This window comes from Caulobacter sp. 602-2, assembly GCF_011043625.1.
Classification (GTDB): domain Bacteria; phylum Pseudomonadota; class Alphaproteobacteria; order Caulobacterales; family Caulobacteraceae; genus Caulobacter.
Genome location: NZ_JAAKGT010000019.1, coordinates 1 through 57671 on the forward strand (window position 1 = coordinate 1; position 57671 = coordinate 57671).

Genomic DNA, 57671 nt, shown 5'->3' on the forward strand with positions numbered 1-57671 from the left:
CGCTTCTTAGCTTCGGCTGACAAAGCGAAGGCCCCGGAGGGAAACCTCCGGGGCCTTTTCTTTTGATCCTCCCCCTCTGGGGGAGGTGGCCCGAAGGGCCGGAGGGGGGGGGGCGACGGGGATAGAGCAGCGTGGATCCCCGGCGCATCGCCAACGGAATTCAACGATCTCAACCCCTTGCAACTTTCTCGCGCCCCTGGATCAGACGCGATCAAACCCGCCGTACACTCAAAGCTGTCCCGTCGCAGGGAGAGGGCGCAAGGATCCGGCCCGAAGCGGCGACGTGGATGCGATCGAGCGGGGCCGCCGGAGCTGCGTGAGCAGGGCCGGGCCAGGCTTAAATGAGGATGGGGGACGTAAACCCATCCATCGGGAGCTTGCCTGACTAGGCTCCCGCCCGTCCAAGGGTCCGCGCCGCCATGCACGCCTGGCCGCCAAGAAACGGGGCGCACTGCATGGGGAAGGGGCAAAAGGCGGAAGAGGCCTGCGCGCCCCGGCCTAAGGAAAAACGATCGCGCGGGGCGTTCCAGCTTCGTCGAAACGGTACTTAGAACTCACACATCCGGGCGAGGCCCGGACGCCCCGCGCCCTCTCCATCAGCTCTGCGCAATCGCGCGAGAGGCCGAGAAGCCGTGCGTCCAAGATCCTCCCCCTGAAGGGGGGAGGTGGCCCGAAGGGCCGGAGGGGGTCAGCCGCAGGCGGCTCAGGCCGTCGCCGGTTCCAGTTCCGCAGGCTTCGCCCGCCAGCCGCGTTCCAGGCTCCAGGCGGCGATGCCCAGCCACAGGAGGCCCAGGAACGCATGTCCGCGCTGCCAGAAGCCGACGTCATTGCCCGTGCGCACGTTCCACACGCCCGTCAGCAGGGCCAGCACCAGCAGGAGGCCGAAGAACCAGCCCAGCGAGAAGTGCGCCAGGCGGCGATAGCCCGGCTTGCCCCACAGGGCCCAGGCGGTGAACAGCGGCGCGAACTGGATGGCCAGGCCCACGCCGCAGGCCCGGTGCATCGGGTCGGGCCAGTGGAAGATCCCGGCGAAGAAGGCGCCCAGGCCGGTCATCGCCACCCACAGGCCGGCGAAGGCCGAGACCTGCCGGCGGCCGCCGGCCTTTTCCAGGGCATGGGCGAAGCCCGCCCCGGCGAACAGGCCCGCTGCGCCGGCCAGCATCATGCCCAGGTTGAAGACTTCCGGGGTCGGGGCCGCCGGGCCGCCCAGCTCGCTGATGAACTGGGCGCCGGGGTCGAAGCCGGGGAACAGCTTCTGGGCCAGCCACACGTCGGCGACCATCGCCACCGGCGTGATCACGCCGAGCTTCAGGAGCGCGCCCACGCTGGCCACAAGATTCCCTCTCGATAAGGACATGAGCGTGGCAGCCGAAAGTGTAAGCGGTTTCGGCGCTCGCCACGCTCAAGTGTATGAAACTGAGCCTGTTTTATCCGCTTCTGATGGAATCCATCAGAAGCGGACAGGCTCAGGAGCAAAATCAGCCTCTCCGTCCTTCCGGTCAATGGGTCGTTCAGCGCGCGGCCGAGGACGGGTGCCCCTTGGGCGCGAAGGTCGAGCCGAAGAAGTCGCCGGCCTTCCAGGTCGGGCGCTCGGGGGCGTCGGCCAGGTCGTGGGCGATCTCGTAGTTGACGAGCGCGAACTTGGCGGCGGCCTGATAGTCGATCGGCTGCTTCAGGTCGTCATTGGGCTTGTGATAGTGCGTGGCCAGGAAGTCCTTGAAGGCTTTCTCGCCGCCGTTCTTGAAGCCGGTCATCAGGAACACCGACGGCACGCCCTGCTCGACGAAGCGATAGTGGTCGCTGCGGGTGAACAGGCCTTCCTCGGGCATCGGGTCGGGCGACAGGGCGATGTCGACGCGGCCGGCCGCCTTGGCGACGATCGGGCCGATGGTCGAGCGGTCGGCGCCGAACGCGACCACGTCGGTGAACGGGTACAGCAGCACCGGCATGTCGAGATTGACGTCGGCGGCCAGGTCGGCCTTCGGCACGGTCGGGTTGTGGGCGAAGTAGTCCGAGCCGATCAGGCCCTTTTCCTCGGCGGTGACGGCCAGCAGCAGGATCGAGCGCTTGGGCCGGGCCTTGCCTTGGGTGAAGCCGCGGCCGACCTCGAGCAGGGTGGCGATGCCGCTCGCGTTGTCGAGGGCTCCGTTATAGACGGCGTCCTCGCCGGGCTTGGGGTTTTCCTTGATCCCCTCGTGGTCGAGGTGGGCGCTGAGGACGATGGTCTGGGCCTTCAGGCTCGGGTCCGAGCCCTCGATCAGGCCGGCGACGTTGCTGCTGCGGCGCTGCTCGATCTCGCTCTTCAGGGCGATGGCGGCGGTCGTCGGCAGGGCGAAGCCCTCGACCTTGCCGTCGGGCGTCTCGGCGGCGGCGTAGGCGGCCTCCAGGCGCGTGGCGGCCGTCCCGAACAGCTTCTGCCCGCCCTTGACGCTGATCGAGGCCAGGCTGGGCGCTGCGCCGCCGCGGACGAAGGGCGCGCCTTCCGGCGTCTTCCAGGTCATGCGCCATTCGCGGTTGCCGGCGACGCCGCGCGCGAACGGGCGGCGCTTCTCGCCGGCGGGCGTGCCCAGGGTCAGCACGCCGATCGCGCCGCGACGGGCGGCCTCGGCCCGCTTGACGCCGACCGAGCCGTAGTGGGCTCGTTCTTCGGTCTGGAAGCCCTTGGGGGCGCCCGACAGCACCACGACGATCTTGCCGGCGACGTCGAGGCCGGCGAAGTCGTCGCGACCGCGCTCGGGGGCGCTGACGCCGAAGCCGACGAACACGAGCGGCGCATTGAGGGCCAGCTCGGCCTTGTCGGCCTGCGGGCTGGGCAGGAAGTCCTCGCCGAACACCAGCGAGGCGGGGGCGGCGGCGCCTTCGGCGACCTTGACCTCGCCGTCGCCGGCCGGGCGGTAGGCGACCAGCGGCACGGTCTGCAGGTACGAACCGGCGTCGCCGGCGGGCTTCAGGCCCAGCAGGGCGAACTGGGCGGCCACGTAGTTGGCGGCCAGGTCGTAGCCGCGCGTGCCGGCCTCACGGCCTTCCATCAGGTCGTCGGCCAGGAAGGCCATGTGGGCGCGGATGGCGTCGGCCGAGGGGACGAAGGCGTCCTTGGGAGCGGCGAGGGCAGGGTGGGCGACCAGCAGAAGGGCGGCGCTCAGGCAGGCGGCGCGGCGCGAGAAGGGCATTCGGTCAGGTTCCAGGCGCGGCGGATCCGCGGAGCCGGCGACCTTGCAGAGGGGCGGGCGGCTTGTCGAGCAAGCTGTGCCTGAACGTTTTGTAATGTCGGCGATGGGAACGTTCGCGCCGGTAACCTTAACGAGAAAAATTCTCTACATAATTGGGTAAGGTCGATGGAAATTCACCCTATTTATGAAGATCCGCTTAACCGAACCCCGTCAGCTTCGCGATAAGACAGGGGAAACGGTTCATGCAGGCCTTCTCGATCTCCGCCGCGGGCATGGGCGCCGCCGCCGGCCGGCTGGCCGCCAGCGCCCAGCGCGTGGGGAGCGATGCGGGACTTTCCGCCAAGACGGATCTCGCCGCCGAGCGCGTCGAGCAGGTCTCGGCGCGAACCGACTTCTCCGCCAACGCCGCGGTGCTTCGCACCGCCGACGCCATGACCGGCGTCCTGCTCGACCTTCTGGCCTAGCAGTCCTCCGGTCATTGTCCGCGCCCGCCTCGCGTCCCCCCCTGCGAAGGGCGCGGATACGCCGCCTCCTGGATTTTCCCCTAGTCTTTCCAGGAGGCGGCGACCCTATCCGCCTTCCGATCTAGCTTATCGCCAGTTGCTCTTGAGGGCCTGGGCCTCGCCGGCCGCGTCCAGCGGCGCGCCGGTGATCATGCCGTCGACCACGGCCATCACCGCCGCCGGCGTCTCCGAGCCGGCCTGGCGGTACTCGCCGGCGGCCGGCGCCGCCACGGGCGAAGAGGCCAGCACGCGCCAGGCGCCGTCGGCACGGCAGGCCACGCCCGCTTGGTCCTGGCCCTGGAAGGTGCGGCACCAGCGTCCGGACTGGCTCTTGAAGGTCACGCCGATCCGCACCGGACCCTGGCCCTGCGCGGCCGCGCCGTCCTCCAGGGCCCGGGCCAGCGGCCCGACGGCCATCGGCAGTTCCGCGGCGCGGCCGTCGGCGGTCGGCGGCGAGGGCAGGGCCAGGCGGCCGATCGCCAGGCCCGCCACCAGGCAGGCGGCCATCGCGGCCCAGGCCGGCGGCTTGCGGAAGGCCGGCCGGCCGGCGACCGGCGTCGCGGGCTTCTGGACCTTGGCCTTGTCCTTGATCTTTTCCTTGGGCTTGGGCTGGGGGAAGGCGATCACCTCGGCCGGCTTGCCGCTGGCGCTCGCCGCCGCCTTCAGGCCGGGAGGAACCGGTTCGCGCAGCACGCCGGCGTGGGCGCCCGACAGCAGGCGGCGCAGGTCGCGCTGGGCCTGGATCCGTGCGGCCAGCGCCGGATCCTTGGTCATGGCCGCAGTGATCCTGGCCATGGCCTCGGGCGGCAGCTCGCCGTCCACATAGGCGAAGACCTCTTCGTCGCTCACGGTCATGGCCTGGCTCCTTGGTCGATCAGCGCGGCCTGCAGGGCCGTGCGGCCGCGTGCGAGGCGGCTGGTGAGGGTTCCCATCGGGATGTCGAGACTGTCGGCGGCTTCCTGGTAGGACAGGCCTTCGATCAGCACCAGGGCCACGGCGATCCGCTGGTCCTCGGGCAGGGCGTCCAGCGCCGCCTCGACGGCGGTCAGGGCCAGGCGTCCGTCCAGCGAGGGCGCGGCCGGGTCGGCGGCGTGCACGCCGGCCTCGGGCGGGGCCAGGACACGGCCGTGCCGGGCCCTGCTTCTGCTTTCGTCGATCCAGGCGTTGCGCATGATCCGAAACATCCAGCTGTCTTGTCGCGTGCCTTCCCGCCACTGATCGCGGCGCGCCAGCGCGCGCTCGATGGTCAGCTGCGTCAGGTCGTCGGCGTCTGCGGGATCCCTGGCCAGCACCCGCGCCATGCGGCGAAGCCGCGGCAGCAGGTCCAGCATGTCCTTTTGAAAAGAATCCAAGGTCCGCCTACGTCGCCTAAGGGAAGAAACGCGCCGCTTCCGGCGTTTAATCCATGAACCGGATAATTATTCCACTCCGCGCGGGTTCCGGCCATCGTTCTCGCGCAGCAAGCCTCGGAGATCGCGTTGCGGAAGAAAGTCCATGTCCTGGTCGTCGCAGTCTGCGCCCTGGCGCTGGCGCCGGCGGCGGACGCCCAGCTGCTGCCGGGCGGGCTGCCGTCGCTGCCTGGCCGCCTGCCGGTGGTGTCCGACGTGGTCGACGGGGCCGAGGACCTGACGACGCGGACGGCGCGGGGCGTGCGCGACCTGGCGGGCCTGGATCGGCTCCAGGCCCTGCTGCGGGCCAATCCGCGCGTTCTGGAGCCCGACGATCAGGGCCGGCCCGTCGTGCGCGGCGAGGTGCTGGCCGTCTCGCCGAGCGCCGAGGCCCTGCGGCGCGCCCTGGACGCCGGCTTCGTCGAGACCCGGCGCGAGCGCTCGGGCGATCTCGGCATCGAGCTCGTGACCCTGACCCCGCCGCGCGGCATGGACGCCCGCCAGGCCGTCCGCCGCCTGCGTGCGCTGGATCCGGCCGGCGACTACGACTTCAACCACATCTACGCCGGCGCCGGCGTGGTCGAGGCCGCCGGTCTGGCGGCGACGGCTTCGACGGCGAGCGGCGCGGGCGCGGCCCGGGTCGGACTGGTCGACGGCGGCGTGGAGACGGGGCATCCCGACTTTCGCGGCGTCGCCATCGAGCAGCGGGGCTTCGCCAAGGGCGCGCCCAGGGCCGGGGCGCACGGCACCGCCGCGGCCTCGCTGATCGCGGCCCGCGACTACGGCTCGGCCGGTCCGGGCGCGCGGCTGCTGGCGGCCGACGTCTATGGCTCGACCCCGACGGGCGGCTCGGCCTCGTCGATCGTCGGGGCGCTGTCCTGGATGAGCGCGGCCAAGGTTCCGGTGGTCAACATCAGCCTCGTCGGGCCCGACAACGGCGCGCTGCGGGCGGCGGTCAGGGCGCTGGTCGGCCAGGGCGTGCTGGTGGTGGCGGCCGTCGGCAACGACGGCCCGGCCGCGCCGCCGCTCTATCCGGCTTCCTATCCGGGCGTGGTGGCGGTCACCGGCGTCGACCGGAGGGGCAGGGCGCTGCCCGAAGCCAGCGCCAACGGCCAGGTGGCGTTCTCGGCGCTGGGGGCCGAGGTGCGGGCCGCCGCGCCCGGCGGCCGCAAGGCGACCCTGCGCGGCACCTCGTTCGCCGCGCCAGTTGTGGCCGGGCGCCTGGCCCGGCTGACGGCCAGCCCGGACCCGGCCAAGGCGCGGGCGGCCGTGGCCGCCCTGGGCCGCCAGGCCAAGGACCTGGGCGCGCCGGGGCCCGACAAGGTGTTCGGCGCGGGCCAGGTCGACGCCGGCCGCTAAAAAATCAGCGGCGATGGAAGAAAGCCGCACGCGGCGTCGTTGGACGGGTCAGGAGGCGGAAAGACGCCCCACGGAAATGACCCTTCAAGGAGACGTCCCATGCGTAAGATCTCGTTCCTCGTCACCGCCGCCTCGGCCGCCGTCCTGCTGACCGCGCCGCTGGCCAACGCTCAGATCCTGGGCGGTTCGGGCGGCGGCGGACTGACCGGCGGCCTCACCGGCGGCATGGGCGGGCTGGGCGGCCAGCTGGGCGGCTCCGGCGGTCTCGGCGGCGGCCTGACCTCGCCGGACGCCAGCGGCCTGGGTTCTAGCGTCCGCGGGACCACCGGCCGCATCCGCGACCGGGCCGGCGAGACCACCTCGACCGTCCGCGGCAAGGCCCGCGACGCCGCCGGTCGTACGCGCGGCGCCGCTGAAGGCGCGGCCTCGACCGCCCGCACCGCCGCTTCGAGCGCCAAGGCCGGCGGTTCGGCCGAAGGTTCGGGCTCGGGCTCGGCTTCGGCGGGCGCCGGCCAGCTGACCGGCGCCCTGGCCGGTTCTGGCTCGGGCGGCGGTTCGCTCGCCGCGCCCGACGCCAGCGGCCTGACCTCGACCGCCTCGGGCGCCGCCTCGAACGCGGCTTCTCGCGCCCAGGGCGCGGCCGGTTCGGCGCGTGACCGGGCCACGGGCGCGGCCAGTCGCGCCACGGGCGTCGCCCGCAACGCCGCCGGCTCGGCCCGCGACGCGGCCGCCTCGACCAACGCGACCGGCGACGGCGCCCTGACCGGCGGCGGCTCGATCAGCCGTGACGGCGCCTCGGGCTCGGCCGGCGGTTCGGGCTCGTCCAGCGCCTCGACCAGCAAGGGCGGCGCCGGCCAGTCCGGCTCGCTGGGCCTGTCGGGCTCGGCCTCGCGCAGCGGCGTCTCCGGTTCGGCCAATGGCGCCGGCTCGGCCGACGTCAAGACCGGCAACAACTGAGCCGGCGTTCTCCGTCGAACTTCGAGGGGCGGCTTCGGTCGCCCCTTTCGGCGGGCCCAAAGAAAAAGGCGGCGTCCTTGCGGGCGCCGCCTTCGTCTTGTCTGGTCTTGCAGCCGATCAGCTGTCGAGGAAGCTGCGCAGCTTGCGCGAGCGGCTCGGGTGCTTGAGCTTGCGCAGGGCCTTGGCCTCGATCTGACGGATGCGTTCGCGGGTGACCGAGAACTGCTGGCCGACTTCTTCCAGCGTGTGGTCGGTGTTCATGCCGATGCCGAAGCGCATGCGCAGGACGCGCTCTTCACGCGGGGTCAGCGAGGCGAGCACGCGGGTGGTGGTTTCCCGCAGGTTCGACTGGATGGCCGCGTCGATCGGCAGGACGGCGTTCTTGTCCTCGATGAAGTCGCCCAGGTGGCTGTCTTCCTCGTCGCCGATCGGCGTTTCGAGCGAGATCGGCTCCTTGGCGATCTTCAGGACCTTGCGCACCTTTTCCAGCGGCATGGCCAGCTTTTCGGCCAGCTCTTCCGGGGTCGGTTCGCGGCCGATCTCGTGCAGCATCTGGCGGCTGGTGCGGACGATCTTGTTGATCGTCTCGATCATGTGGACCGGGATGCGGATGGTCCGCGCCTGGTCGGCGATCGAGCGGGTGATGGCCTGACGGATCCACCAGGTGGCGTAGGTCGAGAACTTGTAGCCGCGGCGGTACTCGAACTTGTCGACGGCCTTCATCAGGCCGATGTTGCCTTCCTGGATCAGGTCCAGGAACTGCAGGCCGCGGTTGGTGTACTTCTTGGCGATCGAGATCACGAGGCGCAGGTTGGCCTCGACCATTTCCTTCTTGGCCTGACGGGCCTCGCGCTCGCCCTTCTGCACGGTCTGGACGATGCGGCGATAGTCGTCGATCGGCACGCCGGTCTCGGTGGCCAGGGCGGCGATTTCCTGACGGATGTCGCTGACCGAGCTGGTGTCGTTCTCGACGAACTTGGTCCAGCGCACGCCCATGCCCTTGACCTGTTCGGTCCAGGTCGGGTTCAGCTCGGAGCCGAAATAGGCCTTGAGGAACTCGGCGCGGCTGATGCCGTAGCTGTCGGCCAGGCGCAGCAGACGGCCTTCCAGGCCGATCAGGCGCTTGTTGATCGCATAGAGCTGCTCGACCAGCGCCTCGATGCGGTTGTTGTTCAGCTTCAGCGTCTTGAGGTGCTGGATGATCGTCGCCGACAGGCCTTCATAGGCCTTGCGGTCGGCGTCGCTCAGGTCCTGGCCCTTCAGGCGGCTGCCGACCAGCTTGTCCTGCAGCTTGCGGAAGGTTTCGAACTCGCTGGCGATGGCGTCGAGGATGGCCATCACGCCTTCGCGCAGTTCGCCTTCCATGGCGCTGACGGTCGGGCCGGCGCCGTCGTCGAAGTCGTCTTCGTCGTCGCCTTCGCCCTCGGGCTTGGCTTCGCCGGCTTCCTGGTCGACCGGCTCGGCCGGTTCGCCGTCGTCGTCTTCGGCCGCGGGCTGGGCCGCGCCGCCGTTGATCGCCGCGTAGGTGCCTTCCAGGTCGATGACTTCACGCAGCAGGATGCGGCCGGTCGAGAGCTCCTCGCGCCACACCATGATGGCTTCGAAGGTCAGGGCGCTTTCGCACAGGCCGCGGATCATCGTGTCGCGGCCGGCCTCGATGCGCTTGGCGATGGCGATTTCGCCCTCGCGGCTCAGCAGTTCGACCGAGCCCATCTCGCGCAGGTACATGCGCACCGGGTCGTCGGTGCGGTCGTAGGCGGCCGGCTTGTCGCTGGTGATGACCGCGGTGCTCTCGTCGCGCGTGGCGACTTCGCCGCCCTCGGCGTTCTCGGCGTCTTCCTCGGCCTCGACGACGTTGACGCCCATCTCGCTGAGCATGGCCAGCGTGTCTTCGATGGCGTCGGGGCTGACTTCTTCCGACGGCAGCACCTTGTTCAGCTCGTCCATCGTGACGTAGCCGCGGGCCTTCGCCTGTTTGATGAACTTCTTTACGCCGGCGTCGGTCAGGTCGAGGAGCGGACCATCACCACCGGTGGCTTCGGGCGCTTCGGTCTCGGCCGTGGAATTGTTGCTCATCAAGCTCTCCGAATTCGGCGCCGTCCCCTTTGCGGCGGGGGACGGGCCGAGAATGCCTCAACATGTCGCCGGCCTTCCGCGGATCCTCGCGAGTTCGGGTCGGCGACTGCTTCCTCAAGGGTTAGGACCCCGCTGCGCAGGCGCTTCAGGCTTCCAGCAGGATCGGCGAAAATTTTTTCGACGTTCTGTGAACTAACGCACGAAACGCCACGGGGTAACGCTCCGCACGAACTGGGCGGAGGGCGGCGGCTTCGAGCGCGGCGTTCATGAACGTCGATCTTTCGACCGACGACCGCTGGGACCTGGCGCTGCGAGGATGACATCCTGTTTCAAAGAGGGCGCGCGCTGTGCGTTGGCGGCCCGATCGATGTCAAATCAGCTGCGTGGCAAATCCTTGAGTCGGCAAATGGCCGTGGGTGACGCCGGTGTCAAGATGGCGAGCAGCGGGAAGGGCGGTTTCTTTGGCTTTTCAGGGCGCCGCTGGCCCCCTCCGGCCCTTCGTCCAAGACGCTCCCCCTGGAGGGGGAGCTGTCGGCGAAGCCGGCTGAGGGGGAAGCGGTTGCTGCTGTTCGGGCGCGTGTCGACCTCATCAGGAACTTCCCCCTCCGGCCCTCCGGGCCACCTCCCCCTTCAGGGGGAGGATTTTGAGCGGCGAACCTCCCCCCGGGGGGAGGATCTGATGCGGGCCCTCGGCCTCCCCCACAGAAGGCGTCCCTAGTGCGCGGGCTGCCAGAATTCGAGGTTGCTGATCTGGCGTTCGAGGATGGCGATGCGGTCGCGCAGGTCGCGGGTGGCGGTCAGGCTGGCGGCGGTGACCGGCTCTTCGCGCATGGCCCGCAGGGCGCGCTGGGCGTCGCCGACCTCGACGATGGCCTCGTAGCAGGCCGCCCACAGCAGGCGGGCGCGCTCGCGCTCCATCTTGGGATCGAGGAACGGCGGCTTGAGCGTCAGCGCCAGGCGGTCGAGTTCGGCCAGCTCCTCGCCGCGGCCCTTGCGGACCAGGATGTCGCGGAAGGGCGTGTCCTCGCCGATGTCGTCGATCAGGGCCTCGAAGATCTCGTGCGCCAGGCCCTTCAGGCGAGGTTCGCCAAAGCCGATCCGCTCCAGCGCCTCGTCATAGGGACGCGCCCAGGCCGGATGGTCGACGGCGGCGATGGCCACGGCCGCGTGGAAGGGGTTCAGCCGGCGGCCGATCTGCTCGCGGGCGACGCCGCGGATGCCGGGGTCGGGCGGGCCGCGTTCGCGGCCTTTCCAGCCGCCGCCACCGCCGCCTCGCGGGGTGAAGGGGCGATCGCCGCCCTGGCCGCCGCCTTGCCCGCCTCCATAGGCTGGCTTGGGGAACAGGGCGTCGAGCTTGCCGTAGAGGTCGTCCTTGTAGGCGGCCGCCAGGTCCTTGTCGGCGATGGTTCCGGCCGCCGCGCGCAGGCGCTGCTTGAGGCCGGCCTTGCGCTCGGGCGTGTCCAGCGGCTCCAGGTCGCGCTCGCGCACGAACAGCGCCTCGACGAAGGGCGTGGTCTGGGTGACCTGGGCCTTCAGCGCCGCCGGGCCCTGCTCGCGCAGCACGTCGTCGGGATCCTTGCCGCCGCTGACGATCGAGAAGCGGAACGAGCGGCCGGGCTTGAGCAGGGGCAGGGCGCGATCGATGGCGCGGCTGGCGGCGCGCTGGCCGGCCTTGTCGCCGTCGAAGCAGAGCGTGGGCTCGGGATGCAGGCGCCACAGCGCCTCCATCTGCTCCTCGGTCAGGGCCGTGCCCATGGCCGCCACCGCCGGGAGGCCCGCGCGCTGGCAGGCCACGACGTCCATGTAGCCTTCGACCACCAGCATCGGGGTCTGCTCGGTCGGCGCGGCGGCCTGGGCCGCGTGCAGCAGCTTGCGCGCGTCATAGAGGCCGTAGAGCACCCGGCTCTTGTGGAAGAGGCTGGTCTCGGGGCCGTTCAGGTATTTGGCGCGGGCGTTGGGATCCATGGCCCGGCCGCCGAACGAGACGACCTTGCCGCGGGTGTCGGTGATCGGAAAGATGATCCGGTCGCGGAAGCGGTCGTAGGGCGCGCCGCCGTCCTCGGGCGCGATCAGGAGGCCCGCCTCGACGAGGTCGCCGGGCTTGGCGCCCTTGGCGACCAGATAGTCCTTCAGCGCCGTGCGGCCATTGGGGGCGAAGCCGATGCGGAAGCGGCTCCACTGGTCTTCGGGCAGGGCGCGGCGGTCGAGATAGGCGCGGGCGTCCTTGCCCACCGGGCGGCGCAGTTCGGCCTCGAACCAGGCCGCCGCCAGCTCCATCCAGTCGCCCAGCCCCGCGCGCTTGCGGTCGTCCTGGGCGGCGCGGGCGTCGGGCTCGGGCAGGGACATGCCGGCCTCGGCGGCCAGCCGCTCGACCGCCTCGGAGAAAGTGAGGCGCTCGGTCTCCTGCAGGAAGCTGATGATGTCGCCGTGCTTGCCGCTGGAGAAGCAGTGGTAGAAGCCCTTGTCGTCGTTGACGAAGAACGAGGGGCTCTTTTCCTTGGTGAACGGCGAAAGCCCCGCGTACTCGCGACCCTGCCGCCGCAGCTTCACCGTCTTTCCGACCACGTCGGAGGGGCGAAGTCGGGACTTCAGTTCTTCAAGGAAGCGGTCGTCGAAGCGCATGGCGGAATGGCCCCAACATAAGCCTCCCCGCGCGCGAAGGCACGCCCGTGCTTGCGACAATCTACAGGCGGCGAGCGACCTATCCCGTGGTCATCCACAACTGGCTGCCGGCTCGCCCAAAGAAGCGTCGCATTAGGAACAGGGCTTTCGGCCGCTCCGTTCTGACGCCGTGGGACGCCTCGACGCGCCCCGACGCCACATGAGCCACGGAGAACACCCATGCCCGAGTCCCGCTGGAACGACCGTGAAGGCCGCTTCGAGATCGATCGTGATCGAGATTTCGACGACGAGCGCGGCTACGGCTACGACGCCTCGCGCGCCGATGGGCGCCGCCAGGACCGCTACGCCCAGGATCCCGACTGGCGCGACCGCTACGCCGCCCGCGAGCAGCGCAGCTACGGCGAGCCGCGCCATCATTCGTCCGGCCGGGCCGAACTGCGCCGGGCGGTCAGCCAGGGCGGCGACATCGGCTATGGGACGATCCGCTCGGGCTCGGACTACGCCTCGGGCCGGGGCTATCGCGCGCCGGGGGACTACGGCCAGGTGGGCGGCTTCGACTTCGGCGGTTCGGCGGCCGACTACGGCGGGGGCGGCTATCGCGGCCAGGCGCCGGACTATGGCGATCGGGCCTATTTCGACCGTCGCCACGAGCGCGAGCGCAACTACTACACCGACGGACCGGGACGCGGCCGCTACGACCAGGACCACTGGGCCTACGCCCGCCATCCGCGCGATCGCCATGACGAGGATCGCGGCTGGTTCGAGCGGGCCCGCGACGAGGTCTCGGCCTGGATGGGCGACCACGACGCCCAGCGCCGCCGCGAGCACGACGCGGCCCTGCGCGCCGACCATCGCGGGCGCGGCCCCAAGGGCTATCGCCGCTCGGACGAGCGCATCCGCGAGGACGTCAGCGACCGGCTGACCGACGACGGCTGGCTGGACGCCTCGGCCATCGAGGTGGCGGTCAAGGACGGCGAGGTGACCCTGAGCGGCACGGTCCACGCCCGCGACGACAAGCGCCGGGCCGAACTGCTGGCCGAGAGCGTCAGCGGCGTCGACAACGTGCAGAACAACCTGCGCCTGGATCGCGGGCCCGAAGCCAGGGCCGGTGACTGGAGCCTGCAGGGCAGCGCGCCCCAGCAGGGCGTGACGGGCAAGGCTTGAGGCTCCTGCGCCAAATACCTCGTCATCCCGGACGGCCGCAGGCCGATCCGGGACCCAGGGGACCGGGCGCAGCGCCCAGGGTCGCCTCCTGACGACAGCCGACGCACTGCGGCGACCCCTGGGTCCCGGCTCTACGCGCTGCGCGCTACGGCCGGGATGACGGCTTGGAGGACTCTGAAGTCATAAGTGATGATCCCTAGCTTGGCTGCCGCCTCGCTTGGGACCATCTAGGGGCCATGTCCGAGCCCGCCCTCAAAGAACCGACCTTCACCGACGCCGAGATCGACGCCCTGGTCGAGGCCTTCTACGCCAAGGTCCGCCGCCATCCGCGCATCGGGCCGGTGTTCAACGGCCAGATCGCCGAGGAGGCCTGGCCCCACCACATGGCCACGCTGAAGGACTTCTGGGCCACGGTGCTGCAGGGCTCGGGGCGCTACAAGGGCTCGCCGATGGCGGTGCACCAGCGCATCGAGGGCTTCCAGGAGTGGATGTTCACGCCGTGGCTGAACCTGTTCCACGCCACCTGCGTGGAACTGTTCGACGCCCCGCGCGCGGCGATCATCGGCGAGAAGGCCGAGCGTATCGCCCGCTCGCTGCGGCTGGGCCTGTTCTTCCGGCCGGGAGCCCCGGCATGATCGCCGAGAAGATCGCGGCGGACGGCTTCGCCATCGTTCCGGCCGGGGAGACGCGCGCCCTGCTGGGCGGCCTGACGGACTGGGACCTGTTCGCCGACAGCTGGAACGACCTGGGCGTCGACGGCTTCATGGCCGACGGCGGGCGCTATCGCCGCCGGCGGTTCGCGGCTTTCGCCGTGGGGGCCGACGGCGCGATCGCGCGCAAGCCGCACCAGCCGCACTACCAGAGCCGCGACTACAACGCCCTGAACGGCGGCGTGCAGCGCTGGTTCGAGCCGGTGACGCAGGCGATCGCCGAGCATCCGGTGACGCAGGGCCTGCTGAAGGCGGGCCTGGAGACCTTCCAGCCGCTGACCGCCCAGCCGCCGAAGGCCTGGCACGTGGAGCTGCACCAGTTCCGCATCGAGGCCCATGACGGGCAGGCCGGCCTGCCCACGCCGGAAGGCGCGCACCGCGACGGCGTCGACTGGGTGATTGTCATGCTGGTCGAGCGGCGCAACGTGGCCAGCGGCGTCACCGACATCTTCGCCCCCGACGGCGCCTCGCTGGGCTCGTTCACCCTGGTCGAGCCGGGGGACGCGGTGCTCATCGACGACCATCGGGTGCTGCACGGGGTGACCGCGATCCGTCCCCTCCGAGCGGGCGAGGAGGCGCGGCGCGACGTGCTGGTCGTGACCTTCCGGCGAGAAGACTGACGGGCAGGGCCGCGACCGTTTGTCTCACTCCACCTTGGGAGGTGGGCATGCAAGCCTGCCGCTCCTTCGCGAAACGAGCGCCGTAATCCATGACCGACGACGCCCCTTCGCCCTCCCACGCCGGCCGACGGGACACCTTCTCGGCGACCATGGCCGACGCTGTGCCGATCCTGATCGGCTATGTCGACGCCGACCGCCGCTACCGCTTCGTCAATCGCGCCTACGAGACCTGGTTCGGCGTCCGCCGCGAGGATATCGAGGGCCGCTCGCTGCTCGAGGTGATGGGCGCGGACGCCTATGAGCGGGTGCGCGACCATGTCGACGGAGCGCTGGAAGGCCAGAGCCTGACCTTCGAGGGCGAGGTGCCCTACCAGGCCGCGGGCCTGCGCCATGTGGAGGCCAAGTACGTGCCCGACGTGGCGCCGGGCGGCGAGGTGCTGGGCTACTACGTGCTGGTCACCGACATCTCGGCGCGCAAGCGGGCCGAGGCCGAACTGGCGCGCCTTCTGGTGCGCGAGCGGCGACGGGCCCTGATGCTCGACCTGGGCCGCCAGCTGCGCGAGGAAAGCGAGGTCGCCGCCATCGCCGACAAGGCCTGCGCCGTGCTGGCCGCGCAGCTGGGCGCCCAGCGGGCGGGCTATGCCGAGGTCGATCTGGCCGGCGTCTCGACCCAGATCATCGGCGAGTGGGGCGGGGAGGGCGTACAGCCCCTGGTCGGCCCGCTGTTCGTGCTCGACGACTTCGGCCCGGCGATGAGCGACGACCTGCGCGCCGGCGTGCAGGTGGTGATCGACGACGTCCGCGAGGACGCGCGCACCCGCCACAGCCTGGAGGCCTATGTCGCGCTCGACATCCGCGCCTTCGTGGCCGTGCCGCTGGTCAAGGCCGGGCGGCTGGTCTCCTACCTGTTCGTCTGCCAGGAGCGGCCGCGCACCTGGGGCGTCGACGAGGCGGCCTTCGTCGGCGACGTGGCCGAACTGATCTGGGCCGCCAGCGGCCGGGCCCGCGCGGACGCGGCCCTGCGCCAGGCCGAGGAGACCGAGCGCCTGCTGATCCGCGAGGTCGATCACCGGGCCAAGAACGTGCTGGCGGTCGTGCAGTCGCTGGTCCAGCTGACGCCCTTCGTCGACAAGCGCCAGTACGTCACCGCCCTCAGCGGCCGCATCGGCTCTCTGGCCCGCTCGCACAGCCTCCTGTCGACCACCCGCTGGACCGGAGCGGTGCTGCGGGCGCTGCTGGAGCAGGAGCTCGAGGCTTACAGCGTCGAGCATGAGAGCCGCGTCGTCCTGGACGGCCCGCCGGTGCTGATCCGCGCCGAGGCGGCCCAGTCGCTGGGCCTGGTGGTGCACGAGCTGGCCACCAACGCCAGCAAGTACGGCGCCCTGTCGACGCCCGGCGGCGTGCTGGAGGTGGCCTGGAGCTGGGACGCCGGTCGGCTCGTCGTCGACTGGCGCGAGAGCGGCGGGCCGCCGGCGATCGCCCCGGCCCGGCGGGGCTTCGGCTCGACCCTGATCCAGAACGCCGGCAAGCAGCTGGGCGCGCAGGTCTCGCACGACTGGCGCGCCGAAGGCCTGCATTGCCGTATCGAGCTTTCGAGGGGCGCGCTGCCCCATGCCGGCGGCGGCGAGCGCTCGGCGGCGACGACCAGCCCCTTGCCTGACGGCGGCCTGCAGGACCAGCGGGTGCTGGTGGTCGAGGACGAGGCCCTGGTGGCCATGGAGCTGGCCCGCGTGCTGGCCCTGGCCGGCGCCCAGGTGGTCGGCCCGGCCGGCGACGTCGAGGAGGCCCTGGAGCTGATCGAGAGCAGCCTGATCGACCGGGCGGTGCTCGACGTGAACCTTGGCGGCCGCATGGTCACGCCGGTGGCCAGAGCCCTGGCCGAGCGGGCCATCCCCTTCGTCTACCTGACCGGCTACCAGGAGCCCGGCCTCGACGACGGCCCGGTGCTGCACAAGCCCGCCGCGCCCGAGGCGCTGGTCAGCGCCCTGGCGGGACGGCGGGTGGAGCGGGTCTAGGGCGGTTCTCCACCATTTAAGCTCCCGTCATTCTCGCCCTCGTGGCGGGAACCTCTGGGTCCGCCCGCACGTGAAGCGCAAGCGGATCGCCGGGGATCCGCCCCATCCGCCCTTGCGGCTGAGAGAGGGTTTCCCGCCACGAGGGCGGGAATGACGGGGTGACAAGGAGACTTCCAGCGACGCCCCGCCGCATTCGGCGACCTTGACTCCCGCGCCCATCAGGATCAGAACAAAATGGGAACGGAGGTCGCCATGCCCGGCTCGCGCGAGGCGCGTATCGAGGCCCTGAGAGGTCGGATCGCCGCCATCGAGGCGGGGACTCGGACTCCGACTCCGGTCCTGCCGTTCGGCGATCCGCGCGTCGACAGCCACCTGCCCGGCGGGGGGCTGCCGAGGGCCGGCTGGCACGAGGTGGTCGGCGAGGGGCTGGAGGGCGAGAGCGGGGCGGCGACGGCGGCCTTCGCGGCGCTGCTGGCCCGGCCGAGAGCCGAAAAGGGCGCCGTGGTCTGGGTGCTGCGGCGCTCGGATCTCTATGCGCCGGGCCTGGTGAACCTGGGCTTTCCGGTCGAGCGGTTGGTGATGGTGCGGGTGCGCGACGAGGCCGAGGGCCTGTCGGTGCTGGAGGACGCGCTGGCCACGCCCGGCGTTTCCGTCGCCATCGGCGAGGTCGAGGCCCCCGACCTGGTGGCCGGCCGCCGGCTGCAGCTGGCCTGCGAGCGGGCGGGGGGCTTCGGGGTCGTGCTGCACCGCCGGCCCTATGGCGGACCGGCCAAGGGCGCGACCGGCTCGGCCGCCTTCAGCCGCTGGCGGGTGGGGCCGGCGCGGGGGCGCGCCCCGCCGGATGGGCTGGGGCTGGGCCCGCCCGCCTGGCGCGTGGCGCTGGAACGCTGCCGGGGCGGACGCCCCGGAGCGTGGATCCTGGAACATTCGGAGGCCGACCATGGCCCGCATCCTTTCCGTGTGGTGTCCGAACTGGCCGATCACGACCTGGCGCCGGCGCCACCCGAACGCCTTCGCAGAGCGGGGTGAGGAAAAGACCCTCCCCCAGAAGGGGGAGGTGGCCGCGAAGCGGTCGGAGGGGGAAGGGTCTTCGGCGGGAACTCCCCCCTCAGTCGCTTCGCGACAGCTCCCCCAGAGGGGGAGCATTTACGCCGCGCCAACCGGATCCTCCCCCCCTGGGGGAGGTGGCCCGGAGGGCCGGAGGGGGCTCGCTCCACCGCCGCAAGACCCCCCCTTCGCCCTGCTGGTCTCCGAGCGCGGCACGCGTCGCCTCGCCGCCGTCGACGCCGCGGCCATGGCGCTTGGCCTTTCCGCCGGCCAGAAGGCCGCCGACGCCCTGGCGCTGGTTCCCCAGCTGGTCACCGCCGACCATGACCCCGACGCCGACCGGCGGGCGCTGGGGAGCCTCTGCGACTGGTGCGTGCGGTTCTCGCCGGCCGTGGCGGTCGACGGCGAGGACGGCCTGCTGCTCGACATCACCGGGACCGACCACCTGTGGGGCGGCGAGGACGCCATGCTGGCCGACCTTCTGGAGCGCCTTGCGCGCTGGGGCGTGCCGGCGCGGGGGGCGATCGCCGACACCGCCGGGGCGGCCTGGGCCCTGGCCCGCTATGGAGAGCCCCGTTTCGGATCCGGGCGAGCGGTGGTTCCGCCCGGCGGCCAGCGCGAGGCCCTGGCCCGCCTGCCGGTGGCGGCCCTGCGGCTGGACGAGGCCGCCCAGGCCCAGCTGCCGCGCCTGGGGCTGCATCGGGTGGGCCAGCTCTACGCCCTGCCGCGCGCCCAGATGGCCAAGCGCTTCGGCCTTGCCTTCACCCAGCGGCTGGACCAGGCCCTGGGGGCGGCGGGCGAGGCCCTGGCCTTCCGGCGGCCGGCCAGCCCGTGGTTCGCGCGCCTGGCCTTCTTCGAGCCGGTCAGCGCGCCCGAGGACCTGGCCCGCGTCGCCGCCGACGTGCTGGCCCTGATCTGCAAGCGGCTGGAGGGCGAGGGGCGCGGCGCCAAGCGGTTCGAGGTCGTCTATCATCGCCTGGATGGCAAGGCCTTCGCCGTGCCCGTCGGCCTGGCGCGTCCCGGCCGCGACGCCGTGCGCCTGGCCAAGCTGGTCGCGCCCAAGCTGGACGTCGTCGATCCGGGCTTCGGCATCGACGTGATCACCGTGCACGCCTTCGCGGTGGAGGCCCTGGCGCAGGGGCAGGCGCGGATCGACGCCGAACTCGACGCGGCCGAGGCCCTGGCGCCGCTGGTCGACCGGCTGGTCAACCGCCTGGGCGAGGGGCGGGTCTGGCGGCCGGACCCCGTGGAGAGCCACGTGCCCGAGCGGGCGGTGGGACGGTCCGCGCCCCTGGCCGCGCCGGCGGCCGCTCGGCCGTGGAGCCCCGACCTGCCGCGCCCGACGCGCCTGCTCAAACGCCCCGAGCCGATCGAGGTGATGGCCAAGCTGCCCGACGACCCGCCGCTGCGCTTCACCTGGCGGGGGCGACATCATCGCGTCCAGGCGGCCGAAGGCCCCGAGCGCATCGGCCAGGAATGGTGGCGCGGCGATTTCGACGCCGCGGGTCCGGGCAGGATCCGCGACTATTACCGGGTGGAGGACGAGGCCGGCGGCCGGTTCTGGATCTACCGCCAGGGGCTCTATGGGGACGGCGATCCGCCGAAATGGTGGCTGCATGGCCTGTTTGGTTGAGGGGCCAAAGATCCTCCCCCTGAAGGGGGAGGTGTCGGCGAAGCCGACGGAGGGGGAAGTCATTCCTCGGGGTCTTGCGCGCGCCGATTTCAGCAGTCTCTTCCCCCTCCGGCCCTCCGGGCCACCTCCCCCTTCAGGGGGAGGGTCTGTAGACGTGGGCGCTAGAAAGATCCTCCCCCTCTGGGGGAGGTGGCCCAGAGGGCCGGAGGGGGGGCGTTTTCAGCTTCCGCGGCGGCCGACGCTCATCAACTGCTCCCCCCTCCGTCCGCTTCGCGGACACCTCCCCCACAGGGGGAGGATCCCATGACCCCTGCCTATGCCGAGCTCCAAACCACCACCAACTTCTCGTTCCTGCACGGGGCCTCGCGCGCCGAGGAGTTGATGCTGACCGCCGAGGCCCTGGGTCTTTCCGCCGTGGGCGTGGTCGACCGCAACAGCCTGGCGGGGGTGGTGCGCGCCTGGACGGCGGCCAAGACGCTCAAGGTGCGGGCCCTGGCCGGCTGTCGCCTCGACTTCGCCGACGGCACGCCCAGCCTGCTATGCTATCCCTCCGACCGCGAGGCCTTCGCGCGGCTGACCCGGCTTTTGACGCTGGGCCAGCGGCGGGCGGGCAAGGGCGAGTGCATCCTGTCGTGGGATGACTTCGCGGCGCACGCCGAGGGGCAGCTGGTCCTGGTCGTGCCGCCCGAGACGCTGGACGCGGCCTTCGAGGCCGACCTTCACCGTATCGCCGGGGCGCTGAAGGGTCGGGTGTGGCTGGCCGCCAGCCGCGCCTACGCCGCCCGCGACCTCAAGCGCCTGGCCCGCCTGGACGCCCTGGGCCAGGGCGCGGGCGCGCCGATGGCAGCCACCAACGACGTGCTCTATCACGGCCCCGAGCGGCGGCCGCTACAGGACGTGATCACCTGCGTGCGCGAGCATTGCACGATCCAGGAAGCCGGCTTCCGGCTGGAGGCCAACGCCGAGCGCCACATCAAGGCCCCGGCCGAGATGGCGCGTCTCTTCGAGCGCTGGCCGAGGGCCATCGCGCGCACCGTCGAGATCGTCGCTCGCATCGGCTTCGATCTTTCCGACCTGCACGAGGAGTATCCCGACGAGCCCGTGCCGCCGGGCAAGACCTCGATGCAGCACCTGACCGACCTGACCTGGCAGGGGGCGGCCTGGCGCTATCCGGACGGCGTGCCCGAGAAGGTGGCCGCGCAGCTGAAGGAAGAGCTGCGGCTGATCGCCAAGATGGACTACCCCAACTACTTCATCACCGTGCACGACATCGTCGGCTGGGCGCGGGGGCAGGGCATCCTGTGCCAGGGGCGGGGATCGGCGGCCAATTCCTCGGTCTGCTACTGCCTGGGCGTCACCGCCATCGATCCCACCAGGCACCGCCTGCTGTTCACCCGCTTCATCTCCGAAAACCGCGGCGAGCCGCCCGACATCGACGTCGACTTCGAGCACGAGCGGCGCGAGGAGGTGATGCAGTACGTCTATGAGCGCTATGGCCGGGAATATGCGGCCATCTGCGGCACGGTGATCCATTACCGCCCGCGCAGCGCCATCCGCGACGTCGGCAAGGCCCTGGGCCTGACCGAGGACGTCACCAGTCTGCTGGCCGGCACGGTCTGGGGCAGCTGGGGCGACGGCCTGCCCGAGGAGCACCTGCGCAATGCGGGCCTGGACCCCAAGGCCCCCGAGATCGCCCGCGCCGTGGCCCTGGCCACCGAGCTGATGGGCTTTCCCCGCCACCTGTCGCAGCACGTCGGCGGCTTCGTGCTGACCAAGCGGCGGCTAGACGAGACCGTGCCGATCGGCAACGCCGCCATGAAGGACCGCACCTTCATCGAATGGGACAAGGACGACATCGACAGCCTGGGCTTGATGAAGGTCGACGTGCTGGCGCTGGGCATGCTGACCGCGATCCAGCGGGCCTTCGGCATGCTGCGCGCCGATCACGGCGAGGCCATCGTCGACCTGGCCGACGTGCCGGCCGAGGTGGCGGGCGTCTACGACATGCTGTGCGTGGCCGACAGCATCGGGGTGTTCCAGGTGGAGAGCCGGGCGCAGATGTCGATGCTGCCGCGCCTTAGGCCCCGGCGCTTCTACGACCTGGTCATCGAGGTGGCGATCGTGCGGCCCGGCCCCATCCAGGGCGACATGGTGCATCCCTACCTGAAGCGCCGGAACGGGATCGAGCCTGTGGACTGGCCCAAACCCGCTCCCGAGCACGGGCCGGAGAACGAACTGCAGGAGATCCTCGGCAACACCTACGGCGTGCCGCTGTTCCAGGAGCAGGCCATGAGCCTGGCCATCGAGGCGGCCAAGTTCACGCCCGACGAGGCCGACGGCCTGCGCAAGGCCATGGCCACTTTCCGCAACCTGGGCACGCCGGCCGAGTATCGGGTGAAGTTCGTCGAGGGCATGGTCCGGCGCGGCTACCAGCGCGACTTCGCCGAGCGCTGCTTCAAGCAGATCGAGGGCTTTGGCCACTACGGCTTTCCTGAAAGCCACGCGGCCAGCTTCGCCAAGCTGGTCTATGTCTCGGCCTGGATCAAATGGGCCTGGCCGGACGTGTTCTGCGCGGCCCTGATCAACTCCCAGCCGATGGGTTTCTACCAGCCGTCCCAGCTGGTGCGCGACGCGCGCGAGCACGGGGTGGAGGTGCGGCCGCCCGACGTGATGGCCAGCGACTGGGACTGCACGCTGGAGGTCAGGTCGCCCCTCGCGTCAGGCGGGGAGAGGCGCCGGGATCCCCGCAAGATCTCCTGCGAGGAGACCCGCCCGCGCTGGAAGGCGCTGCGTCTTGGCCTGCGCCAGATCAAGGGCTTGAAGGAGGCCGACGTCAAAGCCCTGGTGAAGGCGCGCGACGAAGGCGCGCGCGCGCCGGCCGAGTTCGCCCAGGGCGGGGTGCCCCAGCGGGCGCTGGAACTGCTGGCCGAGGCCGACGCCTTCGCCTCGACCGGTCTTGCGCGGCGCGACGCCCTGTGGGCGGTGAAGGGACTGAAGGGCGAGCACAGGGCGCCGGTGCAGGCGCCGCTGCTGGCCGGCCTGCCGCTGTTCGAGGACAGGGTCGCCCTGCCGGCGATGGCCGCGCCCCAGGAGGTGGCCGAGGACTATCGCACCACCAGCCTCTCCCTGAAGGCCCACCCGTGCGGCTTCTACCGGCCGATGCTGGAGAAGATGGGCGCGGTCACCGCCGACCAGCTCCCGAGGTTCAGGAACGGCCAGAAGGTGTCGGTCGGCGGGCTCGTGCTGATCCGCCAGCGGCCGGGCACGGCCAAGGGCGTGGTGTTCGTCACCCTGGAGGACGAGACGGGGGTGGCCAACGCGGTGGTCTGGAAGGACCGCTTCGAGGCCGACCGCAACGTGGTGATGACCGCCTCGTTCCTGGTGGTGCACGGCCGGGTGCAGGCGGCCGAGGGCGTGATCCACATCGTCGCCGAGGGCTTCACCGACCTGTCGGCCCAGCTGTCGAGCCTGCGGGACGAGCCCGACGCGCCCGCGCCGCGCGTGCGCCAGAAGGTGTCGGGGCGGCTGCTGAGGAGCCGGGATTTCCACTAGTTCTTCCCTCTCCCCTTGCGGGAGAGGGGGGCCTCGCGAAGCGGGGTCGGGTGAGGGGTCTCTCAGAATGTCGCGAAAGGGCCTTTCGACCCCTCATCCGTCGGCTACGCCGCCACCTTCTCCCGCAAGGGGGGGGAGGATTTACGCCCGCGTCGTCTCGGCCGTCGTCGAGCGCAGGCGCTCGACCAGCGCGAACAGCTGGGTGCGGACGCCGAACTCGTCGCCGGCCAGGGCGGCGGTTTCGAGGGCGGCCAGGGTCGCCTCGTCGATGCGCGGGGCGGGGGCGACGGCGGTGGCCTCGATCACGCCGGCCGACTTGGGCGCGGCGGTCTCGTTGACGTCGACCAGTTCCTCGGTGAGCTTCTCGCCGGGACGCAGGCCGGTGATGCGGATCTCGATGTCCTTGCCGGGAACCAGGCCCTGCAGCTCGATCATCCGGCGGGCCAGATCGATGATCTTCACCGGCTCGCCCATCTCCAGGGTCAGCACGCCGGCCGGCGGGGCGGCGTCGGCGGCCGACTGGGCCACGGCGCGCAGCACCAGCGACACCGCCTCGGGGATGGTCATGAAGTAGCGCTCGACATTGGCGTCGGTCAGGGTGACCGGGCCGCCGCGGGCGATCTGGTGGCGGAACACCGGCACGACCGAGCCGGCCGAGCCCAGCACGTTGCCGAAGCGCACCACGCCGACCCGCATCTTGCCGCCGCCGCCGAACTGGCGGGCGATGGCTTCGGCCACGCGCTTGGTGGCGCCCATGACGCTGGAGGGGGCCACGGCCTTGTCGGTCGAGATCAGGGCGAAGTGCGAGGCGCCGGCCGCCTTGGCGGCGAGGGCGACGTTGCGGGTGCCCAGAACGTTGGTGCGCACGCCCTCGCAGGGGTGGCTCTCGACCATCGGCACGTGCTTGAGGGCGGCGGCGTGGAAGACGATGTCGGGCTGCTCGGCGGCCAGCAGGCGCGAGACGCGGCCCTCGTCGCGCACGTCGCACAGGGCCTCGCGGCGCGGCAGGGCCGGCCAGGCCTCGGCGATCTCGCGGTCGATCAGGAAGAGGTTGGCCTCCGAGGCGTCGACCATCGTCAGGTGGGCCGCGCCGCTGGCGGCGATCTGGCGGCACAGCTCCGAGCCGATGCTGCCGCCGGCTCCGGTGACCAGCACGCGGCGGCCGCTGACCAGGGCCCGGACCGGGGCGGGGTCGAGGCGCACGGGGGCGCGGCTGAGCAGTTCCTCGAGGCTGATCTCGCGCAGGGCCGCGGCGGTGGGGCCCTCGCCCATCTCGACCAGGCCGGGGCGACGCAGCAGGCGCACGCCCTCGCTCTTCAGGCGGCCCAGGCGCTCGGCTCCGAAGGCGCCCAGCGGGGCCTCGGCCAGGAACAGCACGGCGGCCGGCGACAGGCCGCCGTCGCTGAGCTGGCGCATGACGGCGTCGAAGCGGTCGATGGCGCCCAGCACGCAGACGCCGCGGATCTCGTCGCCGGTCTCGCGGGGCTCGGGGGTCAGAAGGCCGACCACGGCGTAGCGCTCGGCCAGGCCGGGGGCGCGCAGGAAGGTCTCGGCCTCGGCCGCCGTGCCGATGATCAGCAGGCGCGGCAGGGCCGGGTGGGCGGGGGCGGGGCGCAGACGCAGCAGGGCCTCGGCCAGCACGCCCTCGTGCAGGGCGCGGCGGCCGACGCGCAGGGCGGCCAGCAGGCCGATCTGCACGACCAGGGCCGCCAGGATGGTGCGCAGGCCGCCGTCGAGGTCGGGCAGGATCAGGAAGGCCAGCAGCGAGAAGGTCAGGGCCGTCAGCGCCGCCGAGCGGGCGATGCGCAGGTGATCGGCGGCCGCCACGAACCGCCAGGGCGCGCGCTCCAGCCGGAACAGCAGCTCCACCAGGAAGGCCGACAGGGCGTAGAGGCCGGCGTGGGCCAGCAGGCCGGGCCGGTCGGCGTCGAGGCCCACGGCCAGGACCTGCCCGATCAGCAGAGCCAGGAAGGCCAGGAAAACATGCGCTGCGATCTTGCCGGCGCGACCCATGGACGCTCGAACTCCGTTCAACTTTCGCGGATTAGCACGCTCCTCGCCCGTCGTCGCCGATTCAGGTGCGCGCCAGCGGCAAGGTCACGACCAGGTCGCCGGCCTGGGCGGGCGGCGCGCCGGCGGGGCGCATGACCAGGGCGTCGGCCCGGGAAAAGACGCCGATCAGCGAGGAATCCTGGTCGGGGAAGGGCGTGACCAGCAGCCGGCCCTCGGCGTCGACGGCGCGGGCCGCGCGCATCCAGTGCTCGCGCGGGCCGTTGGCGGGCAGGGGGGACGACAGGCGCGCCGCCCCGAACGGCAGGGCCGGATCGGCGCCCGACAGGGCCGCCAGCAGCGGACGCAGGAAAAGCTCGGCGCAGACCAGGGCCGAGGCCGGATTGCCCGGCAGGCCCAGCACGCGGCGGCCGTCTTCGAGATGGCCGAACCAGGTGGGCTTGCCCGGGCGCACGGCGATGGTCTGGACGCGAAGGTCAAGGCCCAGCCGGCTCATGGCCGGCTTGACCAGGTCGTAGTCGCCCACCGAGGCGCCGCCGATGGTCACCACCAGGTCGACGGCCGCATCGGCCACGGCGGCGGCGATGGCCTCGACGGAGTCGGCGGCGGGGGCCAGCTTGATCGCCTGTCCGCCCCAGGCCTGGATCAGGGCCGCCAGGCTGAACGAGCCGGACTCGAAGATCTGGTCGGGCAGGGGCGAGCCGCCGGGCGGGACCAGTTCATCGCCGGTGGCCAGGATCGCCACCTTGGGCCGGCGGACGACGGGCAGGTCGGCCAGTCCGGCGGCGGCGGCCAGCGACAGTCGCCAGGGATCGATGCGCACGCCCGCTTCCAGCAGGCGGTCGCCAGACCGGAAGTCGCCGCCGGCGGGCCGGATGTTGGCCTTGGGCGCATCGCCCGCCGTGAAGGTCACGTGGTCGCCGTCGCGGGTCGCCTCTTCCTGGATGACCACGAGGTCGGCGCCGGCGGGAACCGGGGCGCCGGTGAAGATCCGCACGGCCTGTCCCGCCTGCACGGCCTCGGGGTAGGCGCGGCCCGCGGCGCTTTCGCCGGCGATCTTGAAGGCTTCGAGCACCCCGTAGTCGGCTCGCCGGATCGCCCAGCCGTCCATGGCCGAGGCGTCGAAGGGCGGCTGATGGCGGCCAGCGACGAGATCCTCGGCCAGCACGCGGCCGACGGCTTCCGGCAGGGCGACGGCCTCGACGCCCAGGCGCGCGGCGCCGTCCAGCATCCGGCCGCGGGCGTCCTCGACGGTCAGGTTCTTCAGGGCTTGGCTCACGGACCGGAGGTCTCCGTCAGGGGGCGGCGCGGGTCAATCGAAACCTGCGCCGGCTCCGCCCGGCTTGTACCGGTTTGGCGGAATGCCCAGCAGGCGCTTGAACATGGTCGAGAAGGCCGCCGGGCTGTCGTAGCCGAGGTCGAGGGCGATGGTCGTCACCGGCTCGCCGGCCGCCAGGCGGGGCAGGGCGGCCAGCAGGCAGGCCTGTTGTCGCCAGGCGCCGAAGCTCATGCCGGTCTCGCGGCGGAAGGCGCGGGTGAAGGCTCGTCGGCCAAGGCCCAGCTCGCCGCACCAGTCGTCGATGGTCTCGTGCGGGGTCGGGCGCTCGAGAAAGGCGTGGCAGCGGCGGGCCAGGGCCGGCGCGGCGGGGAAGGGCACGGCCAGCGGGATCACCGGCGCGCGGGCCAGTTCGGCCAGCAGCAGGTCCATGACCAGGCCGTCGCGGCCGGTCTCGTCATAGTCGACGGGGATGTCGCAGGCGGCGATCAGCAGATGGCGCACCAGCGGCGAGACGCCGATCACCCGCCCGGCGTCGCCCAGCGCGGCCGAGGCCCGCTCGTCGAGCAGCACGCTGCGGGTGCTGACCGCGCCGACCATGCGCACCGAGTGCGGCACGCCCGCCGGGGTCCAGACGGCGCGCTCGGGCGGGGCGATCCACGCGCCGTGCGGGGTGGAGACCACCGCCACCCCGGCTGCGGCGTAGAGCAGCTGGCCACGCCCGTGCTGGTGCCAGTCGAGCTCGAACGAGGGCGGGTACTCGTTGCCGGTGGCGACCACCGGACGGGGCGTGGCGTCGTAGTCGGCGGGATGCACCCAGGGCTTGGCCATCTGTCCCACTCGCGAAGGTGAAAGTCCCGATGCGGAATGCGGGACGCTGTTTCAGGTCCTATCGCGGTCGCACCTTCACTGGAAGAGCCCGATGACCGACACCGCGATCCGATCCCCCGCCGCCGACCCGTCCCATGACCAGGCGCAGACCACGGTGTTCGGCGTGATCCTGGCGATCAGCGGCTGCCACCTGCTCAACGACATGATGCAGTCGCTGTTGCCGGCCATCTATCCGAACCTGAAGACCGACCTGCATTTGAGCTTCGGCGAGATCGGCCTGGTCACCCTGGCCTACCAGATCACCGCCTCGATCCTGCAGCCGCTGGTGGGGCTCTATGCCGACCGCCGCTCCAATCCGTGGGTGCTGCCGGGCGGGACGCTGTTCTCGCTGGCGGGCCTGGCGGTGCTGTCGGTGGCGCACGTCTATAGCCTGGTTCTGCTGGGCGCGTGCCTGCTGGGCGTCGGCTCGTCGGTGTTCCACCCTGAGTCTTCGCGGGTGGCGCGAATGGCGGCGGGTGGACGGCCGGGCCTGGCCCAGTCGCTGTTCCAGGTGGGCGGCAACGCCGGCCAGGCGCTGGGGCCGCTGGCGGCGGCGCTGGTCGTCGTGCGCTGGGGCCAGTCGAGCCTGGCCCTGTTCGCGCTGCTGGCCCTGCTGGCGGGGGCGGTGCTGTGGAACGTCGCCGTCTGGGCCCGCCACCACGGCGCGGCGCGCCTGGCGGCCGGCGGCGGCCGCAAGATCGCGATCGACCTGCCCAAGGGCGCGGCCGGCAAGGGCATCGCCATCCTGCTGGTGCTGATCTTCTCGAAGTACGTCTACATGGCCAGCCTGACCAGCTACTTCACCTTCTACCTGATCGAGCGCTTCCACCTGACGGTCGAGAACGCCCAGATGCATCTCTTCGCCTTCCTGGCGGCGGTGGCGCTGGGCACGATCGCCGGCGGACCGGTGGGCGACCGCTTCGGCCGCAAGGCGGTGATCTGGATCTCGATCCTGGGCGTGCTGCCGTTCACCCTGCTGCTGCCCTATGCCAGCCTGTTCTGGACCGGACCGCTGGTGGTGATCATCGGCCTGCTGCTGGCCTCGGCCTTCCCGGCCATCGTGGTGCTGGCCCAGGAACTGGCGCCGGGCCGGATCGGCATGATCTCGGGCCTGTTCTTCGGGTTCTCGTTCGGCATGGGGGGGCTTGGGGCCGCGGTGCTGGGCGAACTGGCCGACTGGAAGGGCGTGGAGACCGTCTACAAGCTGTGCGCGGTTCTGCCGGCGCTGGGCCTGCTGGCCGCCTTCCTGCCCAACACCCGCAAGCGGTGAGGGCGGGCGCTGCCTCGCGGAAAAGTCGTTGCGAGGCGGCCCATCCCACGGCACGGTCCAGGCATGGTCGCGCCGTCCCCGATAAGGCCAGCCCCGCTCGGGTTCTACGGCCTGGCCCTCGTCCTGGCGGGGCTGGCCGCGCTGAGCGCCTCGGCGTTCTCGTCGCCGGGCTGCATCGGCCCGCAAAGCCAGCAGCCCTGCGACTACGTCCAGAGCTTCAAGCACGCCGTGACGCGCCAGGCCGGTGGCTACTCGACGGCCCTGCCGTTCCAGGTGCTGGACCTGGGCTCATCGGTCTATGTGGGGCAGGCGGCGCCGGCGGGGGCCGTGGCCCATACGCCAGGCGCGGTCATCGACAAGAAGAGCTGCAGGGTCTGCCGCGTCGACGCCGTCGGCGCCTACCTGGCCGAGGACGGCCTGCGCGTGCTGGCGGTGCATTCGGCCGAGCGGCCTCGTCCCTGAGATCCGCCGCCTGCTGATCCTGTCCAACACCGACACCGGCGCGGTCTGGACGTTCGAGCCGGGAACCCAAGTCCGCCTAATCCCCGCGAGGGGGGAGCTCGGTGAACAAGCTGTTCGACCCGAGCGCCGCCCTGGAGCGCGCAGCAAAAAGGCCAGCCTGACGGCTGGCCTTTTCAATTCGGTGCGATGCTCGCCGGATCAGCCGACGAAGGCGCGCTCGATGACGAAGTCGCCGGGCTCGGCGTTGGAGCCTTCGACCAGGCCGTGGGCCTCCAGCAGGGCGGCGGTGTCCTTGATCATGGCCATCGAGCCGCACAGCATGGCGCGGTCGTGCTCGGGATCGAACTTGCCGCCTTCCAAGCCGAGGTCGGTGAACAGCTTGCCGCTCTCGATCAGGTCGGTGAAGCGGCCCTGGCGCTCGAACGGCTCGCGGGTGACGGTGGGATAGTAGACCAGCTGGGCTTTGGCCTCGTCGCCGACCAGCGGGTCGTCGTGGATCTCGCTGGTGAAGAGGTCGCGATAGGCCAGTTCCTGCACTTCGCGCACGCCGTGGGCGACGATCACCTTCTCGAAGCGGCTGTAGGCGTCGGGGTCGCGGGCGACCGACAGCCACGGGGCCAGGCCCGTGCCGGTGCCGAACAGGAACAGGCGCTTGCCCGGCTTGACCGCGTCCAGCACCAGGGTGCCGGTCGGCTTCTTGCCGAGCAGGACCTGGTCGCCGGCCTTGATCTGCTGCAGGCGCGAGGTCAGCGGGCCGTCGGGCACCTTGATCGAGAAGAACTCGAGTTCCTCGGCGAACGAGGGCGAGCCGATCGAATAGGCGCGCAGGATCGGCTTCTTCTCGCCCAGTTCCTCGCGGGCGGGCAGGCCGATCATCACGAACTCGCCCGAGCGGAAGCGGAAGCTGGCCGGACGGGTGATGGCGAAGCTGAACAGCCGGTCGGTCCAGTGCTTGACCCAGAGAACGGTCTCGAGGTTGTGCGGGGACTCCTTGGCGGGAGCAGGGGCGGCGGCGGTGGCGGTCTCGGCCGTCATGTCTTCGGTTTTCGATCCTGTTCGCGCGCAGCGCACGCAAGAAAAGTCGGGCGTCGCTCCGGCCCTGAAGGCGACACGGGTGTCATGTGAGAAGTTGAGAGCGGATGTCAACTTTTGCTCTCTGAACCCGCTGTGAGAAAAAATTCTACGAGCGGTCCAAAATATCGCCGTTCGCTTTTTCTGACTGTGTCAAAAATGTGATTGCCGACCACCCCAACGGGGCGCAGACTTCCTTTTGCTTCGTTCGCGAAGCCAACGATACGGAGGAACGTATGCGGGTGAGGTTCGTCATGGCCGCCGCGGCGGCCAGTCTGTTAGCGTTAGGCGTAGCGGGTTGTGAAGGCGGCGCCCAATCCAAGTCCGCCAAGGCCCAACAAGTGACCCTGGAAGGCAAGTCGGTGACGGCGAGCGGCTGCGTGCGGCCGGTCGAGAACACCAAGTGCCTCGTCGTGCGCGGCCCCAACGGCGGCTATTACGACGTCTCCAGCGCCAGCCCGGCTCCGGACCCCGCCAAGGGGGTCGGCGTCTCGCTGCGGGGTCGCGACCAAGGCAAGAACACCGAATGCGGCCGTGAGCTCACGGACGTGAAATGGTCGTACCTGAACGTCCAGTGCGCGGCGGCGACGCCGAGCGCCTCGACCGGCGCCGAAGAGAAGAAGGACGGCTAGCGCCGCCTGATCGCTTCGCACGGCTCTAGAGCTCCGGTGAAGGCTGCGCTTCAGCCTTCGCCGGAGCCGGGGTCTGTGCGGGTCTTGGGCGTGTCGACGCTGTCTTCACCGCCGACCGGTTCGGTGGCGGGACGCGGCGGCTTGCCGTCGGCGGAGGGATTCGTCCGTTGATTCTCGTGCTCGACCTCTCGATTGGAGGGGCGCACGCCTGTGTTCGCGGCCATTCCTGAGCCTTTCCTGAAGCGTTCGGGCGCGTTGCGGACCAAGAAACCTGTGAAAAGGCGCCGTTTGGTCCGCGACTTAGGCAACAACGCGTGTCGAACGCGTCCTGATCCGCTTGCCGGGCGCAAACGACCCTGCTACACGACGCCGCTCTGGCGCTGGGAAGCGTCGGCGGCGCCGCTCGCGGCCCTCCGGCCTCGACCGTCGCCAAGGCTGCGGTCCTCTCTATCGGGACCGGAGTTCTGCAGGAGTGTAGCTCAGCTGGTAGAGCATCGGTCTCCAAAACCGAGGGCCGGGGGTTCGAGTCCCTCCACTCCTGCCACTATATGTCATCGGCCGGTCCGGCGTTCGGCCCGGCCTGTCAGATACGCGAGCCTCTGAAACCATGGCCAGGAAACCGGGATCCAGCCCGTCAGCGATCAAGAACCGCGCCGCCCGTACGGCCGCGGCGCTGGCCCCTGCCGGTCAGGCTCCTTCCGCGGCTGCCGCCGCCCCCAAGAAGCCCTTCAACCCGGTGCAGTTCTTCCGCGAAGTCCGCGCCGAGGCCCGCAAGATCACCTGGACCACCCGCAAGGAGACGTGGATCACCTCGGTGATGGTCTTCATCATGGTGATCGTCGCCTCGGTGTTCTTCTTCGGCGTCGACTGGATTCTGGGTACGCTGGCCAATCTGCTGCTGAAGTTCGCGGCCGGATAAGACATATAAAGACCATGAGCACCGAAACCGCGACCAACCCGAACCACAAGTGGTACATCGTCCACGCCTACTCGAACTTCGAGAAGAAGGTGGCCGAGAGCATCCGTGAGCAAGCCAAGGCCCAGGGCCTGGAAGACAGCTTCTCCGAGATCCTGGTGCCCACTGAGGACGTCGTCGAGATCCGCCGCGGCCGCAAGGTCAACGCCGAGCGCAAGTTCTTCCCGGGCTACGTCCTGGTGAAGATGAACCTCTCGGACGAGGCCTACCACCTGATCAAGAACACCCCGAAGGTGACGGGCTTCCTGGGCAGCGGCTCCAAGCCGACCCCGGTCTCCGAAAAGGAAGTCCAGCGCATCGTCGGCGCGATCGAAGAGGGCGTCGAGAAGCCCAAGACCGTCGTGCTGTACGAAGTCGGCGAGAACGTCCGCGTCATCGACGGCCCGTTCGCCAGCTTCAACGGCTCGGTCGAGCAGGTCGACGAGGAAAAGGCCCGCCTGCGGGTCACCGTCTCGATCTTCGGCCGCGCGACCCCGGTCGAGCTGGAATACAGCCAGGTCGAAAAGATCGCCTAAGCGGCCTTTCCGCACCGAAGCTTTCGAAAACCCCGCGCCGGCGACGGCGCGGGGTTTTTGCTTGTTTGCGGGCCGGGCGGGCGAGGGGGTCTTTGACTCTCCGCCGCTCTCCTGCTAAACGCCGCGACCTCGCTTCGGGACCTGGTTCCGAGGCGTGTTCGCCGTTTTGGCGAACCCAAATCCGTGGAAGGGCCGCCAAGCCCGCACCACGGCTCACCAGCGAGGGCTTCGGCCCTCACGAGAGGACACTATGGCTAAGAAGATCCTGGGCTACATCAAGCTCCAGGTGAAGGCTGGCTCGGCCACGCCTTCGCCCCCCATCGGCCCGGCTCTGGGTCAGCGCGGCGTCAACATCATGGGCTTCTGTAAGGAGTTCAACGCGCGCACCGAGAACGTCGAAAAGGGCACCCCCCTGCCGACCGTGATCACTGTCTACCAAGACAAGTCGTTCACCTTCATCACCAAGACGCCCCCGGCGACCCACTACCTGAAGCAGATCACCGGCCTGAAGTCGGGTGCGAAGCTGACCGGTCGTGAGACCGTCGGCGAAGTGACGCGCACGCAGCTGCGCGAAATCGCCGAAAAGAAGATGAAGGACCTGAACGCCAACGACATCGAGGCCGCGGCCAAGATCATCGAAGGCTCCGCCAAGGCCATGGGCCTGAAGATCGTGGAGGCCTAATCCAATGGCTACGCAACCCAAGCGCATCAAGGCCTGGACCGGCGACCGTGACGCCACCCACGCCGTCGCCGACGCCATCGCTCTGGTCAAGGCCAACGCCAAGGCCAAGTTCGACGAGACCATCGAGATCTCGGTGAACCTGGGCGTCGACCCGCGTCACGCCGACCAGCAGGTCCGTGGCGTCGTTCAGCTGCCGTCGGGCACGGGCCGTGACGTTCGCGTCGCCGTCTTCGCCAAGGACGCCAAGGCCGCCGAAGCCACCGCCGCCGGCGCCGAAGTGGTCGGCGCCGAGGACCTGGTCGAAAAGATCCAGAACGGCTTCATGGACTTCGACCGCGTCATCGCCACCCCGGACATGATGGCCCTGGTCGGTCGTCTCGGTAAGGTGCTGGGCCCGCGCGGCCTGATGCCGAACCCGAAGGTCGGCACCGTGACCCCGAACGTCGGCCAAGCCGTTAAGGACGCCAAGGGCGGCGCCGTCGAGTTCCGTGTCGAGAAGGCTGGTATCGTCCACGCCGGCATCGGCAAGGCCTCGTTCACCGACGAAGCCCTGCTGATCAACGTCAAGGCCCTGATCGACGCCCTGAACAAGTCCAAGCCCTCGGGCGCCAAGGGCGTGTTCGTCAAGCGCGTCGGCCTGTCCTCGACCATGGGTCCGGGCTTCAAGGTCGACATCGCCTCGATCACCGCCTAATCGGCTGATCCGAAGCGAACTGACTTCGCGGGCGGGCGCTGGAGCGATCCAGCGCCCGTCTTGCGTTTGGGCGGGTGTTTGGCGCTCTGGCTAGCCGATGTTATCTTCCGTCTAGACGGAGAAGATCCATGGCCTTCCACATCCGCGATCCCGAAACCGACGCCCTGGTTCGCCAATTGGCCGAGAAGGCTCATGTGGGCATCACCGAGGCGGTGAAGCTCGCCGCCGGCGAAGCGCTGGCTGCGCGAGAGAAGATGCGCGAAGAGAAGCTGGCCAAGGCGCGCGCCATATGCGCCGAGGTCGCCGGCCAACCCCGGACGGGTCTGAAGGCGGACAAGGCGTTCTTCGACAGTCTCAACGACGACTGATGTTTGTCGACGCTTCGGCCTGGACGGCCATGCTCCTGGAGGAGCCCGAGGTGGAAGCCTTCAGGACCAAGTTGGCGGACGCGCCCGCCGTGCTGACATCGGCCATCGCGGGGTGGGAGACCGTTCGGGCGGTTTCTCGCGCGACCACCCTCGGTCAGATCGAGGCCGCCGGGAGGCTCGGCGACCTGCAGTCGACGTTTGATGCACGCCCGGTTCCTATCGCTGAAGCCGAGCAGGCCTTGGCCCTCGATGCCCATGCCCGCTTCGGCAAGGGTGTTCATCCCGCCAAGCTGAACATGGGCGACTGCTTTTCCTATGCCTGCGCCAAGGCGCATGGCGTTCCGCTGCTCTACAAGGGCGACGACTTTGCTCTGACGGACATCGAGGCCGCGTGACTTCTGACGTTTCCAGCACCATCGACGTCGCCGTGGTCGGCGGCGGGCCCGCGGGGCTGATCGCCGCCCAGCGTCTGGCGCAGGCCGGTCGCTCGGTCGTGGTGTTCGAGAAGCTGCCGACTTTCGGCCGCAAGTTCCTGATGGCCGGCCGCGGCGGCCTGAACCTGACCCACTCGGAAGACTTCGAACGCTTCGCCGGCCGCTACGGCGATCGCGAGGCGACGCTGCGGCCGATGCTGGAGGCCTTCACGCCGGCCGACCTTATCGCCTGGGCCGAGGCCCTGGGGCAGGAGACCTTCGTCGGCGCCAGCGGGCGGGTGTTTCCCAAGGTCATGAAGGCCTCGCCGCTGTTGCGCGCCTGGCTGGCGCGGCTGGAGGCGCTGGGTGTGAGCTTGCGCACGCGCTCGGCCTTTGCGGGCTGGGACGACGACGGCGCGCTGCTGATCGACGGCCCGGGCGGCCGCGAGACCTGGCGGCCGCGCGCGACGATCCTGGCCATGGGCGGCGCCAGCTGGCCCAAGCTCGGCTCCGACGCGGCCTGGACGGGCCTGCTGGAAGGGCAGGGCGCGGGCGTCGCGCCGTTCCAGGCGGCCAACTGCGGCTTCGAGGTTTCGTGGAGCGAGATCTTCCGCGACCGCTTCGCCGGCGAGCCGCTGAAGAACGTCCGCCTGACCTGCGACGGCCGCCAGGCCCGCGGCGACGCCATGGTCGCCGGCTACGGGCTCGAAGGCGGGGCGGTCTACGCCCTGGGGGCGGCGCCGCGCGCGGCGATCGCCCGCGACGGCGCGGCCGTGCTGACCATCGACCTGCGGCCCGACCTCCCGGCCGAGACCCTGGAGCGGCGCTTGTCGGGCGCGCGCGGCGGCCAGTCGCTGGCCAACCACCTGCGCAAGGCGCTGAAGCTGTCGCCGGTCGAGGTGAACCTGCTGCGCGAAGCCCACGGCCTGGACCTGCCGAGCCAGCCGGCGGCGCTGGCCGCCGCCATCAAGGCCGCGCCGATCCGGCTGACCGCCGCCCGTCCGCTGGACCGGGCGATCTCTGCGGCCGGCGGTGTGGTCTTCGACAGCCTGGACGGCCTGGCCCTGAAAGCGCGGCCCGACGTCTTCCTGGCCGGCGAGATGCTGGACTGGGAGGCGCCCACCGGCGGCTATCTGCTGCAGGCCTGTTTCGCGACGGGGGTGGCGGCGGCGAAGGCGGCGACCTTGGTCGCCGTGCGTTGACCGCTGGGTCCCGGGTCTGCGGCGCGCCTCCGCCGGGATGACGAGCTAAAGGGAGCTTCAAAAACTCCCCACGTGATGGATGTTGCCGTCCGGGTCCTTGAACCACACGAGCTTCATGTCGCCGGCATGGTGCACCCCGTCTTCCACCTCGATCCCCGGCATGTCGTAGGTCTCGAAGGCCACGCCCTTGTCCCGCAGGGCGGCGACGACGGCGTCGAAGCGCCCGCCGACGGGCCAGGTGACGGCTGTGCCCTGGTTGGTTCCTGCGAACGCGGACTCGTAGACGGTCAGGCTCACGCCGCCAGCGCGATAGGCCTGGACGCCCATCTCGGAATCGCCCGCGGGCGGAAGGCCCAGAACGTCCTCGTAGAAGCGCCTGGCTCGCGCCAGATCCTTGACGGGCAGAGTGGGGGAGGCGTCGAACTGGCCAAGCATCGGAAGGCTCCTTCTCGGGGTTCACCGCCTTGAAGACGTTCGAGCGCGCCGCGTTCCGACACCCGGTTGCGTTCCCTGAACAAATCCTCTATACGGCCCGCCTCTCCGCTGGACTCCGGTTTGGCGGCGAACCTGTTTGAGAACTACGGGGCGTGGGGTCACCAACGCCATAATCGAGGAAGGGCCCTTCCTCGCCGTCGGGAGACAGGGATAGAGACGCCAAGACCTCCTCTCTCGCGGCTTTGCCCGAGTCAGGTGCGCGGCCGACTTTCCTTGGAACAGGCTGATGCAACTCGCGCGCGGGAGCAATTCCGCATGGGACGAGCATCTGGCTGCCGGAATGGTCCGGCCGCCTGCAACTGAGTAGGAGACCGCAATGGACCGCGCTCAAAAGCAGGAATCGATCGAGTCGCTGAAAAGCGTCTTCGCCGATGCCGGCGCTGTCGTCGTGACCCACTACATGGGTCTGACCGTTGCGGAAATGACCGACCTTCGTCTTCGCCTCCGCAAGGAAGGCGCCGCGATCAAGGTTGTGAAGAACACCCTGGCCCTCAAGGCTCTGGACGGCAAGCTCGGTGAAAAGGGCGACACGCTCTTCACCGGTCCGGTCGCCATCGCCTTTGGCCCGGACGCCGTCTCGGCCGCGAAGATCGCGGTGCAGTTCGCCAAAGAAAACGACAAGCTCAAGATTGTCGGTGGCGTTCTGGACCAGACCAACGTGCTCGACGAAGCCGGCGTGCGCGCTCTGGCGACCCTGCCGTCGCTGGACGAACTGCGTGGCAAGCTCATCGGCCTCATCCAGGCTCCGGCGACCAAGATCGCTGGCGTCCTGCAGGCCCCGGCTGGCCAGCTGGCTCGCGTCTTCAACGCCTACGCGACCAAAGACGCCGCGTAACGGTCATCCCCGCAAATCTATCCCAATCTCTCTAAGGAACTGACACATGTCGAAGCTCGAAAAGCTGGTCGAAGAACTGTCCACCCTGTCGGTGCTGGAAGCCGCTGAACTCTCGAAGCTGCTGGAAGAAAAGTGGGGCGTCTCGGCCGCCGCTCCGGTCGCCGTGGCCGCCGTCGGTGGCGCCGCTGCTCCGGCTGAAGCCGCTGAAGAGCAAACCGAGTTCACCGTTGTCCTGGTCGACGGCGGCGACAAGAAGATCAACGTGATCAAGGAAGTCCGCGGCGTCCGTCCGGACCTCGGCCTGAAGGAAGCCAAGGACCTGGTCGAAGGCGCTCCGCAGAACGTCGTCGAAAACGTTTCGAAGCAGCAGGCCGACGAAGTCGCCAAGAAGCTGACCGAAGCCGGCGCCAAGGTCCAAGTGAAGTAATCCGGTTCCGCGTCGTCTGACGCGGATCTGGTCTTCATGACCTTACGAGACGGGCCCGGAGGGAAACCTCCGGGCCCGTTTTCTTTGGAACCTCCCCCAGAGGGGGAGGCGGCCGAAGGCCGGTGGGGGGAAGCTTTCAGCTTCCGGGGCGTCGGCCAATCTCGAAGTTACGCCCCCCCACCGATCGCTGCGCGATCGCCTCCCCCAGAGGGGGAGGTTCCTTCCATTCATCCCATAAATCGCACCTTCTGCGTTGACGGCGCTGTCAGCCCCCACTACGCCAGCATCAGGAAATGATAGCGGTAACTTAGTGGAGGAATCGCATGGCTTGGCTGGGTAGCGGCGCGCGGGCGCGCGTCCTGGGACTGGTTTCGGGCCTGGCGCTCAGCGCCGGGGCGGGCATGGCGCTCGCCGCGCCGCAGACGACGGTCGACCGCAACGGCGCCTATGTGTCGGTCGAGACCTACGCTCCCAACGTGATCCGCGTGACCATCAGCCAGGACAAGGACCTGGCCAAGGCCGCCCCAGGCTACGGCGTCAACGGCGTGGCCACCGACAAGGGCTGGCGCCACGACCAGAAGGCCGGCGCCGACATCTTCACCTCGGCCGAGCTGTCGCTGGAAGTTGTCGCCCAGCCGTGGCCGGGCGCGCCCAGCCTGCAGGAGCGCTACTTCGCCCCGGCCCTGCCGCCGGTGTCGATCAAGGTGCGCAAGCCCGACGGCACGTCGCTGGTCGACATGAACGGCTGGGAGATGTCGCCCCACGTCGTGAGCGGCGAGAAGACCTATCGCGCCGGCGCCAGCTTCTCGACGACCGCCGACGAGCACTTCTACGGCCTTGGCCAAAACCAGGAGTCGGAAGGCGCGCTCGACCTGCGCGGCCGCACCATCGACTGCAAGCACGACTACGATGCGCCGCACGGCGAGAGCGTCTGCGTGCCGTTCCTGGTGACTTCCAAGGGATACGGGATCCTGTGGGACAACCCGTCGGCCACCAAGATCTATCCGGGCGTCAACGGCCGCACCCTGTGGCAGAGCAATGTCGGCGAGCGCGTGTCGTTCTTTGTCATCACCGGCAAGACCACCGACGAGATCTACGCCGGCTACCGCGCCCTGACCGGCGTGACGCCGCTGCCGCCCAAGGCCGCCTTCGGCTACATCCAGTCCAAGGCCCGCTACGAGAGCCAGGCCGAGTTCATGGCCGTGGCCGACGGCTACCAGAAGCGCCAGCTGCCGCTCGACATCATGGTGCTGGACTGGTTCCACTGGACCCGCATGGGCCAGATCGACATCGATCCGGCGCAGTTCCCCGACCCGGCCGGCATGAACAAGACGCTGCACGATCGCGGCGTTCACACCATCATCAGCGTGTGGCCCCGCTTCGAGCAGGAAGGCCGCTACTTCAACTACCTGGCCGAGAAGGGCTGGTTCCTGAAGGACGAGAACGGCAATCCGGTCGACGGCCTGCCGTTCCGCAGCGACCGCACCGGCGCGCTGATCGACAGCACCAACCCCGAGGCCCGCGACTGGTTCTGGGGCAAGATCCGCGACAACATCATCTCGCAGGGCTTCGACTGGCTGTGGCTGGACGAGACCGAGCCGGACCTTGTGCCGTCGGGCTTCTTCTTCAAGGCCGGCTCGGGCGACCGCATCCGCAACGCCTTCCCGCTGATGCACGCCCAGCTGGCGGCCGACGGCTCGCGTCGCGATCGTCCCGACAAGCGCAACCTGATCCTGGCCCGCGCCGCCTACACCGGCGCCCAGCGCAACGGCTCGCTGTTCTGGTCGTCCGACATCCAGCCGACCTGGGAGGCCCTGCGCCGCCAGGTGCCGTCGGGCCTGAACTTCACCGCTTCGGGCCTCGCGTACTGGGGCAACGACATCGGCGGCTGGCAGTGGCTGCCGCAGACCACGACGGCGACCAAGGCGCCGCTGCTGGATCCGTCGGACGCCCGCGACGTGGTCGGCCAGAACAACGACTATCCCGAGCTCTTCACCCGCTGGTTCCAGTACGGCGTGTTCACCCCGACCCTGCGGGTGCACGGCATGCGCAAGGGCAACGAGCTGTGGTCGTTCGGCAAGGAAGCCGAGGGCGTGCTCTCCAAGTACCTCAAGCTCCGCTACGAGCTGATGCCGTACCTCTATTCCATGGGCAAGACGACCTACGACACCGGCGCGCCCTTCATGCGCGGCCTGTTCATGGACTTCCCGAACGATCCGAAGGTGGCCGACATCGGCGACCAGTACATGTTCGGCCCGGCCTTCCTGGTGGCACCGGTCACCCAGCAGGGCCAGACCGAGCGCGACGTCTACCTGCCGGCCGGCGCCGACTGGTACGACTACTGGACCAACCAGAAGTTCACGGGCGGCCAGACGATCCGGGTGAAGGCGCCGATCGACGTCATCCCGCTGTTCGTGCGCGCCGGTTCGATCGTGCCGATGGGCGCGCCGATCTCCAACACCAGCCAGGTCCAGGCGATCAGCGCGGTGAAGGTCTATCCGGGCCGCGACGCCGAGTTCTCGCTCTATGACGACGACGGCGTCACCAACGCCTACGAGAAGGGCGTCGGCAAGACGGCCAAGCTGCGCTGGGACGACAAGGCCGGCAAGCTGACGGCCACGGGCGACAAGGGCCTCGCGGCCCAGGCCCAGGCCGCCGTGCAGGTGGTGAAGTAAGAAGACGAAGAGGGGAGGGCGGAAACGTCCTCCCCTTTTTTTCTGGCGGCGACGACTAGCGCGCCACGATCGCCAGGGCGCGGTCCAGCTGGTAGTCGCCGGCCTCGGTGTCGTAGCCGGGCGGCGGCAGCTCGGGCGGTCCGACGGAGGGGGGAGGCGTGACCGGGCCCGTCGTGGGAGCGTCGAGCGCGCCCTTGATGTTGATCTCGCGCGGCTGGGGCGCCAGGTCTCGCGCGTCGGCGGCGACCACGACATCCGGTGTGATCCCGCTCTTCTGCAGAGGGCGCCCCGAAGGCAGGTACCAGGCGCCGGTCGTCAGGCGCAGGGCGCCGTCGCGGGCGCCATTCAGTGGAATGACCGTCTGGATCAGGCCGTTGCCGTAGGTGGGCATGCCGACGACCCTCGCCCGGCCGCGTTCCTGCAGCACCCCCGCCACGATCTCGGCCCCCGCCACCGTGCGGGCGTTCACCAACACGACCACGGGGTGGCCCGAGAGCAGTTCGTCACGATCGGCCTTTCGGCGCGTCACGTCGCTGGCCTCGCGTCCGCGCTGGGTCAGCATCGGGCCGCCGGTCAGGAAAAGGTCGGCGATGCGCAGCGCCTGTTCCAGAAGGCCTCCCGGGCAGTCGCGAAGATCCAGGACCAGTCCCTTCAGGCCGGGCGTCTGGGCCTGCATGGTCTTCACCGCTTCGGCGAGCCGACCCACGGTTCCTTCATCCAGGCTGTCGATCCGGACATATCCCACGTTTCCGATCCGCCGGGCCGAGATCTCGGCGCCGGCCTGCTTGGCGGCGCGTTCGGCGACCAGATCGAGCGTCTTGCCATCGCGCCTCACCGTCAGGCGCACCGACGTTCCCGCCGGGCCCCGCATCCGATGTCGCAGCGCGTCCTCTGATTGGCCGGCGGTCGGCTCTCCGTCGATCGCGACCAGGATGTCGCCGGCGCGCACGCCCGCGGCCCGGCCGCCGCCGGCCGACCTGCCGACAAGCGGTTCAGGCCCCGAAGTCGCCGCCAGGGGCAGCAGCAGCACGCCCGGGTCGACGGTCGAGGCAAAGGCCTGAAGGCGACGGATCTCGGCCACCGAGAGGTAGCTGGACTGCGGGTCGAGCCTGCCGAGCAGAGTCTCGTCCGCGGCGCCGTCGACCGCGATCGGAAGCAGATAGTTGTCCTTCACCAACTGGGCGATCTGCGCCAGGGCGGCGGGGCTGGGCGCCTCGTCTGGCTGCGCCCGCGGCGCCGTTGGCAACAGGGCCAGGGCGCCCGCCACGACGAGCGCCGCCCGCACGCCTCGCCGGGGCGCGATCGCAGCGCTATGGGTTGTGCCGGGGGCGGAAGCTGTCGCCAGGGTTTTGCTCATGACTCCTCTTAGCCGAGGTCTGGAGCTTGGCCTATGGCCTCCTCGAGCGCCCGCCCCAGGACTTCCAGCCTCGGCGTCCAGTCGTCTGGTCCTTCCGGCGCGAAGGCCCGGACGCACGCGTACCAGGGCCAGCCGCCGGTTCCCAGCATCGGCCAGGGCGGGTTGCCGGCGAGGATCCAGGTTTCGACGCCGCACGCGGCGGCGAGGTTACTGGTGGCGGTCATCGGGCCGACCATCAGGTCGAGGGCGCAGGCCAGGGCGGCGACGCCCTCGAGATCCTGCATCAGGTCCAGACCGGGCGGCGTAAGGATGTCGAGGCCTTGCGCCTTGGCCTGGGCCAGTTCGGCCTCGGGCTCGCCGTACTGCAGATTGACGAACACCGCGCCGCGCGCGCGCAGCACCGGGGCCCAGGCCTCGAACGGGGCGAAGCGGCGGGCTCGCAGGCCCCCCATCAGCCGGCTGCGCCACATGACGCCGACCTTGCGGCCGGGAGGCAGGGTCGCCAGCCAGTCATGCCAATGGGCCAGGCGTTCGGGATCGGGCGACAGGAAGGCCCGGGGGGAAAAGCGCTCGGCGCTGGGCCGCAGCACGGGCAGCAGCGCGCCCATGGGCGCCCAGGCCCCGTGCCGCTCGCCGGCTGGTGGCGCGCTGCGGATCGTGCGCCCGGCCAGGGTCGCGCTGGCGTGGGCGACCACGCGTGCGGCCGGAAACCCCCGGGCGAAAAGCGGGACCAGGCGCGGCTCGACGGCCAGGGTCAGGCGCCCCGAAGGTCCCAGGGCGGCCAGCAGATCGGGGATCATCGACCCGAACATCACCTCGTCGCCCAGGCCCTGCTCGCCGACCAGCAGCAGGTGCAGGCCGCGCAGGGGCTGGGCGGGCGTCCAGCGCGCTCCGGGGATGTCAAAGGCCAGGGCCTCGCGGCGTTCGGGCGCCAGGCGGGCGGCGTAGTCGTCCCAGCCGCCAAGGTCGCCCAGGCACAGGCGGGCGGTGGCGCGGGCCAGGCGCACGGCGGCGGCCTGGGGCGGGGTGGGCCCGGCGGCCAGGGCCGCGTCGCACGCCGCCTTCGCGGCCGCCGCGTCGCCGACGTCGAGGCGGGCCAGCGCGGCGTTGGCCAGGATCGGCACGTCGCGGGGCGCCAGCCGCAGGGCCTCGTCGTGGAACACGCAGGCGTCGGCGTCGTCGCCCTTCTGGGCGGCGATCGAGCCGAGCAGGCTCCACAGGTGCGGCGCGTCGGGAGCGCCGGCCATCGCCTCGCGGACGATCGCCAGGGCCTCGTCGCAGCGGTCGAGGTCGCGCAGCACGGCCGCAAGGTCCTGGGCGTCGGCCAGGTCGCCGGGGCAGGCGGCGCGCACGCGGGTCAGCAGGTCGGCGGCCAGGGCCGGCTGGCCCATGCGCCGGGCCAGGCGCGCCAGGTCGCGCACGCCGTCGGGATCGGCGGGGGCCAGCAGGTGGGCCTGCCGCAGGGCGTCGAAGGCCTGGGGCAGGGCGCCAGCCCGCTCGCGCACAAGGCCGATCAGGCGCAGGGCCAGGCTTGCGCCCTCGGGCAGGGTGGCCGCCGCCAGGCTCTCGGCGCGGGCGAAGTCGCCGTTCGCCAGCGCATCCCCGGCCGCGATCAGGCGCTTGCGGGCCGCGGGGGGCGCCTCGTCGAGCCGCGCGGCGATGCGGTGCAGCGGCGACAGGGCGCGCGCGGCGGGGCGGGTCTTGAGCGCGGCGGTCATCGGCGGGCCTTGGCCAGAGGGAAGCGTCGCCGCGTTGAACGAGCCTGCGCCTTCAAATTGGTCGCTGTTTCCCCCTTTTCATCCTCGCTTCGATCCCCTATATCGGCCCGTTCACGAAGACATTTCGGCGGAGTGCGTCCACGCACGTCCGCTCTTCAACGCCCCGAGGCGCGATCAGCCGCCCTCCGATACGCGCGAAGGGGCGCCCGACAGGCTTCCGGTCCCGGTCGCCAGTCAGGGGAATTCCAGCGTCCAGCGCTTCCCGGCAAGGGGAGCGGCGAGGGTGGACGCGACGGACATTCGAACTCACGCGCGGAGTCCATCCGCGCCGCAGGGAAAAAACATGGCGCAATCCTTCACCGGCAAGAAGCGGATCCGGAAGTCGTTCGGCCGCATTCCCGAGGCTGTGCAGATGCCGAACCTCATCGAGGTTCAGCGCTCCTCCTACGAACAGTTCCTGCAGCGCGAGGTCCGTCCGGGCCAGCGTCGCGACGAGGGCGTCGAGGCGGTCTTCAAGTCGGTGTTCCCGATCAAGGACTTCAACGAGCGCGCCGTGCTCGAATACGTCTCGTACGAGTTCGAAGAGCCGAAGTACGACGTCGAGGAATGCATCCAGCGCGACATGACCTTCGCCGCGCCGCTGAAGGTCAAGCTGCGCCTGATCGTGTTCGAGACGGAAGAAGAAACCGGCGCCCGCTCGGTCAAGGACATCAAGGAGCAGGACGTCTACATGGGCGACATCCCGCTCATGACGGACAAGGGCACCTTCATCGTCAACGGCACCGAGCGCGTCATCGTCTCGCAGATGCACCGTTCGCCGGGCGTGTTCTTCGACCACGACAAGGGCAAGACCCACGCCTCGGGCAAGCTGCTGTTCGCCGCCCGCGTGATCCCGTACCGCGGCTCGTGGCTCGACTTCGAGTTCGACGCCAAGGACATCGTCTACGTCCGTATCGACCGTCGCCGTAAGCTGCCGGCCACGACCTTCCTCTATGCCCTGGGCATGGACGGCGAAGAGATCCTGACCACCTTCTACGACGTCGTTCCGTTCGAGAAGCGTTCGGGCGGCTGGGCCACCCCGTACAAGCCCGAGCGCTGGCGCGGCGTGAAGCCGGAAGTCGCCCTGATCGACGCCGACACCGGCGAAGAGGTCGCTCCGGCTGGCCAGAAGATTAGCGCCCGCAACGCCAAGAAGCTGGCCGACGGCGGTCTGAAGACCCTGCTGCTCGGTCCGGAAGCCCTGACCGGCCGCTACCTGGCCCGTGACGCCGTCAACTTCGAGACCGGCGAAATCTACGCCGAGGCCGGCGACGAGCTGGACGTCCCGACGATCCAGGCCCTGGCCGACCAAGGCTTCGACACCATCGACGTGCTCGACATCGACCACGTGACGGTCGGCGCCTACATGCGCAACACCCTGCGCGTGGACAAGAACGCCGTCCGTGAAGACGCGCTGTTCGACATCTACCGCGTCATGCGTCCGGGCGAGCCGCCGACGGTGGAAGCCGCCGAAGCGATGTTCAAGTCGCTGTTCTTCGACGCCGAGCGCTACGACCTGTCGTCGGTGGGCCGCGTGAAGATGAACATGCGCCTCGAGCAGGAAGTCTCGGACGAAGTCCGCGTCCTGCGCAAGGAAGACGTCCTGGCCGTCCTGAAGCTGCTGGTCGGCCTGCGCGACGGCCGCGGCGAAATCGACGACATCGACAACCTCGGCAACCGCCGGGTGCGTTCGGTCGGCGAACTGCTGGAAAACCAATACCGCGTCGGCCTGCTCCGCATGGAGCGCGCCATCAAGGAACGCATGTCGTCGGTCGATATCGACACCGTCATGCCGCACGACCTGATCAACGCGAAGCCCGCGGCCGCCGCGGTGCGTGAATTCTTCGGCTCCTCGCAGCTGTCGCAGTTCATGGACCAGACGAACCCGCTGTCGGAAATCACCCACAAGCGTCGTCTCTCGGCCCTCGGCCCGGGCGGTCTGACCCGTGAGCGCGCCGGCTTCGAAGTCCGCGACGTTCACCCGACCCACTACGGCCGGATCTGCCCGATCGAAACGCCGGAAGGCCCGAACATCGGTCTGATCAACAGCCTGGCGACCCACGCCCGCGTGAACAAGTACGGCTTCATCGAGAGCCCGTACCGTCGCGTGAAGGACGGCAAGCCGCAGGACGAAGTCGTCTACATGTCGGCGATGGAGGAATCCAAGCACGTCATCGCCCAGTCGAACATCAAGGTCGACAGCGGCGAGATCGTCGAAGAGCTGGTTCCGGGCCGCATCAACGGCGAACCGACCCTCCTGCAAAAGGAGACGGTGGACCTGATGGACGTGTCGCCGCGCCAAGTCGTGTCGGTGGCCGCCGCCCTGATCCCGTTCCTCGAAAACGACGACGCCAACCGCGCCCTCATGGGTTCGAACATGCAACGTCAGGCCGTGCCGCTGGTGCAGTCCGACGCTCCGCTGGTCGGCACCGGCATGGAAGCGGTCGTCGCCCGTGACTCGGGCGCCGTGGTCATCGCCAAGCGCACCGGCGTCGTCGAGCAGATCGACGGCACCCGTATCGTCGTGCGCGCCACCGAAGAGACCGATCCGGCCCGCTCGGGCGTCGACATCTACCGGATGTCGAAGTTCCAGCGCTCGAACCAGTCGACCTGCATCAACCAGCGTCCGCTGGTGAAGGTGGGCGACAAGATCAGCGCCGGCGACATCATCGCCGACGGTCCGTCGACGGAACTGGGCGAACTGGCCCTGGGCCGCAACGCGCTCGTCGCGTTCATGCCCTGGAACGGCTACAACTTCGAAGACTCCATCCTGATCTCCGAACGCATCGTCCGTGACGACGTCTTCACCTCGATCCACATCGAGGAATTCGAAGTCATGGCCCGCGACACGAAGCTCGGTCCGGAAGAAATCACCCGCGACATCCCGAACGTCGGTGAGGAAGCCCTGCGCAACCTCGACGAAGCCGGCATCGTGGCCATCGGCGCCGAAGTCCAGCCGGGCGACATCCTGGTCGGCAAGGTCACGCCGAAGGGCGAAAGCCCGATGACCCCGGAAGAGAAGCTGCTGCGCGCCATCTTCGGCGAGAAGGCTTCGGACGTCCGCGACACCAGCCTGCGCCTGCCCCCGGGCGTCGCCGGCACGATCGTCGACGTGCGCGTCTTCAACCGTCACGGCGTCGACAAGGACGAGCGCGCGCTCGCCATCGAACGCGCCGAGATCGACCGTCTGGGCAAGGACCGCGACGACGAGTTCGCGATCCTGAACCGCAACATCTCGGGCCGCCTGAAGGACCTGCTGATCGGCAAGGTCGCCCTGTCGGGTCCCAAGGGCCTGCAGCGCGGTGAAATCACCGCCGAAGGCCTGGCCGGGGTGGCTTCGGGCCTGTGGTGGCAGATCGCTCTCGAAGACGAGAAGGCGATGGGCGAACTGGAGTCGCTGCGCCGTCTGTTCGACGAGAACCGCAAGCGCCTCGACCGTCGTTTCGAAGACAAGGTCGACAAGCTGCAGCGCGGCGACGAACTGCCCCCGGGCGTCATGAAGATGGTCAAGGTCTTCGTCGCGGTGAAGCGCAAGCTGCAGCCGGGCGACAAGATGGCCGGCCGTCACGGCAACAAGGGCGTCATCTCGCGCATCCTGCCGATCGAGGACATGCCGTTCCTCGCCGACGGCACCCACGTGGACCTCGTGCTGAACCCGCTGGGCGTGCCTTCGCGCATGAACGTCGGTCAGATCTTCGAAACCCACCTGGGCTGGGCCTGCGCCAACCTCGGCAAGCAGATCACCGGTCTGCTCGAGGACTGGCAGCACGGCGGCCAGAAGGAAGCCCTGGTCGAGCGTCTGCGTGACGTCTACGGCCCGGACGAAGAGCTGCCGGACACCGAGGAAGACCTGGTCGAACTGGCCAAGAACCTGGGCAAGGGCGTTCCGATCGCCACCCCCGTGTTCGACGGCGCGCGCATGGAAGACATCGAGGACCACCTCGAGATGGCCGGCGTGAACCGTTCGGGTCAGTCGATCCTGTTCGACGGCACCACCGGCGAGCAGTTCAAGCGTCCGGTCACGGTCGGCTACATCTACATGCTGAAGCTGCACCACTTGGTCGACGACAAGATCCACGCCCGTTCGATCGGTCCGTACTCGCTGGTCACCCAGCAGCCGCTGGGCGGCAAGGCCCAGTTCGGCGGTCAGCGCTTCGGGGAAATGGAAGTGTGGGCTCTGGAAGCCTACGGCGCGGCCTACACCCTGCAGGAAATGCTGACGGTGAAGTCCGACGACGTGGCCGGCCGGACCAAGGTCTACGAGTCGATCGTCCGCGGCGACGACACGTTCGAAGCCGGTATCCCGGAAAGCTTCAACGTGCTGGTCAAGGAAATGCGCTCGCTCGGCCTGAACGTCGAGCTGGAGAACAGCTGATCCGGATCTCCCTCCTCGGTCGAGCCGACCGGGGAGGGGCCCCCTTCAGCCTCTTCTCCACTTTGAATTTTCGCGGGTAGTCCCGCAGAAGGAACCAAGATGAACCAGGAAGTCCTGAACATCTTCAATCCGGTCCAGGCCACGCCGACCTTCGACCAGATCCGCATCTCGCTCGCTTCGCCGGAAAAGATCCGTTCGTGGTCGTTCGGCGAGATCAAGAAGCCCGAGACCATCAACTACCGCACGTTCAAGCCCGAGCGTGACGGCCTGTTCTGCGCCCGTATCTTTGGCCCGACCAAGGACTACGAATGCCTGTGCGGCAAGTACAAGCGCATGAAGTACAAGGGCATCATCTGCGAAAAGTGCGGCGTGGAAGTCACCCTCGCCCGCGTTCGCCGTGAGCGCATGGGCCACATCGAGCTGGCCTCGCCGGTCGCTCACATCTGGTTCCTGAAGTCGCTGCCCTCGCGCATCGCCATGATGCTCGACATGCCGCTGAAGGACATCGAGCGCGTCCTGTACTTCGAATACTACATCGTCACCGAGCCGGGCCTGACCCCGCTGAAGCAACACCAGCTGCTGAGCGAAGACGACTACATCCGCGCCCAGGACGAGTACGGCGACGACAGCTTCACCGCCGAGATCGGCGCCGAGGCCGTCCAGAACCTGCTGAAGGCCATCGACCTCGAAAAAGAGGCCGAGCGTCTGCGCGAGGAACTGGCCGGCACCGTGTCGGACATGAAGCAGAAGAAGTTCAGCAAGCGCCTGAAGATCCTGGAAGCCTTCCAGGAGTCGGGCAACCGTCCCGAGTGGATGGTGCTGACGGTCGTTCCGGTCATCCCGCCGGAACTGCGTCCGCTGGTGCCGCTGGACGGCGGCCGCTTCGCGACCTCGGACCTGAACGACCTGTACCGCCGGGTCATCAACCGTAACAACCGCCTGAAGCGCCTGATCGAACTGCGCGCGCCCGACATCATCATCCGCAACGAAAAGCGGATGCTGCAGGAGTCGGTCGACGCCCTGTTCGACAACGGCCGTCGCGGTCGCGTCATCACGGGCGCCAACAAGCGCCCGCTGAAGTCGCTGGCCGACATGCTGAAGGGCAAGCAAGGCCGCTTCCGTCAGAACCTGCTCGGCAAGCGCGTCGACTACTCGGGTCGTTCGGTCATCGTCGTGGGTCCGGACCTGAAGCTGCACGAGTGCGGCCTGCCCAAGAAGATGGCTCTGGAGCTGTTCAAGCCGTTCATCTACGCGCGCCTGGACGCCAAGGGCCTCTCGGGCACCGTCAAGCAGTCCAAGCGCATGGTCGAGCGCGAACAGCCCCAGGTGTGGGACATCCTCGAAGAGGTGATCCGCGAGCACCCGGTCCTGCTGAACCGCGCTCCGACGCTTCACCGTCTGGGCATCCAGGCGTTCGAACCGAAGCTGATCGAGGGCAAGGCCATCCAGCTGCACCCGCTGGTCTGCGCCGCGTTCAACGCCGACTTCGACGGCGACCAGATGGCCGTGCACGTCCCGCTGAGCCTGGAAGCTCAGCTGGAAGCGCGCGTCCTGATGATGTCGACCAACAACATCCTGTCGCCCGCCAACGGTCGCCCGATCATCGTGCCGTCGCAGGACATCGTCCTGGGTCTGTACTACCTGTCGGTCGCTCGCGAAGGTGAGCCGGGTGAAGGCAAGATCTTCGCCGATCTGGGCGAAATCGAAGCCGCCATGGACGCCGGCGTCGTGTCGCTGCACGCCAAGATCAAGTCGCGCTTCACCGAAGTGGACCCCGATGGCGTGGCTCGCCGCCGCGTGATCGACACCACCCCGGGCCGCATGAAGATCGCCGCCCTGCTGCCGCGCCACCCCGCGATCGGTCACCGACTGATCGAGAAGGCGCTGACCAAGAAGGAAATCGGCAACCTGATCGACGTCGTCTACCGCCACTGCGGTCAGAAGGCGACGGTGATCTTCGCCGACCAGGTCATGGGCCTGGGCTTCAAGGAAGCCGCCAAGGCCGGCATCTCGTTCGGCAAGGACGACATCATCATTCCGAAGCGCAAGGAAGCGATCGTCGCCGAGACGCGCGCCCTGGCCGAGGAATATGAACAACAGTACGCCGACGGCCTGATCACCAAGGGTGAGAAGTACAACAAGGTCGTTGACGCCTGGGCCAAGGCCACCGATCGCGTCGCCGACGAGATGATGGCCGAGCTTCAGACGAAGCATAAGGACGAGAACGGCCGCGAGAAGGAAATCAACGCCATCTACATGATGGCCCACTCCGGCGCCCGTGGTTCGCAAGCCCAGATGAAGCAGCTGGGCGGCATGCGCGGCCTGATGGCCAAGCCCTCCGGCGAAATCATCGAGACCCCGATCGTCTCGAACTTCAAGGAAGGCCTGACCGTTCAGGAGTACTTCAACTCCACCCACGGCGCCCGTAAGGGTCTGGCCGACACCGCGCTGAAGACCGCCAACTCGGGTTACCTGACCCGTCGTCTGGTCGACGTCGCGCAGGACTGCATCATCGTCGAGGAAGACTGCGGCACCACCAAGGGCATCACCCTGCACGCCGTGGTCGAAGGCGGCGACGTGCTGGTCTCGCTGGGCACCCGCGTCCTGGGCCGCTTCACGGCCGAGGACGTCAAGGATCCGTCGACGGGCGAACTGGTCGCTCCGGCCGACACCTACATCGACGAGAACATGGCCGACGCCATCGAGGCGGCGGCTGTCCAGTCGGTGAAGGTCCGCTCGGTCCTGACCTGCGAAGCCAAGATCGGCGTCTGCGGCGCCTGCTACGGCCGCGACCTGGCTCGCGGCACCCCGGTCAACATCGGTGAAGCTGTCGGCGTCATCGCCGCCCAGTCGATCGGTGAGCCGGGCACGCAGCTGACCATGCGTACGTTCCACATCGGTGGTACGGCGCAGGTGGCCGAGCAGTCGTTCTTCGAAAGCAGCAACGACGGTGTCGTCCGCGTCAGCGGCGCGACCGTTACGGCTTCGGACGGCGCCCTGGTCGTGATGAGCCGCAACACCTCGGTGAGCGTGCTGGTCGACGGCAAGGAACGCGAGAACTACAAGCCGCCGTACGGCGCGCGCCTGAAGGTGAAGGACGGCGACACGGTCAAGCGCGGTCAGCGCCTGGCCGACTGGGACCCCTATACCACGCCGATCATCACCGAAGTCGGCGGCCGCATCCGCGCCGAAGACCTGGTGGACGGCTTCTCGGTCCGCGAGGAAGTCGACGAAGCGACGGGCATCGCCCAGCGCGTCATCGCCGACTGGCGTGCGTCGGCCCGCGGTTCGGACCTGCGTCCGGCCATGGGCGTGCTGGCCGAAGACGGCTCGTACAAGCGTCTGTCGAACGGCGGCGAGGCTCGCTACCTCCTGTCGGTCGGCGCCATTCTCTCGGTGGCCGACGGCGACGAAGTGAAGCCGGGTGAAGTCATCGCCCGTATCCCGACCGAAGGCGCCAAGACCCGGGACATCACCGGTGGTCTGCCGCGCGTCGCCGAACTCTTCGAAGCCCGCCGTCCGAAGGACTGCGCGGTCATCGCGGAAATGGACGGCCGTGTCGAATTCGGCAAGGATTACAAGAACAAGCGCCGGATCAAGATCACTCCGGACGTCGACGCCGACGGCAACCAGCCCGAAGCGGTCGAGTTCCTGATCCCGAAGGGCAAGCACATCGCGGTGCATGATGGCGACTACATCACGCGCGGCGAGTACATCATCGACGGCAACCCGGATCCGCACGACATCCTGCGCATCCTGGGCGTCGAGGCCCTGGCCAACTTCCTCGTCGACGAGATCCAGGAGGTCTATCGACTGCAGGGCGTGCCGATCAACGACAAGCACATCGAGACGATCGTTCGTCAGATGCTGCAGAAGGTCGAGATCATCGAGCCCGGCGACACCGGCCTCATCAAGGGCGACCACCTTGATAAGCCGGAGTTCGACAAGGAACAGGACAAGGCGATCGCCCGCGGCGGCCGTCCGGCTGTGACCCAGCCGGTGCTGCTCGGCATCACCAAGGCCTCGCTGCAGACCAAGAGCTTCATCTCGGCCGCGTCGTTCCAGGAAACGACCCGCGTCCTGACCGAAGCCTCGGTGCACGGCAAGACCGACACCCTGGAAGGCCTGAAGGAAAACGTCATCGTGGGTCGCCTGATCCCCGCTGGTACGGGTTCCTACCTGCGCAGCCTGCAGCGCGTCGCCGCCAAGCGCGACGAGCAGCTGGCCGCTCAGCGCGAAGAGGCGATGGAGCCGCTGCCGGCGGAAATCGCGCTCTCGGACGCCGAATAGGCGTCCGAGACCACTCGGAAACCTGGATGCCGATAGGCATCCAGGGCTGACGCCGAGTAATCGGCGGCTGACGACCTTACAGGTTGTGCTAGACAAGGAGCGGTCGGGGAAACCCGGCCGCTCTTTTGTTTTGCGCGGTCGCCGGGGGCGGCCGGATGTCGGGGGACGTCCATGCTTCGCAGCATCTCGATGGCGGCGGTCGCGGCCGTCCTGTGCCTGGCCGCCTGCGCGCCGGAGATCCCGCCGGACCCCAAGCCCTCGGACGGCTTCACCGGCGCCGAGAAGGTGGCGGTCGACGAGGTGTTCTCGATCATCTCCGCCACCTTCCCCGAGCCCCAGGAGGTGCTGTTCCGCGACCCCCTGGTCAGCGACGTCGAAGGGGAGGGGCGGTTCGTCTGCCTGGATGCGGCGATGCCGGGCGATCGCTGGACGGGCTTCGTCGCCACCAAGGCCGAGAACGAACAGGCCTATCACGTGGTCCGGGAGAAGGACGCCCTGTCGCCCAAGGCCAGGCCGCAGTGCCGGGCGCTGGTGCTCAAGTATCTGGGGGAGCAGGACGTCGACTGGTACGACGCCGAGGTCGCCTACAACAAGGCCGGCTGCGCCCACCTGGACACCGCCTACTGGGAAGCCTGGAAGCTGGCCTGCAACGGCAAGATCACCCGGCCCGCCAAGACGCCGAAGCCCGCCGCCTAGATTTGGCAACCTTCGGTGGAAATGTGACGTATTGTAAAAAGACTCTCGTTATTTCAGCGCGTTAAATGAAATTTCAGCCGGGCGGGCTGAAAAGGAGTGCAAATTCCTTCCTCTCGCCCGGACCCCATGCGCTCGGACATCTCCACCAAGGTCAGCCTGACCATCGCCGCCGCCTTCGCCGTTCTGCTGGCCGGGCTGCTCGCCGTGGTCGCCTGGAGCTCGCTCGGCTTCGCCAAACGCCAGGCCGTGGCCCAGCAGGAAACCAGCATGCGCGTGGCCTGGGACGTCATCGGCCGCCAGGGCCAGGCGTTCCGCCGCGAGGGCGACCAGCTGCTGATCGGCGATCATGCGCTGAACGGCGACCTGGCCGGCGTCGACCGCGTCAAGGCCCTGGCCGGGGGCGTGGCCACCGTGTTCGCCGGCGACAAGCGCATCAGCACCAACGTCGAAAAGCCGGACGGCTCGCGCGCCGTCGGCACCAGCCTGGCCCAGGGCCCGGTCTATGACGCGGTGCTCGGCCGCGGCGAGCCCTATCGCGGCGAGACCAAGATCCTCAAGCGCGACTACTTCGTCGCCTACGACCCGATCAAGGACGCTTCGGGCCAGGTGATCGGCGTGATGTTCGTGGGCGTGCCCAAGGCCGACTATTTCGGCCCCGTCTATCGCCAGCTGGCCTGGCTGGGCGTGGCCGGCGTGGTGCTGGGCCTGGCCGGCGGCGTCGCCTCGGTGCTGACCGTCCGTCGCCAGCTGGCGCCGCTGAAGACGCTGCGCGAGGCCATGGCCCGTCTGATGAAGGGCGACCTGAACGTCGCCCTGCCGTTCGCCGGCCGCCGCGACGATATCGGCCTGATGGCCGACGCCGTGCACGCCTTCCGTGACGACGCCGAGGCCAAGCGCCGCATCGAGGCCGACGCGGCCAGCGATCGCGACCAGGCCGAGGCCGACCGCGCCGCCGCCCAGGCCCGCGACGCCCGCTCGGCGCGCGAGCAGAGCCAGGTGGTCGACAGCCTCGCCCAGGGCCTGGGCCGCCTGTCGAACGGCGATCTGACGGTCCGCCTCGACCAGCCCTTCGCCCACGACTACGAGGGCCTGCGCAGCGACTTCAACCAGGCCGTCGAGCGCCTGGAAGCGGCGATGAGCTCGGTGGTCGACGCCGTCGGCGCCCTCAACGCCGGCGCGGGCAGCATCGCCGACGCCTCGTCCGACATCTCCGACCGCACCGAGCAGCAGGCCGCCAGCCTGGAAGAGACGGCCGCGGCCCTGGAAGAGATCACCGTCACCGTTCGCCGCACGGCCGAAGGCGCCCGCGGCGCGCACATGGCCGTGCGCGAGGCCCAGACCGAAGCGGGCCGTTCGCGCAGCGTGGTCGAGGAGACCATCGCCGCCATCGGCGGGGTCGAGGCCTCGTCGCACCAGGTGGGCCAGATCGTCGGCGTGATCGACGAGATCGCCTTCCAGACCAACCTGCTGGCCCTGAACGCGGGCGTCGAGGCGGCTCGCGCCGGCGACGCGGGCAAGGGCTTCGCGGTCGTCGCCCAGGAAGTGCGGGCTCTGGCCCAGCGCTCGGCCGAAGCGGCCAAGGAGATCAAGGTCCACATCGCCGACAGCGCCCGCCAGGTCGAGGCCGGCGTGAAGCTGGTCGGTCGCACGGGCGAGGCCCTGCAGAAGATCGTCGCCCAGGTCGAGGCCATCGACGGCATCGTCAGCCAGATCGCGGCCGGCGCTCAGGAGCAGTCGGTCGGCCTGTCGCAGGTCAACACCGCCGTGAACCAGATGGACCAGGGCGCCCAGCGCAACGCGGCCCTGATCAGCCGCTCGGCCGGCGACAGCCGCAACCTGGTGACCGCCGCCGACGAACTGTCGGGCATGGTGGCGCGCTTCCGCACCTCGCAGGCGGCCGCGCCGGGCCTGCGCCGCGCAGGCTGAGGGCAGGGGGCGTCAAGCTTCACTGTGAGCTTGACGCAAGGCGGGGTCTCGCCTTGAGTGCATGGTGCTGACGGGTGTCGTCGCGCGTGTGCTTGGGGGCGAGCGTTGCTTGGGAAATTCGGGGCCGCGGCCCTTCTGTCGATCCTTTCGGTTCAGGCCGCGGGGGCGCAGGGGGCGGCGCCCGCTTCAGCGTTCGGGCGGCTGCCGGCCGTGCAGGACGCGGCCATGTCGCCGGCCGGCGACCAGCTGGCCATCATGGGCGGGGGTCCCGTGGCCCGCACGGTCCGCTTCGCCACCATCGACAAGCCCGGAGAGGCGCTGCTGGGCCTGGGCGACATCCAGACCATGGACGTGCGCTGGGTCGGCGAGAACTACGCCCTCGTCCGCGCCGCCTACTGGCAGAGCACCGGGCCGCGCAACGCCTACCGGTTCGAGCGCAACATCGTCGTCGACAACAAGGGCAAGGTGATCAGCCAGCTGCTGGAGGGCGACAGCCCTTCGGTCTACGCGCTGAGCCAGCCGGTGCTGGGCGTGGTCGACGGCGAGAAGCCCAAGGCGCTGGTGCTGGGCCTCGAGGAGCTGGTCGACAACGGCGAGGGCAATCTCAACACCCGTCTGGTCCGCAAGGGCGTGGTCAATCCGCTGGTCTGGACGCTCTGGCGGGTGGACGTGGTCAGGGGGCGCGGCAACATCGCCGAGCGCGGCACGCCCGACACCAAGACCTGGAGCGTCGACGCCACGGGCGAGGCGCGCGTGCGGATCGACGAGGACGCCCTCAATCACAAGACCACGCTGTACGGCCGGGCCAAGGGCGAGAAGATCTTCAAGCTGCTGGCCAGGCTCGACGGCGACACCGGCTACATGGGCTATTCCGACACCGAGGACGCGGCCTATGTCGTCGAGACCGCCGCCGACGGCACCTCGCAGGTCGTGCGCCGGCGCCTGGCGGGCGGCGCGGCCGAGCCGGTGGGCAAGCCGGTCAGGAACCTCGACGTCGGCATGCTGTGGGACCAGAACCTGACCACCCCGGCGGCGATCGTCTCGGGCGGCGAGCGGCCGACCTACGAATGGCTGGATCCCCAGCTGGCCGGCGTCCACGGCTCGCTGTCGCGACTGTTCAAGGGACGCGACGTGCTGCTGACCGGCTGGTCGAAGGACCGCACCCGCTTCGTCCTGCGGGTGACGGCGCCGGACCAGCCGGCCGTCTGGCACCTGTACGACAAGGCCCGCAAGGAGATCTCGCCCCTGGGCGAGGAGTATCCCGAGCTGAAGGACCAGCCGATGGGGCAGACCCGCTGGCTGACCTACAAGGCCCGCGACGGCCTGGAGATCCCGGCCTATCTGACCCTGCCGCCGGGCGCGCCGGCGAGCGGCGGCAGGCTGCCCCTGGTGGTGCTGCCGCACGGCGGTCCGGCCGCGCGCGACCGCTTCGACTTCGACTGGTGGGTCCAGTTCCTGGCCTCGCGCGGCTATGCCGTGCTGCAGCCGCAGTACCGGGGCTCCTCCGGCTTCGGCGACGCCTTCCAGAGGGCCGGCGAGCGCGAGTGGGGCGCCAAGATCCAGGCCGACCTGCTGGACGGGATCGCCAGCCTGGGCGCGGAGGGGGTGATCGATCCGGCCAGGGTCTGCATCGCCGGCGCCAGCTTCGGCGGCTATTCGGCCCTGGCCGGCGCGACTCTGAACCCCGACGCCTATCGCTGCGCGGTGTCGGTCAACGGCGTGGCCGACCTGCCCCAGATGCTGAGCGAGACGGTGACGGCCTACGGCCAGGAATCGAACTCGTTCCGCTACTGGCGCAGCGTCATCGGCTCGACCGCCAACGACCCGACGGCCCTGACCTCGATCTCTCCGGCCCGGCGGGTGACCAAGGCCACCCCGCCGGTGCTGCTGGTCTGGGGCGAGCGCGACACCACCGTGCTGCCCGCCCAGTCCGAACGGATGCGCGACGCGCTGCGGGCCGCCGGCCGTCCGGTCGAGACCGTGGTGCTGGAGAAGGACGACCACTACCTGTCCAGCTCCGCGGCCCGCACCCGGATGCTGGAGGCGACCGAGCAGTTCCTGGCCAAGCACCTGCCGGTGAAGCCGTAGGGAAGGGCGCTAGTCCTTCTTCGCCTTCTTCTGCTTCATCTCCAGCAGGCGCAGCTGCTGCTGGGTGGCGTCGCGCTGGCGGCCCAGGCCGTCCTGCTCCAGGCCGCCGACCATCGGGATGTCCTTGCCGCGGCCGGGGCCGTCGCGGCTGCGATGGTCGACGCCGGGGCCCATGGGCGCGTCGCGATAGGCGCGCTCGGCCTCCTGGCGCAGCGCCTGCATGTCGAGGTCGCGGCGTTTTCCGGCTTCGATGGGGGCGGCGTATTCGGGCGCCTTGCGGGCGGCCTCGCCCCAGCGCTCGTCGCAGCGTTCCCGCTCACGCCGGTTGAGGCCGACGGCGCGGTCGTTGGCGCAGCCCGTGCTGCTGCCGCGCAGGGCGCTCTTGAGGTCGCCGCCGGGCTGGGCGGCCGGCAGGGGCGCGGGATGGCTGGCCGATCCGCGATCGCGCGCCCCGGCCGAGGGGGCGGCCACGAAGGGGGAGGGAGCGATTCCCGACGGCGCCGGGCGTCGCGCCTCCCGTGGAATCGGCTGGGCGGCGGCGGTCGCCGCCGGCGCGGCTTCGGCGGCTTCCAGGGGCGTCTCGCGAGGGGGCTGGGTCATCAGTTCGATGGTCACGGTCGAGACCGTGTCCTGGTCGGGGAACACCGCCCGCACGGGCAGGGCGAGCCAGGCCAGCACCGCCAGGTGCACGACCGCCGATCCGCCCGCCACCGCCCAGAACCGCTTGTCGGGCTTGGCTTCGGCGGGGCGATCCAGCAGAAGGGTTATCGACCGCGCGGCGGCTTCGACCACGAAGAACTCGACGACAAGGGAGGGTTGCAGGTCCAGGCTGGCGATCGCTGATGGCGAAAGCGTGGCCGTCTCGCTGGGCGAGTAAACGTCCCATTAACCGACGCAGAAGGCGACGATTGACGTGGAGCGCCTTCGCGAGTAGGTTCCGCGCTCTTTTCGAGGTGGGTCTTGCGCCCGTCCTGATGAGCGTCCGTCCCTTAACCGACGGCAGGCCCGCCGGAACGCTTTCCGCGTCCCGGCGAGTTTCGTGTTTATCGGGTCTCCAATCGGAGCCTTGAAGCCGGAAAGAACAACGACAAGGACCCTGAAGCGCTTCGGCCGAAAGGCACACGCTTCCATCAGAGCAGAGACTTAATGCCTACCGTCAACCAGCTCATCCGCAAGCCGCGCTCTCCGAAGCCGGTCCGGAACAAGGTGCCCGCCCTGAAGGGCTGCCCCCAACGTCGCGGCGTCTGCACCCGCGTCTACACGACGACCCCGAAGAAGCCGAACTCGGCTCTGCGTAAGGTCGCCAAGGTCCGTCTGACCACCGGCATTGAAGCCGTGTGCTACATCCCGGGCGAAGGCCACAACCTGCAGGAGCACTCGGTGGTGCTCATCCGCGGCGGCCGCGTCAAGGACTTGCCCGGCGTTCGCTATCACATCCTGCGCGGCGTCCTCGACACCCAAGGTGTCAAGGATCGTAAGCAGCGTCGTTCGCT

Annotated in this window: 45 protein-coding genes and 1 tRNA gene (1 of these 46 running past the window's edge); 30 read left to right on the forward strand and 16 right to left on the reverse strand. The window is 69.8% G+C overall.

Annotated features, from left to right (window positions below; all coding sequences use genetic code 11):
• Nucleotides 1-703: 703 nt before the first annotated feature.
• On the reverse strand, nt 704-1282 hold the full coding sequence (locus G5B46_RS23215; RefSeq protein WP_240903628.1) for a DUF998 domain-containing protein: 579 nt from the start codon (nt 1280-1282) through the stop codon (nt 704-706).
• A 229-nt stretch (nt 1283-1511) separates the two neighbouring features.
• Nucleotides 1512-3170: a M28 family peptidase gene (locus G5B46_RS23220; protein WP_165262916.1), complete on the reverse strand. Its 1659-nt coding sequence runs from the start codon at nt 3168-3170 to the stop codon at nt 1512-1514.
• Nucleotides 3171-3412: 242 nt separating this feature from the next.
• Here G5B46_RS23220 and G5B46_RS23225 point away from each other — a divergent pair, with 242 nt between their 5' ends.
• The gene (locus G5B46_RS23225; RefSeq protein ID WP_165262918.1) at nt 3413-3634 is read left to right on the forward strand and encodes a flagellar hook protein FlgE; all 222 of its coding nucleotides are present in this window, start codon (nt 3413-3415) and stop codon (nt 3632-3634) included.
• Between the two features lie 126 nt (nt 3635-3760).
• On the opposite strand, the gene G5B46_RS23230 is transcribed toward G5B46_RS23225, so the two are convergent.
• Entirely contained in the window at nt 3761-4528 is a 768-nt protein-coding gene (locus G5B46_RS23230) for an anti-sigma factor (RefSeq protein WP_165262920.1), read from the reverse strand.
• A complete protein-coding gene (locus G5B46_RS23235; RefSeq protein ID WP_205691844.1) occupies nt 4525-5025 on the reverse strand; it encodes a sigma-70 family RNA polymerase sigma factor in 501 nt (166 codons plus the stop codon). The genes G5B46_RS23230 and G5B46_RS23235 overlap by 4 nt, the downstream gene beginning before the upstream one ends.
• A 126-nt stretch (nt 5026-5151) precedes the next feature.
• Here G5B46_RS23235 and G5B46_RS23240 point away from each other — a divergent pair, with 126 nt between their 5' ends.
• A complete protein-coding gene (locus tag G5B46_RS23240; protein WP_205691845.1) occupies nt 5152-6420 on the forward strand; it encodes a S8 family serine peptidase in 1269 nt (422 codons plus the stop codon).
• A 99-nt stretch (nt 6421-6519) separates the two neighbouring features.
• The gene (locus G5B46_RS23245) at nt 6520-7377 is read left to right on the forward strand and encodes a hypothetical protein (protein ID WP_165262922.1); all 858 of its coding nucleotides are present in this window, start codon (nt 6520-6522) and stop codon (nt 7375-7377) included.
• Nucleotides 7378-7494: 117 nt separating this feature from the next.
• On the opposite strand, the gene rpoD is transcribed toward G5B46_RS23245, so the two are convergent.
• From rpoD to dnaG, 3 genes are all read right to left on the reverse strand, one after another.
• Nucleotides 7495-9453 carry an RNA polymerase sigma factor RpoD gene (rpoD, locus tag G5B46_RS23250; RefSeq protein WP_165262924.1) on the reverse strand — a complete coding sequence of 653 codons (1959 nt, stop codon included), beginning with the start codon at nt 9451-9453 and terminating at the stop codon, nt 7495-7497.
• Nucleotides 9454-9598: 145 nt separating this feature from the next.
• Nucleotides 9599-9721 (reverse strand): hypothetical protein, encoded by a 123-nt coding sequence (locus G5B46_RS24780; protein WP_276611628.1) that lies wholly within the window; start codon nt 9719-9721, stop codon nt 9599-9601.
• A 446-nt stretch (nt 9722-10167) separates the two neighbouring features.
• Nucleotides 10168-12075 carry a DNA primase gene (gene dnaG / locus G5B46_RS23255; protein ID WP_165262926.1) on the reverse strand — a complete coding sequence of 636 codons (1908 nt, stop codon included), beginning with the start codon at nt 12073-12075 and terminating at the stop codon, nt 10168-10170.
• Nucleotides 12076-12294: 219 nt separating this feature from the next.
• On the opposite strand from dnaG, the gene G5B46_RS23260 reads away from it, so the two are divergent.
• From G5B46_RS23260 to G5B46_RS23290, 7 genes are all read left to right on the forward strand, one after another.
• Nucleotides 12295-13239 carry a BON domain-containing protein gene (locus G5B46_RS23260; protein ID WP_165262928.1) on the forward strand — a complete coding sequence of 315 codons (945 nt, stop codon included), beginning with the start codon at nt 12295-12297 and terminating at the stop codon, nt 13237-13239.
• Nucleotides 13240-13475: 236 nt separating this feature from the next.
• A complete protein-coding gene (locus G5B46_RS23265; protein ID WP_165262930.1) occupies nt 13476-13874 on the forward strand; it encodes a group III truncated hemoglobin in 399 nt (132 codons plus the stop codon).
• A complete protein-coding gene (locus tag G5B46_RS23270) occupies nt 13871-14569 on the forward strand; it encodes a 2OG-Fe dioxygenase family protein (protein ID WP_165262932.1) in 699 nt (232 codons plus the stop codon). Before G5B46_RS23265 ends, G5B46_RS23270 begins: the two co-directional genes overlap by 4 nt.
• Nucleotides 14570-14658: 89 nt before the next feature.
• The gene (locus G5B46_RS23275; protein ID WP_165262934.1) at nt 14659-16584 is read left to right on the forward strand and encodes an HWE histidine kinase domain-containing protein; all 1926 of its coding nucleotides are present in this window, start codon (nt 14659-14661) and stop codon (nt 16582-16584) included.
• Nucleotides 16585-16836: 252 nt separating this feature from the next.
• The gene (locus G5B46_RS23280; RefSeq protein WP_165262936.1) at nt 16837-17613 is read left to right on the forward strand and encodes a protein imuA; all 777 of its coding nucleotides are present in this window, start codon (nt 16837-16839) and stop codon (nt 17611-17613) included.
• 214 nt (nt 17614-17827) lie between these two features.
• Nucleotides 17828-19264, forward strand: a complete 1437-nt coding sequence (locus G5B46_RS23285) for a DUF6504 family protein (RefSeq protein ID WP_205691846.1) — start codon at nt 17828-17830, stop codon at nt 19262-19264.
• 303 nt (nt 19265-19567) lie between these two features.
• Nucleotides 19568-22816 (forward strand): error-prone DNA polymerase, encoded by a 3249-nt coding sequence (locus G5B46_RS23290; protein WP_165262940.1) that lies wholly within the window; start codon nt 19568-19570, stop codon nt 22814-22816.
• Nucleotides 22817-22957: 141 nt separating this feature from the next.
• On the opposite strand, the gene G5B46_RS23295 is transcribed toward G5B46_RS23290, so the two are convergent.
• The 3 genes from G5B46_RS23295 to G5B46_RS23305 all read right to left on the reverse strand — a co-directional run bounded on the left by G5B46_RS23295 (nt 22958) and on the right by G5B46_RS23305 (nt 26933).
• Nucleotides 22958-24829 carry a nucleoside-diphosphate sugar epimerase/dehydratase gene (locus tag G5B46_RS23295; protein ID WP_165262942.1) on the reverse strand — a complete coding sequence of 624 codons (1872 nt, stop codon included), beginning with the start codon at nt 24827-24829 and terminating at the stop codon, nt 22958-22960.
• 61 nt (nt 24830-24890) lie between these two features.
• The gene (gene glp, locus G5B46_RS23300; protein ID WP_346764970.1) at nt 24891-26105 is read right to left on the reverse strand and encodes a gephyrin-like molybdotransferase Glp; all 1215 of its coding nucleotides are present in this window, start codon (nt 26103-26105) and stop codon (nt 24891-24893) included.
• A gap of 33 nt (nt 26106-26138) precedes the next feature.
• On the reverse strand, nt 26139-26933 hold the full coding sequence (locus tag G5B46_RS23305; RefSeq protein ID WP_165262944.1) for a helix-turn-helix transcriptional regulator: 795 nt from the start codon (nt 26931-26933) through the stop codon (nt 26139-26141).
• Nucleotides 26934-27024: 91 nt separating this feature from the next.
• Between G5B46_RS23305 and G5B46_RS23310 the strand changes: the two genes are divergently transcribed.
• Both G5B46_RS23310 and G5B46_RS23315 read left to right on the forward strand, forming a co-directional pair.
• The gene (locus G5B46_RS23310) at nt 27025-28242 is read left to right on the forward strand and encodes an MFS transporter (RefSeq protein ID WP_165262946.1); all 1218 of its coding nucleotides are present in this window, start codon (nt 27025-27027) and stop codon (nt 28240-28242) included.
• Nucleotides 28243-28305: 63 nt separating this feature from the next.
• Nucleotides 28306-28704: a hypothetical protein gene (locus tag G5B46_RS23315; RefSeq protein WP_165262948.1), complete on the forward strand. Its 399-nt coding sequence runs from the start codon at nt 28306-28308 to the stop codon at nt 28702-28704.
• A 198-nt stretch (nt 28705-28902) separates the two neighbouring features.
• Here G5B46_RS23315 and G5B46_RS23320 read toward each other — a convergent pair whose 3' ends face one another.
• Nucleotides 28903-29739, reverse strand: a complete 837-nt coding sequence (locus tag G5B46_RS23320) for a ferredoxin--NADP reductase (protein ID WP_165262950.1) — start codon at nt 29737-29739, stop codon at nt 28903-28905.
• A 377-nt stretch (nt 29740-30116) separates the two neighbouring features.
• Here G5B46_RS23320 and G5B46_RS23325 point away from each other — a divergent pair, with 377 nt between their 5' ends.
• On the forward strand, nt 30117-30407 hold the full coding sequence (locus G5B46_RS23325; RefSeq protein WP_240633813.1) for a hypothetical protein: 291 nt from the start codon (nt 30117-30119) through the stop codon (nt 30405-30407).
• 50 nt (nt 30408-30457) lie between these two features.
• Here G5B46_RS23325 and G5B46_RS23330 read toward each other — a convergent pair whose 3' ends face one another.
• Entirely contained in the window at nt 30458-30631 is a 174-nt protein-coding gene (locus tag G5B46_RS23330) for a hypothetical protein (protein WP_165262952.1), read from the reverse strand.
• A gap of 244 nt (nt 30632-30875) precedes the next feature.
• Between G5B46_RS23330 and G5B46_RS23335 the strand changes: the two genes are divergently transcribed.
• From G5B46_RS23335 to G5B46_RS23370, 8 genes are all read left to right on the forward strand, one after another.
• Nucleotides 30876-30951, forward strand: a tRNA-Trp gene (locus G5B46_RS23335).
• Between the two features lie 63 nt (nt 30952-31014).
• Nucleotides 31015-31326: a preprotein translocase subunit SecE gene (secE, locus tag G5B46_RS23340; RefSeq protein WP_101719570.1), complete on the forward strand. Its 312-nt coding sequence runs from the start codon at nt 31015-31017 to the stop codon at nt 31324-31326.
• Nucleotides 31327-31340: 14 nt separating this feature from the next.
• Nucleotides 31341-31898 (forward strand): transcription termination/antitermination protein NusG, encoded by a 558-nt coding sequence (gene nusG, locus G5B46_RS23345; RefSeq protein ID WP_058346465.1) that lies wholly within the window; start codon nt 31341-31343, stop codon nt 31896-31898.
• A gap of 250 nt (nt 31899-32148) precedes the next feature.
• Nucleotides 32149-32580, forward strand: coding sequence for a 50S ribosomal protein L11 (gene rplK, locus G5B46_RS23350; protein ID WP_058346464.1), 432 nt, complete (start codon nt 32149-32151; stop codon nt 32578-32580).
• A 4-nt stretch (nt 32581-32584) separates the two neighbouring features.
• Nucleotides 32585-33274, forward strand: a complete 690-nt coding sequence (gene rplA, locus G5B46_RS23355; RefSeq protein ID WP_165262954.1) for a 50S ribosomal protein L1 — start codon at nt 32585-32587, stop codon at nt 33272-33274.
• A 128-nt stretch (nt 33275-33402) separates the two neighbouring features.
• Entirely contained in the window at nt 33403-33642 is a 240-nt protein-coding gene (locus G5B46_RS23360) for a type II toxin-antitoxin system VapB family antitoxin (RefSeq protein WP_165262956.1), read from the forward strand.
• Nucleotides 33642-34037, forward strand: a complete 396-nt coding sequence (locus tag G5B46_RS23365) for a type II toxin-antitoxin system VapC family toxin (RefSeq protein WP_165262958.1) — start codon at nt 33642-33644, stop codon at nt 34035-34037. Before G5B46_RS23360 ends, G5B46_RS23365 begins: the two co-directional genes overlap by 1 nt.
• Nucleotides 34034-35257: a TIGR03862 family flavoprotein gene (locus G5B46_RS23370; protein WP_346764971.1), complete on the forward strand. Its 1224-nt coding sequence runs from the start codon at nt 34034-34036 to the stop codon at nt 35255-35257. Before G5B46_RS23365 ends, G5B46_RS23370 begins: the two co-directional genes overlap by 4 nt.
• Nucleotides 35258-35314: 57 nt before the next feature.
• Here G5B46_RS23370 and G5B46_RS23375 read toward each other — a convergent pair whose 3' ends face one another.
• Nucleotides 35315-35692 (reverse strand): VOC family protein, encoded by a 378-nt coding sequence (locus G5B46_RS23375; protein ID WP_165262960.1) that lies wholly within the window; start codon nt 35690-35692, stop codon nt 35315-35317.
• A gap of 376 nt (nt 35693-36068) precedes the next feature.
• Here G5B46_RS23375 and rplJ point away from each other — a divergent pair, with 376 nt between their 5' ends.
• The 3 genes from rplJ to G5B46_RS23390 all read left to right on the forward strand — a co-directional run bounded on the left by rplJ (nt 36069) and on the right by G5B46_RS23390 (nt 39689).
• Nucleotides 36069-36587 carry a 50S ribosomal protein L10 gene (gene rplJ, locus G5B46_RS23380; protein WP_101713310.1) on the forward strand — a complete coding sequence of 173 codons (519 nt, stop codon included), beginning with the start codon at nt 36069-36071 and terminating at the stop codon, nt 36585-36587.
• A gap of 46 nt (nt 36588-36633) precedes the next feature.
• Nucleotides 36634-37014: a 50S ribosomal protein L7/L12 gene (gene rplL / locus G5B46_RS23385; protein WP_101713309.1), complete on the forward strand. Its 381-nt coding sequence runs from the start codon at nt 36634-36636 to the stop codon at nt 37012-37014.
• A gap of 323 nt (nt 37015-37337) precedes the next feature.
• Nucleotides 37338-39689: a glycoside hydrolase family 31 protein gene (locus tag G5B46_RS23390; protein ID WP_165262962.1), complete on the forward strand. Its 2352-nt coding sequence runs from the start codon at nt 37338-37340 to the stop codon at nt 39687-39689.
• A gap of 55 nt (nt 39690-39744) precedes the next feature.
• Here the strand turns inward: G5B46_RS23390 and G5B46_RS23395 are convergent, their stop codons facing one another.
• Nucleotides 39745-41046, reverse strand: coding sequence for a S41 family peptidase (locus G5B46_RS23395; protein WP_165262964.1), 1302 nt, complete (start codon nt 41044-41046; stop codon nt 39745-39747).
• Between the two features lie 8 nt (nt 41047-41054).
• Nucleotides 41055-42764, reverse strand: coding sequence for a tetratricopeptide repeat protein (locus G5B46_RS23400; protein ID WP_165262966.1), 1710 nt, complete (start codon nt 42762-42764; stop codon nt 41055-41057).
• Between the two features lie 343 nt (nt 42765-43107).
• On the opposite strand from G5B46_RS23400, the gene rpoB reads away from it, so the two are divergent.
• The 5 genes from rpoB (at nt 43108) to G5B46_RS23425 (ending at nt 56178) form a co-directional block, all read left to right on the forward strand.
• Nucleotides 43108-47178 (forward strand): DNA-directed RNA polymerase subunit beta, encoded by a 4071-nt coding sequence (rpoB, locus tag G5B46_RS23405; protein WP_165262968.1) that lies wholly within the window; start codon nt 43108-43110, stop codon nt 47176-47178.
• 99 nt (nt 47179-47277) lie between these two features.
• On the forward strand, nt 47278-51468 hold the full coding sequence (rpoC, locus tag G5B46_RS23410) for a DNA-directed RNA polymerase subunit beta' (RefSeq protein WP_165262970.1): 4191 nt from the start codon (nt 47278-47280) through the stop codon (nt 51466-51468).
• Nucleotides 51469-51639: 171 nt separating this feature from the next.
• Entirely contained in the window at nt 51640-52164 is a 525-nt protein-coding gene (locus G5B46_RS23415) for a hypothetical protein (protein WP_165262972.1), read from the forward strand.
• 126 nt (nt 52165-52290) lie between these two features.
• The gene (locus G5B46_RS23420; protein WP_165262974.1) at nt 52291-54090 is read left to right on the forward strand and encodes a methyl-accepting chemotaxis protein; all 1800 of its coding nucleotides are present in this window, start codon (nt 52291-52293) and stop codon (nt 54088-54090) included.
• 105 nt (nt 54091-54195) lie between these two features.
• A complete protein-coding gene (locus tag G5B46_RS23425) occupies nt 54196-56178 on the forward strand; it encodes a S9 family peptidase (protein ID WP_165262976.1) in 1983 nt (660 codons plus the stop codon).
• Nucleotides 56179-56187: 9 nt separating this feature from the next.
• Here G5B46_RS23425 and G5B46_RS23430 read toward each other — a convergent pair whose 3' ends face one another.
• Nucleotides 56188-56970 carry a hypothetical protein gene (locus G5B46_RS23430; protein ID WP_346764972.1) on the reverse strand — a complete coding sequence of 261 codons (783 nt, stop codon included), beginning with the start codon at nt 56968-56970 and terminating at the stop codon, nt 56188-56190.
• Between the two features lie 354 nt (nt 56971-57324).
• On the opposite strand from G5B46_RS23430, the gene rpsL reads away from it, so the two are divergent.
• On the forward strand, nt 57325-57671 hold the 5' portion of the coding sequence (gene rpsL / locus G5B46_RS23435; protein WP_058350131.1) for a 30S ribosomal protein S12. 25 nt of this gene lie beyond the right edge of the window; 347 of the gene's 372 nt are visible here — the first part of the coding sequence; the start codon lies at nt 57325-57327; the stop codon falls past the right edge of the window.

Bases quoted from the DNA above. Each gene is read 5' to 3' on its own strand.
- nusG (WP_058346465.1), top strand. From the start codon at position 31,341: ATGAGCACCGAAACCGCGACCAACCCGAACCACAAGTGGTACATCGTC.
- G5B46_RS23375 (WP_165262960.1), bottom strand. From the start codon at position 35,692: ATGCTTGGCCAGTTCGACGCCTCCCCCACTCTGCCCGTCAAGGATCTG.
- rplL (WP_101713309.1), top strand. From the start codon at position 36,634: ATGTCGAAGCTCGAAAAGCTGGTCGAAGAACTGTCCACCCTGTCGGTG.
- rpoC (WP_165262970.1), top strand. From the start codon at position 47,278: ATGAACCAGGAAGTCCTGAACATCTTCAATCCGGTCCAGGCCACGCCG.
- G5B46_RS23265 (WP_165262930.1), top strand. From the start codon at position 13,476: ATGTCCGAGCCCGCCCTCAAAGAACCGACCTTCACCGACGCCGAGATC.
- G5B46_RS23315 (WP_165262948.1), top strand. From the start codon at position 28,306: ATGGTCGCGCCGTCCCCGATAAGGCCAGCCCCGCTCGGGTTCTACGGC.
- secE (WP_101719570.1), top strand. From the start codon at position 31,015: ATGGCCAGGAAACCGGGATCCAGCCCGTCAGCGATCAAGAACCGCGCC.
- rplA (WP_165262954.1), top strand. From the start codon at position 32,585: ATGGCTACGCAACCCAAGCGCATCAAGGCCTGGACCGGCGACCGTGAC.
- G5B46_RS23395 (WP_165262964.1), bottom strand. From the start codon at position 41,046: ATGAGCAAAACCCTGGCGACAGCTTCCGCCCCCGGCACAACCCATAGC.
- G5B46_RS23290 (WP_165262940.1), top strand. From the start codon at position 19,568: ATGACCCCTGCCTATGCCGAGCTCCAAACCACCACCAACTTCTCGTTC.
- G5B46_RS23260 (WP_165262928.1), top strand. From the start codon at position 12,295: ATGCCCGAGTCCCGCTGGAACGACCGTGAAGGCCGCTTCGAGATCGAT.
- G5B46_RS23270 (WP_165262932.1), top strand. From the start codon at position 13,871: ATGATCGCCGAGAAGATCGCGGCGGACGGCTTCGCCATCGTTCCGGCC.
- dnaG (WP_165262926.1), bottom strand. From the start codon at position 12,075: ATGCGCTTCGACGACCGCTTCCTTGAAGAACTGAAGTCCCGACTTCGC.
- rpoD (WP_165262924.1), bottom strand. From the start codon at position 9,453: ATGAGCAACAATTCCACGGCCGAGACCGAAGCGCCCGAAGCCACCGGT.
- G5B46_RS23215 (WP_240903628.1), bottom strand. From the start codon at position 1,282: ATGGTCGCCGACGTGTGGCTGGCCCAGAAGCTGTTCCCCGGCTTCGAC.
- G5B46_RS23365 (WP_165262958.1), top strand. From the start codon at position 33,642: ATGTTTGTCGACGCTTCGGCCTGGACGGCCATGCTCCTGGAGGAGCCC.
- G5B46_RS23245 (WP_165262922.1), top strand. From the start codon at position 6,520: ATGCGTAAGATCTCGTTCCTCGTCACCGCCGCCTCGGCCGCCGTCCTG.
- G5B46_RS23220 (WP_165262916.1), bottom strand. From the start codon at position 3,170: ATGCCCTTCTCGCGCCGCGCCGCCTGCCTGAGCGCCGCCCTTCTGCTG.
- G5B46_RS23230 (WP_165262920.1), bottom strand. From the start codon at position 4,528: ATGACCGTGAGCGACGAAGAGGTCTTCGCCTATGTGGACGGCGAGCTG.
- G5B46_RS23295 (WP_165262942.1), bottom strand. From the start codon at position 24,829: ATGGGTCGCGCCGGCAAGATCGCAGCGCATGTTTTCCTGGCCTTCCTG.
- G5B46_RS24780 (WP_276611628.1), bottom strand. From the start codon at position 9,721: ATGAACGCCGCGCTCGAAGCCGCCGCCCTCCGCCCAGTTCGTGCGGAG.
- rplJ (WP_101713310.1), top strand. From the start codon at position 36,069: ATGGACCGCGCTCAAAAGCAGGAATCGATCGAGTCGCTGAAAAGCGTC.
- rplK (WP_058346464.1), top strand. From the start codon at position 32,149: ATGGCTAAGAAGATCCTGGGCTACATCAAGCTCCAGGTGAAGGCTGGC.
- rpoB (WP_165262968.1), top strand. From the start codon at position 43,108: ATGGCGCAATCCTTCACCGGCAAGAAGCGGATCCGGAAGTCGTTCGGC.
- G5B46_RS23280 (WP_165262936.1), top strand. From the start codon at position 16,837: ATGCCCGGCTCGCGCGAGGCGCGTATCGAGGCCCTGAGAGGTCGGATC.
- G5B46_RS23310 (WP_165262946.1), top strand. From the start codon at position 27,025: ATGACCGACACCGCGATCCGATCCCCCGCCGCCGACCCGTCCCATGAC.
- G5B46_RS23275 (WP_165262934.1), top strand. From the start codon at position 14,659: ATGACCGACGACGCCCCTTCGCCCTCCCACGCCGGCCGACGGGACACC.
- G5B46_RS23360 (WP_165262956.1), top strand. From the start codon at position 33,403: ATGGCCTTCCACATCCGCGATCCCGAAACCGACGCCCTGGTTCGCCAA.
- G5B46_RS23305 (WP_165262944.1), bottom strand. From the start codon at position 26,933: ATGGCCAAGCCCTGGGTGCATCCCGCCGACTACGACGCCACGCCCCGT.
- G5B46_RS23225 (WP_165262918.1), top strand. From the start codon at position 3,413: ATGCAGGCCTTCTCGATCTCCGCCGCGGGCATGGGCGCCGCCGCCGGC.
- G5B46_RS23330 (WP_165262952.1), bottom strand. From the start codon at position 30,631: ATGGCCGCGAACACAGGCGTGCGCCCCTCCAATCGAGAGGTCGAGCAC.
- G5B46_RS23415 (WP_165262972.1), top strand. From the start codon at position 51,640: ATGCTTCGCAGCATCTCGATGGCGGCGGTCGCGGCCGTCCTGTGCCTG.
- G5B46_RS23400 (WP_165262966.1), bottom strand. From the start codon at position 42,764: ATGACCGCCGCGCTCAAGACCCGCCCCGCCGCGCGCGCCCTGTCGCCG.
- G5B46_RS23420 (WP_165262974.1), top strand. From the start codon at position 52,291: ATGCGCTCGGACATCTCCACCAAGGTCAGCCTGACCATCGCCGCCGCC.
- G5B46_RS23320 (WP_165262950.1), bottom strand. From the start codon at position 29,739: ATGACGGCCGAGACCGCCACCGCCGCCGCCCCTGCTCCCGCCAAGGAG.
- G5B46_RS23390 (WP_165262962.1), top strand. From the start codon at position 37,338: ATGGCTTGGCTGGGTAGCGGCGCGCGGGCGCGCGTCCTGGGACTGGTT.